Below are 57,671 nucleotides of genomic sequence, written 5' to 3' on the forward strand. Positions count from 1 at the left end.
CATTGCTTTTGCGACAATCTTAAGAATCGAAGCCTATCAATTTAAAACTTTATTGCCAAAATTATTAGTTGGCGCTTTGCTAGTTAATTTCAGCAAAACAATTGCATTAACATTAGTAGATTTTTCAAATGCTATTATGAGCGGAATAATGGGCACTCAAAATGGCGCAACAGCTTCTGCTTCTCTTTTAGCTTTATTTAATGTTTCCAGTTTCTTGGATTTAAGTATGAATTTAGGAACACAGCTAAAAGTTGCAAGCACTGAACCTGCAGTATTAGGAACGAACATATTAGTTGTTGTGTTTTTAGGAATGTTTACGATGGCTTTAGCTGGATTAGCAGTTTTGTTAGTTATTCGTACTGTTGTTTTAATGATTTTAGTAGTTTTTTCTCCAATTGCTTTTGTTTTAAATGTTTTACCAGTAACTCAAAAATATGCCAGCAAATGGTGGGAAGAATTTACAAAATATTTATTTGTTGGTCCAGTTGTTTGTATTTGTTATCTATTAGCTCTTCTTTTTGCTGTTAAATTTTCTCAAGGTGGAGGAATTACTGGTCTTACGGGTAATGTTGCTACGCAATTCAAAACCAATGTCGGCATGTCATCAGGCACAATTGGTCAATTCTTCGGCATGGCAATCGCTTGTGGAATTATGTTTGTTGGATTTACTTTTTCAAAAGAAGCAGCTGAAGGTTTAGCTGGTTCGGCGATGGGATTAGTTAAAAAAGGATTAATGGGAACAGCTGCATTGGCTGGCGGATTTGGAGCTAGAAAATTAAATGAATCATTAATGTCTGGTAAAAAGGGAAATATTGGCAAATTAATTTCAAAAGGATTGCAACTTGCTCGAGTTAGTCCGGGAACAGCAGACAAAGCTGGTGATCTTACTAAATTCCTAAGTCCGACTTTAGTTGCCGAAGGCTGGAAAGAAAGACAAGCTAAAAGAACAGCTGAAGCAATGTCCGGTGGCGCTGGTTTTATTCATGGCAGGATCAATGCAGTTACAAATAAAATGCCATGGCTATTTGGCAAGGATGAAACTGATTTTGAACGACGTGGTCAAATGGAAAGTGTTGATAAACATATGTCAGAAATGAAAAAATATGGCAAAGGCAGTCATGAATATTATCGAAAAGAATTACGTGATTCTTTGGTCAAAAAAGATATGAGTCGGGCAGAAGCAGCTGTTATGTTGCTAGAAGGAGATGTGAATTTCAATGAAATTATGCGTGATGGAGTCTTGGGAAAAATGGTTGGTAATAAGTCGTATGATAAAGAAGGAAATGTTACAGGTTCTACGAAAACAGATTCAGTTACCGGCGCAGTAACTCCGATAGACAATACTCATAGCACCTCTTATGAAGCCTGGCAAGATTTCTTAATCCATAATTTCGGCAATCAGCGCGCAAAGTATATTGCTGGTAATTCCAATGATCTCTTGAAAGGTAAAGGAGAATGGGATAAAGCCGAATCTGTTAGAATTAATGAGCAAGGTCAAATGTTTTGGAATCCTGATCATGCTAAAGATGCAGCTGTCGAATGGTCAAAAGTTGGTTCTAGAAGTTCTGCTGCAGTTCCTAGATTTGCTGTCTCTAATGAGAGGTATCAAAATGGTAGTGCTGTTGAACTCGCAATATCTCCAGTTCTACAAGAATATTTAAAAATTGGTGGTGTCAAAGGTTATTCTAAAGGTACTTTGGAGCAATTTATGCCGGATGCAACCAAAAAAGTTGTTCAACAACTCGAGACTCAGGTACGTGGAGTAATATCTGCTACGACTGTTTCAGCCCCAGCACAAGCAGCAGGTACTGACTTTTTGACAATAGTGAGAGATCAGACCGGTGGAGAAGGTTTTTATCCAGGCACTACTAGAATTGTCGACAAAATTTAAAAGTATTATCAATAAGACATGCAAAGATTAAGTTTAACACAATTAGTCGATCAAAATATTTTTGACAAGATTTTCAAACAAGCACAAGACTGTGAGCGTTTTAGTTTTCAAGGAGAATATGGTCCAATAGCTTATCAGATTATTTTGACAATTGATAATGCGTTGCAAAAATTCCCTCAATTGAAATCAGAAAATCCAGAAATTTACAAAAAATATAATGATCTAAATATTCATCTAAAATTCCATTGCCAAGAATATCTGCCAGATGATAATGATGTTTTAGATCTCTATGAAAAACATTTAGCTGATGCTTTGAAAAGAAATATGAATTTAGAAAGATGGCTTCGAAACAAGCTTATCTCAATGCGGATGACTTATCGCGATGAATACGTGAACAAAATAAAGGCAATAATCAAAAAAAACCAGCAAAAAATTGGTGAAAAAGAAATCATAATTTCTAATAAAAAATATCAGCCAACAATTGAAAATTGGATCAAAGATTATGAATATGAAGCTAATCCCGGCATCCATTCTTTAGTTGAAAGAAATAATTATTTTTTCCAATCCAAAAATCCTAGAAATTTGAATGAGCAAGAAAAGAAAGAATTAAAAAAACTTTTGCAGCTTTTTGATCGAATGCAATTAAAAATAACTGACGCTGGAAGTTTAACTGGTTATTCAGCATCAATGTATGGCATTGAACTCAAAAAAACAGTTGATTTAGGCGCTTTTACAACCAAAGAGCAAGAGCATATTGATAAGGGAATCAAACAGCCTGCATCAAGTGTCAAGCCAATCCCATTCCCAACTAAAAAAACAGAACAGCGAGAAAAATTATTAGCAGAAAACAAAAAACTTGCCGAAAGAGAAATGCTTGGTGTAGTAGATATTAAAAAACTTCAGGCAGCTGAACCAAGCAATAGATTTATTGCATCTATAAAGAGAATCGGCAAACCAATAAAAAAAACAGAACCAAAAATTGAAGAAACAAAAGTAATAAAAGCAGTTCCAGAAAAAGAAGTTGTCAAAGAAATTGCAAAGCCAAAAACAGAAGAATTACCAAATCCTCCAAAAAAAGTTTTTCACAAAGAACACAAAATTTTAACCCCAGCAAAGCCAGTCATTGTTTCCAAACAAATCAACAGAATTCAAAATCTTACTATTTTAGAATTCAGAGATCTAGGTACTGATGCAAAACAATCCGCGCAGAAATTATTAAATAATCTTCGCGATATTGCCAAGACTCATGAAGAGAGAAAAATTGCTCAAGAAAATTTCATGAAAAGTCCGCTTTACAAATTATATGAGGCAATGACAAATCAAAGCGAAACAGAAAAAAAATCAATCAGCCAAGTTTCAAAAGATAGGCAAGATCAGAAAATGGAATATTTGTCGGAAGATGAATACATCGCGGTGAAAAGTATAAGCAAGCTTATCTAATTTCCAATTAACAATTTCCAATTTTCAATAAATTACCAATTTTCAATTTACAATGAATTCTCGCAGTTTTGAAAATTGGTTATTGGAAATTTATTGTAAATTGGTCATTGAAAATTGAAAACTAATTTTATGCAGTATCCCATTCCTCAATTTGTCGAAATAGAAGACCAGATTATCGGCCCTCTGACTTTAAAACAATTTTTTTATTTATTAGGTGGCGGAATATTTTTACTGATTGCTTGGTCATTTGTTGATCTGACATTATTCATTTTTCTAGCAATAATTGTTGCTGGAATAACAATGCCATTAGCTTTTGTCAAACCTTATGGCAGACCATTGACTGATTATCTTTCTGCAGTTTTCAAATACATTTTAGGTCCAAAAATATTAGTCTGGCATAAAAGTGGAAGAGCTCCGAGAGTAAAAGCCTATGATCTTAATAAGAAAAAATCTGGTCCAGAAAAAATCACCATTGGCGAAAAAAAATATACACCAAGCTCTATTCATCGTCTTGCAAGACAACTTGATTTTAAGACGGTCATGAGCGAAAAAAAATAATCATAAATGATCAATTTCCAATTCTCAATTTTCAATAAGTTGCCAATGAACAATTTTCAATGGCTACTTCGTAAGTTTTGAAAATTGGTTAATTGATAATTTATTGGAAATTGTAAATTGATAATTGAAAATTAAAACTGATGTCCAAAAAACAAGACAAGAAAAAAAATAGTGCTGAAACAAAGCAACAAGAAGAAACAATGCTTTCAAGCAAAGCAGTCAAGAAAGAAGAAGAGACTACTCAGAAGTTTTTAAAATTGTCTGGAATTAGAGATGGAATAGTAATTTTAAATAATAAAGCTCTACGAGCAATTGTAATGTGTTCATCAATTAATTTTGCTTTAATGTCTGAAGATGAACAAAAAGCAAAAGTTTTTGGCTATCAAGATTTTTTAAATTCATTAAATTTTCCAGTTGAGATTGTCATTCAGACCAGAAAATTAAATATTGGAAGTTACTTAGAAAAAGTCAAAGAAGCAGAAAGAATGCAGGAAAACGAATTATTGAGAATCCAGACAGCAGAATATGCTGAATTTATCAAATCTTTAGTTGAACTAGCAAATATCACAACTTCTCATTATTATGTTGTTGTCCCATATTCTCCTCCTGGCATTGAAGCAACAGAAGGAATTTTAGATAAACTAAAAGGCATAATTTCACCAGCTTCAAAAATAAAAGAAGAGCAAGTTGGTTTTCAAAAGCAACAAGAAGAGCTTTTGCTTCGTGTTAATTCAGTTATCAGTGGTTTAGGCGGAGTTGGAATTCAATCAGCACAGCTAAATACTCAGGAAGTAGTTGAGCTATTATATTCATGGTATAATCCAGATGAGAGCACCACTGAGATTTTAGGAGAATTAGAGAAGCTCAAGATAGAGCAGGCATAAAAAAAATCCCAAATCCCAAATTCCAAACAAATTACAAATCACAAAAAACAAAATTGCCCGAACAAAATAAAACTAACAAATTATATAATCTCGAAGACCGAACTTTAGAATTTAGTAAAAGAGTTGCCAATATGTGCAACGCTTTGCCTAAAAATTATATTAATATTGTTTATATAAATCAGATTTTAAGATCAGGGAGTTCGATAGGTGCTAATTACATAGAAGCAAATGAATCATTAGGAAAAAAAGATTTTAAAATGAAAGTAAGAATTGCTAGAAAAGAAGCAAAAGAAACAACTTATTGGCTGAATTTAATAATAGATGCTAATCCAGAATTTAGAAAAAGAATTGAACCATTATTACAAGAATCAATCGAAATAAGAAATATTTTATCAACAATAATAAACAAATCTAATTAATTTTTTTTGTAATTTGTATTTTGTATATTGTAATTTGTTTGGAATTTGGGATTTGTAATTTATAATAACGTTATGCAGGACAAAGATTTGCCAGTTGGCAAAAAAAATATCGAAAATTTGACTGAAGATGAGCAACAAGAAATCCTTAAGGCTGAAGAAATTTACAGAAAGGGTCTGGTTTCGATTCGCGATATTATTGCGCCAAGTGCATTGCAGGTTAATCCAAATTTTCTTAAATTAGGCGACAAGTTTGTCAGAACTTTGTTTATTTTTACATATCCTCGTTTTGTAAATACTGGCTGGTTTGCTCCAGTTATCAACATGAACATCGAAGCTGATATGGCGATGTATATTAATCCAGTTAGCTCCGAAAAAATCCTAAAAACTTTAAAAAATAAAGTTGGACAAATCCAATCCACAATGGCAGGCAAGCAAGAAAAAGGCGAAGTTAGAGATCCAATGCTAGAAACAGCACTCAATGATGTTGAAGAACTTCGCGATCGTTTGATACAAGGCACAGAAAGATTTTTTCATTTTGCATTATATATCACAATTTACGAGAATTCTGAAAAAAAATTAGAGCAAACAACCAAAGAAATTGAAGATTTACTTGGTCAAAGATTAATTTATTCCAAGCGAGCTTTTTTTCAAGCTGAACAAGGATTCAATACTACAACTCCGCTAGGTTTAGATGAACTAGGAGTCCTCAACAATTTTAATACATCTCCATTATCAACTAGTTTTCCATTTGTTTCTTCAGAATTAACTTCCGATGAAGGTGTTCTTTATGGAATTAATCGTCATAATAATAGTCTAATTTTATTCGATCGTTTTACTTTGCCAAATGCTAATTCAGTTGTATTTGCAACTTCTGGTGCTGGAAAAAGTTATGCTGTAAAATTAGAAATTTTAAGATCTTTAATGTTTGGAACAGAAGTTATCGTCATTGATCCAGAAAATGAATATAAATATTTATGTGAATCAGTTGGAGGAACATTTTTAAAAATGTCTCTAGAATCAGAATACAGATTAAATCCATTTGATTTGCCAGTAGCAATTTCCGGCATGAAAACAAAAGACATTATTAGATCTGCAGTTATCAATATCAAAGGCTTATTAAGAATCATGTTGGGCCGTCTTACTAAAGAAGAAGATGCTTTGTTAGATAGAGGAATTATTGAGACATATGCTAAAAAAGATATTACTGCTGAATCAGATTTGTCAAAAATAGAAGTTCCGACAATGAAAGATCTGCAAGAAATTCTAGAAGGCATGCAAGGAGCAGAGGATATAGTTCCAAGAATTAAAAAATATACTGAAGGCACTTTTGCTGGATTATTAAATCAAGCCACAAATGTCAGAATTGATAATCCATTTGTCGTTTTTAGCATCAGAGATCTAGAAGATGAGTTACGTCCAATCGCAATGTATGTTATTCTTAATCATATCTGGAATATTGTTAGAGCAGAGATGAGAAAAAGAATTTTGGTAGTTGATGAAGCTTGGTGGATGATGCAATACGAAGAATCTGCCAGATTTATGTACAGTATTGCCAAAAGAGGCCGAAAATATTATCTTGGCACAACCACAATTTCTCAGATGTTAATGATTTTCTAACATCAGATTATGGTAAAGCAATTGTTACTAATTCCGCTTTGCAATTATTATTAAAACAATCTCCAGCCTCAATTGATTTATTGAAAAAAACTTTTTATCTAACAGAAGAAGAAAAATATTTACTTTTAGAATCAGATGTTGGTGAAGGTATTTTCTTTGCAGGTAGCAAACATGTTGCAATTAAAATAGTCGCTTCATATTCAGAAGACCAAATCATTACCACAGATCCAAAACAATTATTAGAATTAGAACAAGCCAAGAAGAATTATGAACAAGAACAAAATGTTTAAAAACAAAAGCCACAAATCCCAAATTCCAAACAAATTTCAAATTACAAATCACAAAATTGCAAGTTTGTTTATTGTGATTTGTGATTTGTTTGGATTTTGGAATTTGTAATTTATTTCTATATTTAATAAAATAAAAATATGTTTAAAAAATCTTACATCATTTTAGCTCTAACATTAATTGCACTTGCAACAACTGCCTTCGGTTGTAAAAAAGCCGACACAAATACTAATCAGCCAGCCAATCAAAATGCAAATGTTGTTGCCAACAATACAAACGTGGTTGCAACAAATGATAATGAGTTTCCGATTGTAAATGCCAATGAAGCATTAAATGCAAATGAAAATGTTACACTTAATGTCAATGAAACAGAAAATGCAGTTACAGAAAATTTAAATGCCATCGAAAATCAAGGCGAAATAAAAGTTGAGCAAGACCAAGAAAAAACAGTTTTAGCTTTAGCTTCAAAAATTGCTGAAATTTACGGCACTTTTACTAACAAGGACAAAGAAGCCTACAAAAATCTAAAAACAATCAAAACTTACTCAACAGAAAAAATGAGCGCTTTTCTTGATGAACAAATTGCCAAACCGATAGATCCAAAAGCATCATTTTATGGTGTAACCACAAAAACAATCAGTTCTGGAATTTCTGATACAACTGATAAAGAAATGACTGCCATTGTTACAACCAAGAGAGAAGAAATCACAGCTCAAAATAACAAGCCAACTGTCAAATATCAAATTTTAAAACTTGAATTTACAAAAGTCGGTGAAGAATGGAAATTAAGCGGGGCTTTCTGGTTGTAATAATACAAATATGCAAATTTATGCAAATGATACGAATATACGAATTCGCAAATTATAATTAGTTCTAAAAAGTGATTTACAATCAAAAATAAAATATTCGCTCGATTCGCATATTTGCAACATTTGCATTATTCGTATATTCGTATTATATTTTCACGTTTCTACTCGATAATTTTTTTAAATAATCAGTATGAGAAATACTGTTAGTGATATAAATATAAATAAAGAATTATTTTATTATGAAAAACTAAAGGAGATTAAACACAAAAAAAAATCATCTCCAGATTTTGATAATTATAAAAAAAATTTTTCTTCAAACTATGGTGCGCATTTAGCAAATCAAAAAAGTATCTCTGCTTTTGATGGAGCAGAAGGAGCAGAAGCAGAACAATCTGCTGAAGAAATGCCAGATACTGTTGCAAGAGGTGAAGAAGGCGGTAACTATGAACAATTTAACCGTCTAAAAAGTGAAGCATTAGAAAGAGCCAAAAAAACAAAAGGCGGAGCAGAAAGAGCAGCTAAAGTTGCGAAAGCAGCTCAACAGCTTAAAAATATAAAAAACATAAAAAATTTATTAACGTTGGTAAAAGCTTTTGCCGCTTTTGATCCTATTACATTGTTGGTCACTTGGGTAATTATGAATGTTCAGTTTATCGGTGGCAATATCTTTAAATCAAAAAAAATTCCTCCACTTGGAGGGATCGAATTACTTATCTATATTCCAGTCGCAATTTTCGTTTTTACCTTTAGTCTTCCTATGATTATGCTACCTCTCATTACAACCGGATTAGTTGGTGGCGCCCTTGCAGGCATTGCAAATATTGCGAGTTCAATTGGCACAAACATAGGTATATAAAATATATGAACAAAAACAAAATAATCATTTTCTTTGGGTTAATAACATTGCTTTTAGGTTTTAATCAAGTTTTTGCGCAAGACGAGGTTCAATTCCCAAGCGATCTGCAAAGCTTTATTAATGCTAACCCAAACAATATTACTTCGAATGATCTTAAAAACATGCTTCCATTAAGCGTTACTTTAGATTATTCTCCAAAGCCAGTTTCAGCAACAAGTCCAGTCAAAGTGACAGCTAATGCGATTAGCAGTACTCAATCAAATGGCGTAACTTATCGCTGGTTTTTGGATGGCCAAGAAAAAAAGGTCAGCAATTCTGTTTTTGAATTTAATATGAATGAAGGATTAATTCGCCAAGATTTGCGTTGCGGAGATTCTCGAGAAATAAAAGTTGAAGCCTCAAATTCTAATACTAAAGAAAAAGCAATTTCCACATTAAAAATTCCGATTGGCTTAGATTTGTCATTTAACAAAAGATCAATTGGTGTTGCTGATCAAAATAATGCTGCTACAACAGATTATAATTTGAATAAAGCAGATATTGATCCAAATAGCATTATTTTGCAGGCTCCAGATATTTTCTTAAAGCCAACTCCTTCGCAAAATGAATTTCGTTTTGGAGATATTGTTCAAGTTGAAGCTGTAGATTTAAGGAATACTTATAACAATCAAGCTTGTACTTCCGCTTCCAATTTCACAAGTTTAGACAGCTATTTAGATAGCCTAAATTATCAATGGACATATAATGGAACAGTTCAACAAGGAAAAAGCGGCAAAGGACAAAAATTTAAAACTGCTTCTTTCGTTATCAACACTTTGCCTGCACAAGTAATCCAAAATGATTTAGGATCATGCAACGCTACACAATCCCAAAATATCAATGTTGTTGGTTTAACAATTGCAGATTCTTCTGGAAAAACTTTAGCAACAAAGCAAGAATCATTAAATGTCATCGCTCCTCAAATTAATATCAAGCCAATTTGCGGCGCTTTCGGCAAAGATGTTAATTGCGCAAATATTAATTCCACAAATTTAAAATCAACTTATGGCGTTGCTCAAAGTTATCAATTAAATTCTGGCCAAACAATTAATTTTCAAGCAAATTTAAATAATTTTCAGCCATCACAACAATTAAATTTAATTTGGAAAGTTAATGGCACAGAAGTTGATAACAAAACTATCGTTGATCCAAATACTCCATATTTCACTTCTCCAAATCTTACAATGACTAGCCAAATTCAGATTGTCGAAGTTAGCGCAATTAACACTGTCTATAATTCCAATCAAACAGAAAATGCCACTCAAAAAATTATTTTAACTCCAACTCAAGTTAATGCCCAAATTTCTACATCTGGCACTCTAGGATCATTGCAAAAATTCTTGCCTAAAAATTTCCGAAATTTATATAATTTTATTGCAGCAGCCGGATTATTAGGTATTATAATTTTATTAATAACTATAAAAGAGAAGAAAAAAAATGGATAGAAAAAGAATATTAATTATCATTGGTATCGTCGCGTTGATTATTGCTTTCGCTGCAACAATCTATTTTGTGATTTTCCGAAAGCAAACAAAAGTTGCTTCAGATCTTCCAGCTTTAAATGAATCAGAACAACAAAGATTGCAATTAACAAATGAAGAAAGAGCTGCCGGCGTTACTGAAGACCAAAAAATCCAGCAATATGTTGCTGAAAAAAGGAAAGAAATTGCCTTACAAGCAGAAACAGCAGTTACAAATAAATATCGAGTCATTCCAGTCTTAAACCAAAAATCAATTAGCCCAACATTATCAGCTGATTTTAGTAAACTTATTTTTTACAGCCCAGAAAATAAAGAATTTTATGTTGCCAATTTAGATGGCAGTCAGCCTTCGCCAATAACTTCATCTGCAATTGACAAAGTTTATGATATTTCATGGTCCAAGAAAAAAGATCGAGCAGTCATGACATTGTCAGACAATCAAGGATTGACCAGAAATTATTTAATTTTTGATATTAACAATCAAAAACAAACTCCAGTTGATCCAAATTTCAAATCTCCAACATTATCTCCAGATGGTGAAAAAATCGCATATTTATTTAAAGACAAAGCATCAGGCACTTCCAATATTTCTGTTTCTAATTTAGATGGCACGAATTGGAATAGCGTTTCTCCTTTTGAAGGCGAGTTTCCAATTATCAATTGGAATCTAGAATCAAAGCTTCTTTATTACAGCGAGCCAAGCACTCAAACAAATGCCACTGCTTTTTCCGCCAATATTATTGGCAAAAGTTTCAATCAATTAGTTAGTGATTTTGGTCTTAATGTTAATATTTCAAATGACGGCAACAAAATTGTTTATTCAGGACAAAATGTTTCAAGCGCCACTACAACAAATTTGCAATTCTATGATGTTTTAGCAAATAAAAATGTTGATTTAGGCGTTCAAACATTTGCTGATAAATGTACTTGGCTTCCAGATAATCAAAATTTAATTTGCGCAATTCCAGAGAATCTAAGCAAATGTATGATTTTGCCAGATGCCTATAATAATTATAATTTTGTTTCCAAAGATTCTTTCTTCAAAGTTGATACTCAAAATAACAAGACAACAAAATTAGCAGATACAAGTTTATTCGCTCAAGATTATGATGTCTTCAAGCCATTCATGCTTGGCGAAAAAATAATGTATTTTACAAGAAGACAGGATGGATTGCTTTATGCGTTTGTTATTCCTTGACGAATTTTCAATTTATAATTTCTAATTTCTATTAAATTTTAAATAACTAATTTCTAAAGCTATCGTAGAGAAGGTTTGAAAATTTTAGCATTGAAAATTTAATAGAAATTAGGAATTAGAAATTAGAAATTTTCTCTTTATGAATTCTAAAATAAAAAAAATAATCTATTCCTTCATAATATTCCTGAATATTCTTTTTTTTGCGTCTCCAATTTTGCCAACTTATGCTGCCGGTTGTCCTGAAGGTAAAGTTGCAGTAATCGGCGATTCGTTGACAGTAGGATATGGCCCAAGGTTAAAGGCCAAATGTCCGAAAGTTGATGTTTTTGCCAAAAGTGGTGCCGAAACTTCTTTTATTAAAGGCCTTCTTGAACAAAATGTTTTAAATGGGGGATATAACCAGGTTATAATTTTCGCAGGAGTAAATGATGCAAACAATCTTAAATCTCCAGCAAATATCGAAAAAAATCTTGCTGACATGTACAAAGAAGCCAAAGATAAAAATATTGCAGTTACAGCTATTACTATTCCATATTGGACTGAGCTCGCAACAGATAGAAAAGGTCAGCAAAAAAAACAGATTATATCTGAAGTAAATACATGGATTCAACAAAATGCGCCAAATACTATAACTGCTCCAACATGGGTTGAAAAGCTGCACAGTGGAACAAATTATACCAATCTGATTGCCAAAATCATGAGTGCATCATTGCCAGCAACACAGACGACGACTACTCCAACTCCTACTCCAATAGCTCCTACGACTCCAACTACAAATGATGTCAAAGCAACTTGCAAAGGAACTGATTCGCTAGATCAAAGTCAAACAAAAGATATAACTTTTTCAACCACAGAAACCGATCAAAGTAAAATCGCCACTGGAGCTTCTGATCAATGCTATAAAGAATGTGATACTGAAGGATGGACGAATTGCTCAGCTACAGTTAATAGCGTTACTGCTCAAGCACCAACTCAAACTCCAATTCCAGGAAGTGACGGTTCAACTCCAGCTACAGGTGTTGATACTACAGCTCAAGCTCCAACATTTGAGCCTAATCCATCATCATTAGTTTCTGGCAGTACTGCCTGTGAAATTTGGAAAAATGCTTTTAATTTAGGAATTTCATTTATCGGTGTCGCTGCATTGGCTGGAGTAATCTGGGGCGGATTCGGATATATCACATCTTATGGTAATCAAGAAAAAATAAAATCTGCCAAAGAAACAATTTGGGGATCAGTTGGTGGAATGTTTATCGGTCTTTTTGCTTATGTTTTATTTTCTTTAGTAAATCCTTATGTTTTGCAATGTAAAATAGATGCGCCGTTTAAATTAAGTATTAGCGGTGCAACTGGGCAAAATCCAAGTGGGACTGGAACACAAGGACAAGGACAAGGACAAGGAGGTACTCTTCTTTCAGGCAGTGCAAGCGATTTAGGAAAATGCGCCAAGACCTACGATACAAATAATAAGAGCAATCGTTATACACAGATAGTAGAAAATGCTGCAAGGACATACAATGTTGATCCATTCTTCCTTGAATCAACACTCGATCATGAAAGTTCATTTGACAATGGTGCTGTAAACAAAAATAGCGGTACTCTTAGTATGGGGCAATTTATGCCTGGTACCTTTGATGCAGCTGCCTCAGAATGGTCAAAATCTACTGGCAAAAGCGTTGAGCAATCTTGCCTTAATGAAATTAGCTCAGGACCTGTTGACCCCAATGCAGGCTACTGTTCAAAAAAGAGAAATCCTAATTGCCCAGCATACATCAGTTATTCTCCAAGATGTAAGCAATGGGTCAAAGATCATTCGAATGAAATGGTAGAAATCGTTGCTGTTCATCTAAAACAATTATTAAGAAATATCCCAACCGACAATTATGCTTGTGTTGCTGCTGGATATTTTTCTGGAGCCGGTGGTGGAAGGACTTGGTGCAAAGATCCTAATATGCCTGGGTGGAAAGAAGAAGACAGAGCAGAAGTTAATAAATATGTGAATAAAGCAGCAACCCTATATAATAAAGCCTGCCAGAGAGGAAAATAATTTTTAAAGAATATGAAAACTCGTTCAAAATTAATTATTGGAAGTTTAATCTTTTTAATCCTAATTATTGTTGGTGCGCTTTTGGTTCAATATTTTTTTAAGAATAAAAATGAAACACAATTGCAGACTTCCCTAGAATCAGTTACTGCTTTTTCGGCAAATGAAACAAATCAAATCAAAACAGAAATTAGCGAAACCATCCAATTTCCGAGTCATATTCTAAGTAACGGAGAGATCTATTCTTATAATTTAGATAATAGCAAATTTTATAAGACCAATTTAAGCACAAAAAAAAGTTTAGCTATTATACCTTTTGCCAATACAGATAATATTATTAACGCCCAATGGGATCAAAGTAATGATAAGGTTCTTGCTATTCAAGATAATTCTTACAAGATATTTAGTTTAAATGATAGCAAAGTATATCCGCTTGATAATAATTTATCCAATCTTTTTTGGCTTGATGGCAACAGATTAATTGGAAATTATTATAAACCTGAGGATAGTACAAATAGAATTTTAATTATCAATAGTCAAGGAGAGCTTCAAGAAACTATTTTAGATTTAGAAACTTCAATTGATGCTTTGCCAGTAAATATAATTGGCGCAAGCAATAATAATGTTTATTATCTTTTGAATGGCTATTTATATGAACTGAATCTATTAACAAAAGAGAATAATAAAATTATTGAACAGCAAATTACATCTGCCAAAATTTCACCTAGATCTGATAAAATAATATATAGTACTTTCATTGATGAAAAATTTTCTGATTTTGTTTTTGATTTAAATACAAGAGCGACTGCTCAATTACAAAATATTGATATTGATGCCAGCAATATTCTTTGGAGCAGTGATGAAAGTACTCTCTATTTAATAAAAAACAGCCTTGAAATAAGTGAAGGCTCCAGTGCATCTAGCTATTATCTTTTAGACAAAATAGAAAAATACAATTTAAATAATCAGCAAGTAGAATCAACAATAGACATTGCAGGTCAAGGTAAATATGGAGCAGACGATTTTTTCTTATCTAGCGATGAATCAAAAATCTATTTTGTAAATTCAGCCAATTCTTTTCTCTACTCAATCAACTTAAAATAATAAATTCATCTAATAATTAAAGTAATAATCAACTATGGCAAATGAAATGCAAACGCCTCAAGAAGTTATAGACGCAGCAGAATCAGAAATTCCGACACAACAGGAGGCAGTAGAAGCGCAAGGAGAATCAAAAACATATGGAGCAGTAGATCTTGATGCCAAGCTCATAACATACCAAGACAAGAATGCTCAAGAATATACGAAAGAAGAAGGTTATCGTAGTGAGGATGTCAGCAATTATAGTGAAGGAGATATGATTGGTGCTCTACAAGATGGAAGAAAAATGTCCAAAGATGATACTAGATCAGCATTGGCCTCTTTAGATTCCTCTGGCATCAAAAGACTGCAAGAGATGGCTGCCGATAGTAGAGTAAGAAATCGAGAAAGAAATAAAAACGTAGAACAAGAATATACTAATGCAGGACGATTAGAAAAACTTGCACAGCAAGCTGAGCAACTGACATCTTTGAGGAGCGAAGAAGGACAGCGAAAATTTATCCAAGAAATTGCTCAATCATTAAATTTTGGCACATATTTAAATCGTAAAACTACAAATAAACTTAACTCAACTCTTTCTTTACTTCAAACGCATGATCCTGAAGCAAAAAAGATAATTTTTAATGAAATAAAACCTGCGCTTCAAGATGCAGTTAAAGACAGCAATTTGCCATCAGACAAAGACACTGTAGATAAGATTATTGCAGAATATCAAGGTTAAAATAAAAAATTTAAAAGCCTGCCAAAATTAAGCAGGTTTTTTGTTTGCCAAAAACAAAGTTTAAAGATAAACTATATTAAGACTCAAGCAACGTCATAAGGTTCGGCCTTTTACTTGAAGAAATAAAATATTTTTTATATAAAGAACTTAGCTAGCAATATGAGCGTGGATTTTTGATAAGGCCGAACCTTTTACGTCTAGTTCATAGATTTAAAAGGTTCGGCTTTGTACATGTTTCCAAATTAGTTTTGCTTGCCAAGATAACAAAAAAATATTATCCATCCTTTAAGTAAAAAGCCGAACCTTGTGGAAAAGAAATTAAAAAAACATGCCCAAATCAACAACAATTTATTCCTGCCAAAGTTGCGGCGCTGAATTTGTACGCTGGGCAGGAAAATGCGAAAAATGCGGAGAATGGAATTCTTTGTCTCAAATAACAAAACAGCCAACTATCTCAATGGGTAGGTCTTTGAATTTAGCTCAAGCTCTGAAACCACAAATATTTTCTCAAGTTTCAGCTCAAAATTTTAAAAGACTAGAAACAAAAATATCTGAATTCGATCGAGTTCTTGGTGGTGGTTTTGTCCCAGGATCCGTTATTCTTATAGGTGGAGATCCAGGCATTGGCAAATCAACTCTTGCTTTACAAATTTGTTGTATTTTACAAAGCTTAGGCAAAAAAATATTATACGCATCTGGCGAGGAATCAGCACAACAAGTCAAAATGAGAGCAGAGAGACTATCTCATAAATCAGATAATATTCAATTTTTAGGCACTAATAATGTTGATAGCATTCTTCAAACAATTGAACAAATCAAACCAGATCTAACGATCATTGATTCTATCCAGACCATGCAAACCGAAAATATTCAAACTGTCATGGGAAGTGTTAGCCAAGTCAAAACTTGTGCTATTATGTTGACTGAAGTTGCCAAAAGGAATAATTTACCAGTAATACTTATTGGTCATGTTACAAAAGAGGGTACAGTTGCAGGACCAAAAACATTAGAACATTTAGTTGATACAGTATTATATTTAGAAGGCGATCGTTATCATTCTCTTCGCGTTTTGCGTTCAATAAAAAATCGTTTTGGATCAACAAATGAATCAGGAATTTTTGAAATGAAAGAATCTGGTTTAGTTGAAGTCAAAAATCCATCTGGCATATTTTTGGAAGAAAGATTAAAAGGCGCTGAAGGTACTTGTGTTACAGCAACAATTGAGGGTTCGCGTTCATTTTTGATTGAAGTGCAAGCATTAGTTTCTAAAACAAATCTCGCTTTTCCAAGACGAACAGCATCAGGATTCAGTTTGAATCGTTTGCAGATGTTGATTGCTGCAATATCTAACAAAGTAGGTTTAAGATTAGATTCTCAAGATGTTTATGTCAATATCGTTGGCGGTATCAAAACAACAGAACCAGCAGTTGATCTGGCAGTTTGTTTATCAATTGTCTCTGCCTTTCAGCGAAGACCAATTGATGCAGAAACAATTGTCTTGGGAGAAGTCGGTCTGACAGGTGAAGTCCGCTCTGTTCCGCAGATTGAAAAAAGACTTTCTGAAGCTGAAAAATTAGGTTTCAAAAAAATTATAATGCCAAGAAGTGAAGTCAAAACAAGTCTACAAATAATTCGTGTTAATAGTTTGCGTGATGCAATTACGAAAATACTATTTTAAAAAACAAAAAACAAAAAATAAAAATTGTCATCCTGAGCGAAGCGAAGGATCCCATGACTAAACAAAAAAATCATGGGATTCTTCGCTGCGGCTCAGAATGACGATGCAAAAATAAAAAAACTAGCAAATGCTAGTTAAAACGAAAGTGCAAAAAATAAAAATGTGCTAGAGGAGACCTTTCTGATTCAAGATTGCGAGATGATTGTGATCCCATTTCATACGAGGTACCATCTTCATTGCTTCGCGAACACGACTCAGCTCTTCAGGAGTGCTAGCAGATCTGACATGAGCGAACAACTTTTCACGAAACATGATACCTGGAAAAGAAATTTCACCCTTTACATACGACTGAGTCAAAGCAACAGGATCTTCATTCTGAAACTTGAGTGCCATTTCCCTTTTCCTCCGAAGCCCGCCAAAGTTTGTAAAGGCGGGGAAAAGGCCTTCCGCTGTTTCTCGCGGAAAGCCGGAAACCATGAGAAAAACAACTTGTTAATATAATATAACAAAATCAATATAAAGCAAGTCCTTTTTACTCAAAATGAGTAATTTGGTCAAAATCAGCCATTTTTTCCCTTAATAGAGGGAATTTTTTTATGTCATTTTTCGCCACAAAATTTTCTGCTTCTGCTTTTGCCAGTTTTAACAAATTTACATCCATTAAAGAAGCCATTTTTAAATCAGGCAAACCAGATTGCCTAATTCCATAAACTTCACCAGGACCGCGCAATTCCAGATCTTTTTCTGCTAAAACAAATCCATCATCGCAATCAACCAAAGCCATTAGTCTATCATAAGATTTTTGTGACATAGAATCAGAAAACAGAAAGCAAAAAGACTGTTTTTCACTTCTGCCAACACGTCCTCTGAATTGATGAAGTTGTGACAATCCAAAACGTTCTGCTCCTTCAATCATCATGATTGTTGCATTTGGAAAATCAATTCCAACTTCAATTACAGATGTTGAAACTAATATCTTGACTTCATTATTTTTAAATTTTAATAGTGTTTTTTCTTTTTCTTCTTTTTTTAATTTGCCGTGCATCATTGCGATTTCAAATTCCGGAAAAATTTCTTTGCTTAATTTTTCATATTCTTCTTCAACTGCTTTCACATCATCCCATTGATTATTTTGAGGACTAAATTCTTTTTCATCATTTTTTTCTTCGCCTGCCTTAATTCTTGGACAAACAACAAAAACCTGCCTGCCTAATTTTATTTTTTCTCTAATAAATTCATAAGCTTTATCTCGATTATATGGTGCCACTAATTTAGTTAGAATTTTTTTTCGTCCAAATGGTTTTTCTTTCAAAATGGAAATATCCAAATCACCATAAAGTCCTAATGCTAAAGTTCTTGGAATTGGTGTTGCTGTCATTGATAACAGATGCGGCGTTTTTTTCGTAGAAACGTTGCAATGCAACGTCGCTACGGCGTTCAATTTTTTTAATTTCGCTCTTTGCTCAACACCAAAACGATGCTGTTCATCAATTACAGTTAAAGCCAAATTTTTAAATTTTACATCTTCTTGAATAACTGCGTGCGTGCCGATCAAAATGTCAACATCGCCATTTTTAATTTTATTCAACAAAATCTTTTTACTGACAGTCTTGTCATTGAATTTACGATCAACGCGAGTCAACAATGCCAGCGTAGCGACAGGGCAGTGCCCTGTCGCTACGAGTTTTTGTATTGTTTCAAAGTGTTGTTTAGCCAAAATTTCTGTTGGCGCCATTAAAATTGATTGTTTTTTCTGATTCGCAATCAAATACATTGCCATCAATGCGACAACAGTTTTGCCAGATCCAACATCACCTTCCAACAATCTATTCATTGGCTTATTTTTTTCTAAATCTAAGAAAATTTCCCAAGCTGATATCTTTTGATCTTTTGTTAATTTGAAGGGTAGGGAATCAACAAATTTTTTAATTAAATCTTTATTAAATTTAATTTTAAATGCTTTATTTTCCTGCCATTTTTTCTTTTTTAATAAATTATTTAATTGTAATAAAAATAATTCATCAAAAGCTAATCTTAACCTTGCTTTTTTCAAAATTTCTAAATTATCTGGAAAATGAATTTGTTTTAATGCCTCGCCTAAATTTATCAAGCTTAATTTTTCTTTAATTTCTTCTGGCAAAAAGTCATCAAATTTATCCGACAATTTTAGCAATGGTCTTAGAATAAATCTTAAATATTTTGAAGACATGCCATTTGTTTCAGAATAAACTGGCAAAATTTTTCCTGACCCATCGTTAAATTTTTCAAAAGCAGGGGAATTCATTGATACCGAATTATAATTCAATTCAACTTTGCCATTCAATGTTACAAATGTCCCAACGCGAAAATATTTTTCTAAATATGGCTGATTAAACCAAACAATTTTAAGATCGCCAGATTCATCAGAAATTTTCGCTTCAGTCAAAGTCAGCCATCTTTTTGAAGTCGGCTTGTTTTTTATTGATTTGATCATTCCTCTGATTGTCTGTTTCTCATTTATTTTTAAATTTTTGATTAAAGTAATATTGCTAAAATCATCATAGCGAAAAGGAAAATAAAAAAATAGATCAGAAACAGTTTTCAATTCTAATCTTTCTAAAGCACGTTTATGCTTCAGATCAAATTTCCGCAAACTATTCAATTTTGTTGATAATCTAACATTTTTCATCTTATCTTATTATCTCTAGAAAATAAAAAAAGAGCAATATCATGCTCTAAAAGATCAATAAATTAACATTGTCCATAAATCCCTCTTTTTGCTCTCGCCTCTGTTTCATCTAGAAGAATTTCAATTGCTCGCTCGGGTGTGTCATCATGAACCAGATCTGATATTCTACGAAGAAAAGCCCTTGTCAATTCTCGATTGCTAATCCTAAAGATATCTACCAGTAACATTTCAATTGGAACTTTCTGATAATGCATTACTCCGCACAAAACATCATCAGCCATTGAAGCAATCTGTCTAAATGCTCTGAAGTGATTGCAAGGGAAGTTTCTATGGTTATAACGAAAACCTAGGAATCCTTTATCAAACGGACAAGCTGGACAAAGCAGGCGATTATAAAGTTCGCGATAATATACTTCGCGCATATCATAGAACCAATGCCAGTACCATTTCTTTCCTTCTGGCGCATCAGGCAATTTCTTGCCAATTTGTCGCTCAGGACAGTCATTTGGATGAATGACGCCAAATTGTGCTAATTCTCGTGCCATTGTATCAAGCATAGCCATTGCACGTTTCAGAATTCTAGATTGGTCAGTCTCTTCTTTATAATCAGATTCACGATAAACATAAAAATACTCACCACCCAATGCCTCAATCGCTAAAAAATATTCAAGTTCTGATTTGTCAGACTTTTTGAAAAGTTCTTCTATCTCTTTAAAGGACAAAACTTTAACCATCTTCATCGAACCCTCCTTGTTCTCCTTCTGTTCTGGGACAAATAATTATCTCAAAGTTTCAGCTAATTGTCGAGCCCTTTCTTCAACATTATTATTAAGCTCTTTTAATTCAACCTCTCCATATCTTCTTTTCAAAGCTAATTTAATCAGCAAATCACAAAATTCATTATTTTTAGGCAAAACAGATCCATGCATGTATGTTCCAAAAACATTTTTGTATCTTGCTCCTTCAAATCCATCTTCGCCATTGTTACCCCAACCTTTCAAAACTTTGCCTAATGGTTCAACGCCTTCGCCTAGATATGTTTTTCCAGAATGATTTTCAAATCCAACAATTTTTTTAGAATTAATCAAATTAGATTCGATCAATATATTTCCAATCATTCGATCATAGCTCGCTAAAGTTTTAACATTCAAAATTCCTAATCCCAATAATTTTGGTCCTTGATGCGGTTGATAATAATGTCCTAATAATTGATATCCTCCGCAGACAGTTAAAAATACAGCGCCATTTTCTGCTGCTTGTTTCAAATTTGCTTTATTTTCTCTCAAATCTTTAGACGCTAAAATTTGTTCTTTATCCTGACCTCCGCCAAAAAAATAAAAATCAAATTTTTCAATATTAACTTTTGCATTAACATCCAAATCAGTTATTTCAGTTTCAATTCCTCGCCATTCACATCTTTTTTGAAAAGCTAAAACATTACCGCGGTCGCCGTAAATATTCATGATACGTGGATACAAGTAGCCAATATTTAACTTCATAAAAATTATCAATTATCAATTTTCAATAAATTTTCAATTATCAATTTCCAACAGGACTTTGAAAATTGAACATTGATCATTTATTGAAAATTGGTCATTGAAAATTATAGCCAGCTTTGTTTTAAGTATCCCTTTTTCGCAATAATATTTCTTAAATCTAGCATGGAAGAATAAGTAGGCAAAATATATAAAGTTTCACCAGCATCTAATTTCATTTTAGCCATTTCAAGAAGTTTATCATAATCTTTTTCTAGGCCAATTTTATTCAAATCAAGTCCAGCATATTTGAATCTTAAAACAAGTTCTTCAGCGCGTTGGCCCGCCACAAAAACATAATCAACAAAATTAATTAATCTTTCAAAATCAACATCCCAAATCCAAGAAATATCTCGACCATCAGGAATATTATCATTTAAAGTAATAATCATTTTCTTTTTTTTGCCATCAGTTTCAAGCAATTTGATTACTTCATTAAAGCCAGTTGGATTTTTGACAAGCATTAAAATCGCATCATTTTTATCTAACTTAAATTTTTCTAGTCTTCCAAAAGCAGCTTTTGTTTTTTCAATTCCTAACTTTATTTTATCAAAAGAAATATCTAAATTTAAACAGCAAGCAGCTGCAGCCAAGACATTATAAATATTATAAAATCCAGGCAAAGGAAAATGGACACTTATTTTCTTTGCATCTTCTTGCATCAAAATATCAGATCCATTAAAACTATTTAATTTAATTTCTTCTGCTGACAAATTTAAATTAGGCCTAGTTAATCCGCATTTCGGGCAATGATATTTGCCAATATGAGAATAAAAAAGAGCGCTATAAACTAATGGCTCTTTACAATTTGGACAATTTTTTGAATCTGCAGATTCTGCTATTTTTTCTATTTTATAATTTTCATTATTAACGCCGTAAAAAAAGATATTCTTTTTATTTATAGCAATACTTGAAACAAGGGGATCATCAGCATTCAAAATAATTTTAGTTTCGCCTGATAAATTATCAATTGTCTCTTTCCAAAGTTTTGCTAATTTTTCTAACTCGCCATATCGATCTAATTGATCGCGAAATAAATTCATTAACACAACAACTTTTGGATTTGTTTGTTTGGCTACCAAAGGCACAGTTGCTTCATCGACTTCAAATACCGCCCAATCATAATTTAATTTGCCATTTAACGAACATTTTGAGAGCAGGCTAGAAGTCACACCAGACAATAAATTTGCGCCAGCTCGATTATGGATAAACTCAAAATTTTCTTCGTTTAAAATATTTGAAATTAATCTTGTAGTCGTAGTTTTTCCATTTGTTCCAGAAACAATAATTACGCCTTTTTTTAATTTTGCGCTTAACTTTGTCAAAACTTGTGGATCAATTTTTCGAGCCAAAAGACCAGGCAAAGAAGTTGCTTGACCTCGATTTAACGCTCTTACAAAAAAAGACGCTAACTTAGCAATAATAATGGCTAAAAAAAGACGCATTTTATAAATTTTCAATTTCTAATTACTAATTTCTATTAAATTATTAATTTTTAATTTCTAAAAACTTTAACCAAATTAAATTATTGTTTAGAAATTGATTAATTGAAAATTTAATAAAAATTAGAAATTGAAAATTAGAAATTAGTATGACTACCCTCAAGAAGAATCGACCGTAAAAATTTTTCATCAAAAATTTTTACTTTCTCGATCCTCAATCTCACTGTGTTTTTTAATTGCCCTCAAGAAGAATCGAACTTCTATTTTGAGATCCGCAATCTCACGCTCTATCCGTTGAGCTATGAGGGCCTAAACAAAAAGATGATGTTTAAACATCATCTATATTTTACATTATACTCACTAAAAATCAAGTTTTTGGGACTTCTCGTCAGTTTCCGCGTTTTCCGCGTTAGCTTCCGCGTTTTTCCGCGTGTATTAGAAACCTATTCTTCTTGAAAATTTATCAATTGTACCTTCGTCTTGATTTAAATCTTCAGGTAAAAATTTCAATAGCATTTCTCTTACTTTCAATGGATTCTGATCTTCAAGCTGAATAACTAATGCTGGAAATAAAGATTGCTTTCTTTTAAAATTCAAAACTTTTAAATCAGGTGGATTGTATAAGATCCAAAAATTATCTAAATCATCTTCATATGTATATAAAGTATCATTAATTTTGAAGCCTTTTTTCATTATTGCAACTTTCAAAATATTTGGTTTTCTTTGCGTATAAATGACAATTACAATAGTAAACAAAACAATTAAAACAGCAAACAAAAAATTCATTGTCCATATTGCATAGACCAAAGTTAATGCAGCTAAAATATAAACAACCAAAATCCAAGCCGGATTTCGATCATATTGAATGAATTCTCTTGCTTCCCATTTCATCAAAACATCTTCTTTTTTAAAAGCTAAAACTTTTTCAGTAGTTGCTGTCTGTTCGACAGGTTTATCTGATAATTTTATTGGCATATTTCTAAATTAAAATATAACAAATCTATTAATATTATAACACAAAACAAAATTATATTAAAATCAATTTAATATAATGTAACGCCTTCTGTTTCTCCATGATTAGTTTCAACATCATATGCATCTTCAAGCTGAGAAAGTTCAATTAAATATTTTTCCTGGATCGGATAAACTTTATCGTCAAATTCTTGGCACGAATTATAATTAGTAATGTTTTTAATTTCTTGCAGAAATTTTTCGCCTTCTTGTTTTGCAATTTCGCCATGATTCTGTTCATGCTTTTCTAAAAGAGCATAAAAAGTATTCCATTTTTGTTGCATGTCAATTGACGCTTCATCATAATTTATCCATTTTGGCATGATATATTCAATATTTACTTCTGCATCTACCGGAGTGCATCCATTGCCAGTTTTTAGAGGCAATGTCCAATCAATTGCATAATTAGCCATTGCATAATATCTTTCAGTGCTTGTTGATTCTGGACCTAATTCTTGCATTTGCTTGTTTAATTCTTCCGCAGTAAAACCAGAAATGTCATAATAAGTAGTTTTAATTTCCTCAACTAGTTTGTCATTAACAACAACTTCAGCTTTTTCTTGATTTTTTTCTTCAATATTTTGAATTGTAGCTTCTTTATTTTTTGACGCTAGAAAAATTGGATAAGCTTTCCATGCAAAAAAAGTTAATCCGAAAATAGCTGTCATCCAAAAAGCAATCAAAAGAACAATTATTAAAATCAAAAAAAATTTGCCATTATTTGGTTTTGTTTTTAAATTATTTTTTTGCAATTTATTTTATTTATTTTTTGGTTCAACGTGGACAATTACTCTTTCCACATTTGTAATATTTTCGCGAATAATATTTTTTAATTTTGTTGCTTGTGCATGAGATTCTTCCAAAGATAAATTATTATCAGCATAGCAATGCATAGTAATATATAATTTGCCATTAATTTTGCGAGCAGAAATATTATGAACATCAGCTAATTTATCAAAATTCTTAGCTAATTCCTGCACTTTTTGATTTATTGTTGAAAGTTCTGCATCAGAAATTTTTTCACTTTTCAATTCTTTTGTAACAATTGGATCAATGTGAATATTTAATTCAATCTTGGAATCCAAAGCATCTTGGATTAATTTCTCTAATAAACTTGCTTTTTCATGCGCTTCTTCTACTGTCAAATCATTCGGCAATTCTAAATCAAAGCTCACAAATTTATTATTATCCAAATTTTCAACGACAATGTCATGAATAAACATGCTATTTTTTGCAGATAATATTTGAATAGTTTCAACTATTGTTTCATCTTCGGTTTTAATTGAGCTGGTATGAATTGCTATTTCCGAACCAGGCACTTTTTTGTTAATTTCTGTTTTTAGGCCATTTACAATTTCATCAACTTTTTCAAGTGAAAGTCTTCGGCTAATTTTTATACCCATATCAATAAAAATATTTGGACCTAATGATCTAACTCTAATATAATCAGCAATTATTTTTTCATTTGATTTTAAAATAATTTCATCAACAGTTTCTTTGACGCCTTTTGGTGCAGTATCAACCAAGACATCAATTGTTCTTTTTCCTAATCTGTATCCTGCAATAAGAACAAAGACTGCTACGCCAATTGCTGCGATTGAATCAGCACCTTTTATACCGAAAGCTACAAAAACCAAGCCTAATAAAACAACTGCCGAGCTATAGATATCAGAATTAAAATGCAGAGCATCAGCTTCCAGAGCTTGGCTATTTGTTGATTTTGCGACTTTGTATAATGCTCTAGACCTTGAAATATCAATTATTATTGAAATAATGATAATCACAAAAGCATACCATGTTGCATGGACTTCTGTATCATGTTCAATTAATCTTTTAATAGCTTCATAAATAATCCAAAAGCTTGTTAGAAATAATAATCCAGTTTCAATCAATGCTGACACGCTTTCTATTTTTCCATGGCCATATGGATGATCAGAATCTGCAGGTTTGTCGCCAATTTTTACCGCAAAATAGGTCATAACAGCTGCCACCAAATCTAAAGCTGAATGAGCAGCTTCAGAAATAATGCCCATACTGCCAGTTAAAATACCAACAACTAATTTCATTGCAGTCATTAAAAAACTTGCGATTACAGAACTTAAGGCAACATTCTCTTTTTTGTGATTTATATGGTTATGCGACATAAAATATAAAATTCAATATTAACGTGAATAATATCATTAAATGCGATTTTGTCAATTTCTTATTAATAAAATTTTAACATTATTTTACTAATTGTTAAATCTTTCTTCTTATGTTATATTATTTATAAATCTTAAAAATTATTAAAACAAAAATTAAACTAAACATTATGAAGAAAAAGCAATCGGATTTTTGGGTAAAAGTAAAAAAATTATTTCCTGAATTTACTAAAAAAGAACGACCATCTTGGTATCTTGATTTAAAATGGGTATCGAGTTTATTATTTTTCATCTTTTTTGTTTCAGCACTTCTTATCTATAATTTTAGCCAGATCGTATCCAAGAAAAATGTCGTAGATCAAATGACAACGAATATTCAAACTTCTTTGCAAAAAGAATTGACTGATTTTTTTCAGCTTGCCAATCAATTTTTAGCAACAAATGAAAATTACGTCAAAATAATTTTAAACGAAGCAAAAAATGAATTAGATAAATTAGCTAAAACTTCAGAAGAAGCTTCGAAACAAACTTCAGAACAAAGTGGCGAAAAAATTCAGCCAATTAAAGGTCTCGATTTTTCGATAGATAAAAATCAAATTGATAAATATTCAAAAGAAATAGAAACTGCAATTTACAAAGAAATAGCTAATTCATTGCAAGAGATTCAAGACAAAGGATTGACCAATGCTACTGACCGCGATCAATGGCAAAAAGAATTGACTGACAAAATTAATTTTCCAAAAATTTATTCTCCTGAATTGCATCGCAAATATGTTTTAATTTCATCCTTATTATTTTTCATTTCTTTCATACTATTTTTCGGCGCCATATTTTTTAGCTATGCATGGGGCAGAGTTTTTACACCAGGACTTTTAATCTTGTTAACTAGTATTCCAGGTTTTTACATATTTAATCGCGCTCATAATTATTTAATCCATTCTTCTTTAAAAAATTTAGCTGACAGCAGTAATTTTCTGATCCAATTATTTGCTCAAGCAGTTTATGATGCCTTTAATCAGCAGATCAATTCCATCTATTTAGTTTACAAAGTCCTATTAGTTCTTGGTATAATTTTAATGATCACTGCAATTGCTGGCAAGATCTATCACCATTATAAAAATAAAAAGAAAGCAAAAAAATAAAATATATTAAATTCAGTAAACAAAAACGCCAAAATATTTTCTGGCGTTTTTTAATATTAAAAATATTTTACCTTAATAAAATTAATAATCCAAATACAACTAAAGTAATCACAAAAATCCAGCCAACAGTAAACAAAAATAATTTAACAGCTTCTGTTTTTTGTTTTTCAAGATACAGCATTATCGGTTTTCCAAATACTAAAGATCCAGTAACTGTTGCTGATAAAACAAAAAGTAGTAGAAAAGCAACCGGTCCTAAATAATTTTTCATCGAACCAAAAACCTTTTCCGCATTATTCATTATTAATGTTACTAAGGCGATATAGATTGTTAATCCAATAGCGCTCATAAAACTTAATCCAATAATATTTTCCTTTTTTACATCTGTCATAATTTTATATTATTTAATAAAAAACATAATTCCGCGATAGGCGAAGTATATTCCAAAAATCGCAAACAAAACAAACATTATAAAACGACTATATTTCATTGCCAAAATATTAAGTTTCGCCAGTGGCTTGGCCGCCAATTTTGGAAAAAGTAAATAAAAAAATAAAGGCAAGGTTATCGCTAAAACAAAAAAGGATAAATTCATTATCAAGAAAACAACTTTCCAAAAAATATCAATGTCTGGAGCGCTAACAGTTTCTTTAGCAGCAATAAAATTAAATAAATCAGCATCAGTATTAGTAACAGTGATTACAACACCAATTAAAAATATCTTCCACAATGATAATTCATGAGTTTTGCTTTTATCAACTTTCTTTTCTTTCGTAATCAAAACTTTAATGCCAAAAATTATAAAAGCTAATCCTGCTACTAAATCAATAATTGCTGAAACCAAAGTCGGTTTTTGATCAGGTGAAGCAATCTGTGCTAAAACAACGCCGAGTATAGTAATGCCAATTCCAATTATTAAAGAACCAAGAAGAAAAACAAGAGTTTTTGTCTTTGGATTTTTTTTATTGCCCAAGAGCAACAAAGCAATTGCTAAAATTCCTGGACTCAATGTTGCCGCTATATCAAGCGGAATTATTTTTGCAAGTAATTCCATCATATAATTTTGTTTTTATTTTCTAAAACCATTTTCAAAAAGTTCTCAATATATTTTTTTCCTTGATTATATGGCACATGAATTTCTGCATGAAATTGCTCGCCATAAATAAATCGTCTAGTGCTTTTTTGCGCTTGGACATAAGTTGATTTTGCAATTACCTCGAATTCTTCGGCAGGCTCAGCAACTTCCCAGCTATGAACTTCTGGTGCTGTAAAATTATCTTTAAATCCTTCAAAAATTGGATCTTTTTTCTCAAGCTTTATTTTTGTCATGCGAGTTTTTGGTTCAATCGCCGAAATATCAGACCAGCCCATAGACCTTGCTCTTGTATATCCATAAGCCATTGCCAAAAATTGATGGCCAGCGCAAATTCCAAGCAATGGAATGTCAGTTTGCCTGATAATTTCAAATTCGCCATTATGTTCAAACATTGGCAGATTTGGATAATCAGCATTATTGCCAGATAGGATAATTGCTTTTGGTTTATTTTTTAGGCTGTTCAACATCTCCATCGATACTTCAAAATAGGGAACAGTAACAGTTTTTAAATTAAAATTTAATCCTTCAATATGTTTTGCTAAATCAGTAAAAGTAAAACCATTATGTTCATTTCCAACAATTAAAACATAATCTTTTTCTGGTACAGTTGGCAATTTTGGCTTGCCAGGTGAATATAATATTATTTCATTTAGTTGTGCTGCATAACCAATAAATTCTTTAATTAATAATTTAAAATAACGAGCAGTTACTGGTTTAAAATCAATAATATTTCTAAATGTATCATTATTTTTAAATTCTGTACCAGAAATTTCTGTCCAAGTTTTATTATCATTGCTTGTCTGCCAAACAAAATTTTTGAGCCAGCCATCTGCATCAGTGGGTGTGGATAACATCCAAATTCGTGAAATTTCAATTGGTTTTCCTAAATCAAATTTTACAAAATGTTGATTTTCGCAAGGTGGTGGGCTTTGCCAAAAAGTTACTAAACCTGGATCATCATAATCAATAATATTTTTGGCATTATAGCCTCCAGAGACTTCGATATCTTTTACTTTTGCTCGCGTCAAATTCATAAAATGATCATCTGATTCAATGTCTACAAAAAAACGAGAAACAGTCCAATCACTTTTGCTTGTTTCTGTGATTGCTCGAACTCTCCAATAATATTGTTGTTTGTCCTTCAAAGAATTTTCTTTTTCAATTTTTTTATCAGTTACAAACTCGCCATTTTCTGGCACATTTTTATATTCAATTAAATTTTTAGAATCAAAATTTTTATTCGTATCTAATTGAATTTCATAATGCCTATTTTTTGGCCCACCAGTTGCATTGAAAAATGAAAGTAGAGGATCAAGTTCTGTCACAATGACATCCCAACTTGGATTATTGTTTAATTTTGGCGGAATAATTTCGTGATTTATTGTTTTTGTTGTCATATTTTTAAGTTAAAAATCTAAAGTCAAAAATTAAAAATATTTAGAATTCGCTATTCTCATATTATCATATAATTATTTGTTAGAAAATTTATTCTTTGCTATACTAATTTTAAGTGAAATTCGCAACGATTCGCATATTCGCAACATTTGCATGTATTCGTAAATTCGTATTATATTTTAAAAATAAAAAACAAAATTTATGGCGAAAGCACAAAAAACAGGCAAGTTTTTGGGAGTCTTTGCATTAGCAATGATCAATGTCTCATTAATTTGCAGTCTTAGAGGTCTACCAACAATGGCAGAATATGGTTTAACTGTCATATTTTTCCTTATGGTTTCAGTAGTCTTCTTTTTAATTCCGGTCTCTTTAGTTTCTGCAGAATTAGCAACTGGCTGGCCAAAAGGCGGTGGAATTTATGTTTGGGTCAGAGAAGCATTTGGTGAAAAAATGGGTTTTGTGACAATTATTCTACAATGGGTCCAAAATCTAGTTTTTTATCCAACTGCTCTTGCAGCAACTGCCGCAGTAATCGCTTATTTATTTGTTAAACCAGAATTAGCTAATAACCAGTATTATACTTTAGCTGTTATTATCATAGTCTATTGGTTATCAGTTTTAATAAATTTGCGCGGCATGAAAGTTTCTGGAAGATTCACAAGTATTGGAACAATTTTAGGCATAATTTTTCCAGGTGTATTGCTATTTGTTTTGGGTCTAGCTTGGATATTCAGCGGACAAGATTTTGCCTTAACAGTTGATTTAGAGGCTTTGATTCCTGATCTTGGCAAAGTTAACAATTTTGTTTTATTAACTGGCATGTTCTTATTTTTCGCTGGTATGGAAGTTTCTGGTGTTCATGCAATGGAAGTCAAAAATCCAACCAAAGATTATCCAAAAGCAATTTTTATTGCTGCTTTAATTGTTACAGCAATTTTTCTTTTTGGTTCATTAGCAATTGCCTTGATTATTCCAACATCAGAATTAAGTTTAACTGCCGGCATAATGCAGACCTATTTAGCAGTTTTAAACAAATTTAATCTTGGCTGGTTAGTTCCAATCATTGCTCTTCTAGCAGCACCTGGCATGGTTGTTCAAGTTAGCTCATGGATTGTTGGACCAAGTCGAGGTTTATTAGTTACTGCTCAAAATGGTGATTTGCCTCCTTTTTTTCAAAAAATGAACAAAAATAAAATGCCAGTTCATATTATGATTGTTCAAGGAATCTTAGTTTCAATAATCGCTTGTGTGTTTATGCTTATGCCTTCAGTTAGCAGTTCATTCTGGATTCTGACAGCTCTAGCTGCAATTTTATATTTAACAGTTTACATCATAATGTTTGCTGCAGCCATTAAATTAAAATACAGCCAGCCAAATACAAAACGTGCTTATGAAGTTCCTGGAGGAAAAATCGGTATGTGGATAATTGCTGGCATTGGAAGTCTCGCTTGTTTATCAGCAATATTTTTTGGCTTTTTCCCGCCATCGCAAATTTCAACTGGCAGTGTCGGTCGTTATGTCGGACTTTTAGTTATCGGTTATATTGTCTTAGGATTCATTCCATTTATTGTTTATGCTTTTAGAAAAAAATCTTGGAAAAAAACAATTAAAATAGACTAATCATTGATTGAAGATATCCGTAAAATCCGCGTTTTATCCGTATGAATCCGCATACCGCGGATTTAACGGATTGCACGCGGATGAACTGAAAACATTTTTACAAGAATAATAAATAATTATGTTACATAAAAAAAAGAAACAAAGTGAAATTAGCAAAGGCCATTCATCAACTTACAGCCAACGTTATTTTCATGAACCAATTCCAAAATACGAAATTCCAGAAAAGGAAATGCCTGCAAATGCTGCTTATCAATTAATTCATGATGAATTAAACATGGATGGCAATCCTTCCTTGAATTTAGCGAGCTTTTGTACAACTTGGATGGAACCAGAAGCAGATAAATTAATTGCTGAATGCAATAGTAAAAATTTCATTGACCATGATCAATATCCGCAAACCGAAAAAATTCATGAAAGAATGGTTAATATGATGGCAAGGTTATTTAATAGCCCAGAAGGATCAAATTCAGTTGGCACTGCCACAATTGGTTCGTCAGAAGCAATCATGCTAGGCCTTTTAGCTCACAAATGGTCTTGGATTAATCGCAGAAAAAAAGAGAAAAAACCATACAACAAACCAAACATTGTTTATGGCGCTGATGTCCATGTTTGTTGGGAAAAATTTGCCCGTTATTTTGATGTTGAAGAAAGAATGATTCCAATGGAAAAAGATCGCTTTGTTATTTCGGCAGAGGAGGTTGAGAAAAGAATTGATGAAAATACAATTTGCGTTGGCGCAATACTAGGCACAACATTTACTGGACAGCATGATCCAATTGAAGAAATTAATGACTTATTATTAAAAATAAAAAAAGAAAAAGGCTGGGATATTCCAATCCATGTTGACGGAGCAAGCGGCGGATTTATCGCGCCATTTGTTTATCCGGAATTAAAATGGGATTTCAGATTAGAGCAAGTTAAATCAATTAATGTTAGCGGTCATAAATATGGCCTAGTTTATCCAGGCCTTGGCTGGTTAGTTTTTCGCGATGAAAAAGATGTTCCGCAAGACATTGTTTTTAAAGTTAATTATCTAGGCGGAGACATGCCGACCTACACCTTGAATTTCTCGCGCGGCGGATCAACTGTTATCGCCCAATATTATAATTTCTTGCGTTTAGGCAGAGAAGGATATACTAGAATAATGAAAAACTGCGTTGACAATGCAAAATATTTATCCGACAAAATGATTAAATCCGGTTATTTTGAATCATTGAATCCTTCTCAACTTTTGCCAGTAGTTGCTGTTAAATTAAAAAAGAAAGAAAAGTTCACCCTTTATGATTTAGTGGACAAAATTCGTCAACGTGGCTGGATAATTTCCGCCTATACCTTGCCAAAGAATGCTGAAGACATAGTAATTTTCAGAGTTGTTGTTAGAGAAAACTTGAGCAAAGACATGATTGATATTTTGTTTAACGATGTCATGGACGCTTATAAATTCTTGCAAGGAGCTGTCAAAACATTTAGCAAAGGCGTAAAAGCTGAAGATACGACACACAAAATTTGTTAAAATAAATATTTTTTAAAACATGGCAAAATCAAAAACAGGGATCACTGTTTTAATAGTGATTATCGTAGCTATCGTAATTGGAGTAATTGTCTGGCACTATTTAGATGTCAACAAACAAATTAACTCCGTAACGTATACCTGTAATGACAGTAAAACTATTAGTGCAAAATTTTATCAAAGCAAAATCAAATTAACTTTAAGCGACAACCGCAATTTAACTTTGCCACAAACAAAATCAGCTGATGGAGAACGCTATGCTAACAGAGGAGAAAAAACAATTTTTTGGGGCAAGGGCAATGGTGCGACTTTAACTGAAAATGGCAAAATTACTTTTGACAAATGCAAAACCAAATAATCTAAAATAATTTTATTATGCCAAAACAAAAAACAGAATCTTCAAAAGTTTTATTAACATTGCTGATTCTTTTACTAATTATCGGTTTTGGATCATTTATTTATCTCTGGCAACAAGTCAGTTCAGTAAAAAATACCAAATTAACTTTGCTGACTGAAGAATATCCGCCGATTACTTATGAAAAAGATGGTAAAATAACAGGTATCGCTACAGAAGTTGTTGAAGAAATCATGAAAAAACTTGATGTTAATTATGATATCAAGCTTTTAAAATGGAGCGATGCTTATGCAAAAGCGCTAGATAATCCTAATACAGTTTTGTTCAGCACTGAAAGAACAAAAGAAAGAGAACATTTATTTAATTGGGTTGGTCCATTAGGAAAAAACACCACTTATTTTTATGCACCAGCAGATTCAACTTTGCAAATTAACAATTTAGCAGATGCCAAAAAAGCAGGAAATATTGCTACTTGTTCTTCATGGTTTACAGAACAATATTTGAAGGACCAAGGCTTTAATAATTTACAAAGCTCTATTGATCCCAAGAAGAATATTACACAATTGATTAACAAAGATGCGGATCTTTCAATTTTTACTGACATGACTGTCGGCAATTTGGCTCAATCTGCAGGCTATTCTCTGACAGACATCAAGCCAATTTACAAAGTTATGGAAACGCAATTTTACATCGCTATGTCAAAAGGAACATCAACTGCAATAGTTCGCGACTGGCAAAAAGCTTTTGACAAAATAAAAAATGATGGAACTCTAGCCAAGATTTATCAGCAGTATGTGCCATATATCAACAATCCATATTAGAAATTTTTAAAAACAAAAACGCCAAGAAATTTTCTGGCGTTTTTTTATTATTTAATTATTTATTCAGTATAGCACATCGGCCAAGTTGGATGATCTTTAGTTATCAAGCGCATTATTGAAGCTTGAGCATCAGATGTGAAATATGATTCTGGGCAAACTCTGCTTCCGCCATATCCAACGCCAAAATCAACATGTGCGCTTTCACCGCCATAAACCAAATTTCCAATCAAATCTCCTTGCTTTACGAATTGTCCGTCTTGGACAAAAACATTAGCAATCTGCATTTGGCCAATAGCATCATCTTGTGAAAAAGTTTCAAAATTATATGCTGGAGTGTAGTCTAAATGTTCAATGCCAAAACCAACATGCCAGCCCATTTGTCCAGATTCTTTGGCAGCTGTGTAGTTAGTAATATAGCCATCTGTCACGGCTTGAAAAGGAATTAAAGTTGCATCAATCATAAAATCAACTCCAGGATGCACAAAACCCCATGGTGCATTTGGAGACAGACTATAAGCTTCTGGAACAGAAAAAATTTGGCTTTCATTGACATAAGGAGTTACCAAAGAAAAAGGCATAAAAATAGTTACGGTTTTTTTCTTGCTCTTTATTTTTTTATCATTATATAAATAAGTCACTCTAAGATATTTAATGCCAGACGTTAACGAAACTTTTTTGGAATATTTTCCTTTTTTATTTGTTTTTGTTGATGTGAATTTTTTATACTTTCCATTAATTTGTTCGGCTTTCTTAATTTTAATCAAAACCTTTGTTTGCACAGGTTTTATTCTGCCATAAATTCGGACTTTTTCACCTTGCGTAATTTCTGTTTTATCAACATTAATAGTAATTTTTGCCTTGGCTTCTGCTTTAGAAACATGCAGGAAAATAAAACTTAATGGCAGAATGATTGACAAAATAATTATTTTTTTCATTTATTTTAAACTAATTTATAAAGTATTTCTCACTCCTAACAAAACTGCATCTGCCCGTCGTTGAAGGTTTTTGCGAGAAGCATACTTTAATGCATTAGCGCTAAATGCAGTCGGATATGAGCCTTCTTGATATTCAATCGTCAATTTTTGTCGTCCATATTTCCAATCTTTAATTTTAAAAATGCCAAAATATTCTCTTGTGCCGGATTCTTTACTACTGTCTTGGCTGATAATATGAATTTGGCGCTTTTTGTAATTTACTTGGCAAGTTCCATTAATATACCAATTTGCATCACCATTGCCTTCATCTTCATCATCAGTGCCCAAAACTTTCGTGCCTTTAAAATATTTTGTATTTGCTGTCACAAAAGTCATAATGTCATTTGGATATCCATACTCCCATGTTTTCAAGCTGTACCAAACGCCATTGATTTTGTCTTTTTTTCTTTTTGCCAAATTAATTTTATTGGTTAATTTATATTCGTAAGGCTCAAACAATACTGATGGATCAACGCCTGTTTGCAAATAAGGTTTTAGTACATATTTTTTGTAAGCTTTGACTAATTTTGTTTTTGCTTTAGGTTTTAAGTAATCATATGGAGAAACCAAATAGCCTATATTCCTTTTTGTGCTGGATAATAAAGCATAAGGAAAAGTAGCACTAAGAAAACTAATTTTAACACCATCTGTACGGCCATAGTCCGCCAGTTCAAATTCTGCACTTGATTGATCTGGATCATAACTCATCCCTAAACCAACGTACTGCCCTCGTTTCACTTTTTGTCCTTTAGAAACATAAGGCGTCATTATTTCCATATGCGTGCCAATCAAATTTTTTCCATAATTAATTTCAATAAAATATTCTCCGCCATTCTCGTAAATATCTTGTACAGTGCCATCCGCCCAGCTTTTTACAGGCGTACCAGGCTTTAATTCAATCCAAACATGATCAAGTCCTTCAATATGTCCGCCAGCATGCAAGCCGAAACCTACTAAGCCAGTTTTGTCACTGTAAAAAATATCTTCAATGTTTGCCGGCAAGCTTAATCTAATTGGCGAGGCATTATCTGGCAAAGTGTAGGTCAAACCATCAGTTTCTGGATCAGGTTCAGCTATCGTTTCTGCACAAGAATACTGAGTTAGAAAAAAGATTGCGCAAAAAACAATTATACAAAAAAGGAATTTTGATAGTGATTTTTGTTTGTACATATTTTTTATTTATTTTTTTTAAATATTTTTTGCGAAAGATTAATTGCCGGAAAGGTTCGCCAGTTAAAAGCATAAGAGAGCATCCTGATTAAAAATATCAAAGCAATGCTCAATATCGCAGAAATTTGCGCGTTTACACTAATATAGGAAGTCAAAATAGCAAAAAGTATTATTCCAACTAAAGAAGCAGTAATGTAATATTGGCCAGGCTTTAAAAGCAATGGCTCGCTTTTGGTAAAAATATCGCGCAAAAAACCTCCGCTAACTGCTCCAACCATTCCAATTAAAACTGCTGCCAAAATATTCAAATCATTTTTCAATGCCATTTGCGTAGAAATAATTGCAAACAATCCCAAGCCCAATGCATCAATAATTATAAAAACTAAATTTATTTTCTTAATATAATAAATAAAAATTGGCGTAATTATTGTTGCCACTAAAATTGAAGCAAGATACTGCCAATCTTCAATAATTACCGGCATTTGCGATAAAAAAACGCCATCTCTAATGATCGCGCCGCTTGCACCAGTAATAAATGCTAAGACAAAAACTCCAGAAAAATCATATTTTTTTTCAGAAGCAACCATTGCTCCAGTAATTGCTAATAAAAATACAGCAATGACTTCAAAATATAACGGTAATTCAAATTGGCCAATTAGCATATTTTTTTGTTTTTATTTTTGATTTGTTTTTCAATCTTTTTGATTCATACTCCGATATTGTAGAGTCTAATATTTTATTAATATCAGCAGGGAATTTTTCTAATTCTTCAATCGTAGGTTTACCTTTTTTAATGTTTGATAAAACCCAAAAACCCATATTTATCGAATCAAATTTTTTATTATTCTGTCTAAATTTAGTAAAATTGCTAACCAATGTTTTTAAACCACCGATGTTTGATACTGATTCTATTAATTCGTTATGCTCATTGGGATAGACTTCCTTTCTAGATAGGGCATATCCTAGTCCAGCCGATGTTATATATAAAATCCATTCTTCTCTGGGTTTATCATATTTTTCTAAATATTTTTTTACAAAAGAATATTTTTGTATAAAAGGTTCGTAAGAAAAATAAGCTACTCGCGTAATTTCCTTTACAAAGCTTGATGTTTCTTGTTTTGCCATACTGTAGATGTATAAACTTCACTTGATAAAGCTTCGGCGGGCAAAGACGGAGAGGGTGGGATTCGAACCCACGAGCCCCAATAAAGGAGCGGAGTTTAGCAAACTCCTTCCATAGCCACTAGGAGACCTCTCCATATGAATTAAAAATAACTAAATTACAAATAACTAAATTTCTTTTTTATATTATCTTATTTCTAGCTTAAAATCAAGCCCATCTATTTTCCTCTCGCCAAAACCAATCCCCAAATTTCGGAAGGGCCAAAATCATAAAAAGATTTAGCGCATTCTTCTAATGTAGCTGAAGTCGTGCAAACATCATCAACCAAAATTATTTTTTTATTTTTAATGAATTCTGGCTTATCGCAAAAAAATGCGCCTTTGATATTTTTTCGCCGATAAATTGGATTTAAGCTCATTTGCGATTTTGTTTTTTTAGTTCTAGATAAAACATCATTTAAATAAATCAATTTAAAATATTTTGCTACTTCAATACATAAAAGTTCGGATTGATTAAAACCTCTTTCTCTTAATCTATTTTTATGCAAAGGAATTGGCAAAATTATAAATTCATGATCAATTTTTTCTTTAAATATAGTTTTCTTCAATCCAAAAATCAAAATTTTTGACAATGGTTTAGACAAATCCTGAATATATTTATATTTCAAAGTATGAATTGCTTTTTGTAGCAGATCATTTTCATAAGTTGCTGAAACAATAATGCCATTTAGTCTTGAAGTCTTTTCACAGTCTTTGCAAAAATTTCCAAGCTTTGTTGTTTTATGGCATTTTGGACAATCTTGTTTTTCATTTAATTCAATATCCAAAAAACAATGGTCGCACAAAAATTTACCCTCATCACCACAGGAAATACATTCAATAGGGAATAGTATATCTAAGCAAAAATTTTTAATTTGTTTTAGCAAAACTTTATAAACTTTAAAAACTTTATGAACTTTATAACTTGTTCGATTTGTTCAACACGATTCCATTTTTATTTTTTTCAATCTTGATAATAGCATTCTCGCCAAATTCTTCCGAAATTATTCCTTCAGCCAATGGATCTTCAATCACTTCGCCAATTGTACCTCGCAAAGGGCGAGCGCCTCTTTCAAAATCAAAACCTTTATCAGCAATTTCTTTTTTAACTAAATCAGAAACTGCAATTTTGATTTTTTTATTCCATAATCTTTTTTGCAATTCTTTAATTTGCAAATCAATAATTTTCTTGATTGATTCAGGACTTAGCGGTTTGAAAATTACAATTCTGTCAATTCTATTCAAAAATTCTGGACGATATTCTTTTTTTACATCGCTCAAAATTTCTTTTTTATAATCTTCATAAGTCTTGTCAAAATTTTCTGGATTATATTTTTCAGTCTCGCCAAAGCCAACTGCATTTTTAGTTATCGATTTTGTTCCAGTATTTGATGTCATGATAATTATCGTATTTTTGAAATCAACTTTTGTGCCTGCAGCATCTGTTAATACGCCATCATCTAAAACTTGCAAAAATAAATTAAAAACATCTGGATGAGCTTTTTCAATTTCATCAAACAAAACAACAGCATACGGTTTGCGTTTTATGGCTTCTGTTAATTTTCCGCCTTCTTCATAGCCAATATATCCAGCTGGAGCGCCAATTAATTTGGAAATATTAAATTTTTCGCTAAACTCTGACATATCAATTCTGATCAAATCATCAATGTTTCCAAAAACTTCCATTGCCAAAACTTTGGCTAATTCTGTTTTTCCAACTCCAGTTGGACCTAAGAATAGGAAAGAGCCAATTGGTCGATTCGGACTAGAAATTCCAGCTCTTGAGCGTCTTATAAATTTTGCAACTAGCTCAATTGCTTGTTCTTGACCAATTACTTTCTTGCCTAAAATATTTTCCAAATTTAATAATTTTTCTTTTTCTTTTGTTACTAATGTATCAAGTGGAATATTTGTCATTAATGATAATGTCTTGGCAATATCGGAACTAAATATTTCTGGCCAAGTATTTGTATCATCTAAAATTTCATTCAATTTTTCATGCAAAGCTAATTCTTCTTTTTTCAAAATTAAAGCATCTTTGAATTTTTCTTCTTTGACTTTTTTCTCTTTAATTAATTTAATTTCATCAAGTTTTTGAGATAGAGTCGAAAGTTCGCCATTTATAATTGTTTTGCCATGTTCGATTTTTAAACGCGATAAAGTTTCATCCAAAACATCAATTGCTTTATCAGGCAAAAATCGATTATGCAAATATCTCTTTGATAAAGAAACAGCGCTTTCAAGTGCATCATCAGAAATTTTTGTTCGATGAAATTTTTCAAAATTATTTTTTAATCCTTTTAATATTTTTATAGTTTCTATTTCACTTGGCTCAACAATTTTAACTAACTGAAATCTGCGTACTAATGCATTATCATTCTCAATTGTTTTTTTGTAATCAGCAAAAGAAGAAGTACAGATAATTTGCAAATCATTGGACGACATTGCAGGTTTCAAAATACTTCCGGCATCAAAAGCGCCATTTGATTGGCCCATTGAGATAATGGAATTTATTTCATCAATAAACAAGATCACATTTTTATTTTGTGATAATTCATCAATCAATGCTTTCAATCTCATTTCAAATTCACCGCGAAAAACAGTTCCAGCAATCAATTTTGCTGAATCTAATTTAAAGATTTTTTTATCTTTCAAAAAACCAGGCACTTTTTTCTCAAATATTTTTTTTGCTAATCCAAAAATAATGGCTGTTTTTCCAACTCCAGACTCGCCAATTAGTAGAGGATTATTTTTATGTTTTCTGCCTAAAATATTAATAATTCGATCTATCTCTTTTTCTCGTCCGACAATTTTATCGCAATTTTTCAAGAAATTTTTATCGCAAATATCATTGCAATAAAAACTCAACGCTTCTTTGTCCTTTTTATTCGATCCTTCATAATGCTTGGTCATGTCAGCAAATTTTTCAGTATTTTTCAGCATAATGTCTGATTGCTCAATAATATATTTGAGATCGCATTTCAATTCGCGCAATAAAACAAAAGCTTGGCACTTTTTAATTTGTAAAATTGCCCATAATAAATGTTCAGTTCCAATGAATTTATGATTATGTTTATTCGCGCATGAAAATGATTTTAGCAACAAATTTTTTGTATCGTCAGTTAATGATACAAAATCATCATCTTTTTCAGAAGTTTTATTTTTGTTACTCAATAATTTTCCTAAATTTGCATTATTAGAATTATCTTTTTGCTTGATAATTTTTACTTCCAATTCATTAATTTTTAATCCAGAATTTTTTAAAATTTCAGCAGCAATTCCGCCTTTTTGGGAGGCTAGTCCATACAATAAAAAATCAGAACTTAATTGATTAGTTCCAGACTTTTGTGCAGTTGAAAAAGCAATATTGATTGCTTCTTTCAAATTTGTTGAAAATTTATTTAATATCTTTGGTATTTCGTCAATCATTTGGTTTAAATTAGTCTCGATAATTATATTACAGAATTATCAAAAATTCAAGACTAATTGTCAGATTGTTTTTTTTGCTTCATTGCTTCATAGTTCAATTGTTATATAATAAAAAAAGAGGCAAGATAGCCTCACAAAGAGCTTAGTCGTTTACGTACAAATGTTGATCGTGCTGTCAGAATAGTATCTAAAGTTGTTTGAGCAATTTCCAATGAATTTCTAGCTCCTCTTTCAGCAAAACTGAGCATTTTCATTACACTTTCTCCTCGACAATTTCCATCAATATCACAAAGATCATATTGTTGATCAATCAAATAGTCATTTCCGTTTTGTACTTCGCAATTATGGTGATAAAATGTGAAACAAACAATTACTTTGCCATTTGGAAAAAATTTCACGAATATTTGTCGAAAACCATGAGTAAGATCAAAGGGCAAAGAAACCATTGGCACCAACCCGCTTTCTTCCTCATAAAACCTCTTTAAGGTATTTCTTCTTTGTGCATAATCCTGAGATGTCAAGCAATCCATTCTTTCAATCTCTTCCAATCTTTCCATCATTACTTGACATTCATCCTTGAATGGTCCTGTCATCTTCTCTCCCTCCTTTTTGTGGAAAGAACAATACATTAAACAATATGTTAAATCAACAACTAAATCAAGCCATAATTTATTCACAAAAGCTTCTTGCTCAATATCCAAGAACTGTTTTTGAAATTGAAGATAAATTAAAAAAGAAAAACTGCCAGCCAGAAATAATTACTCAAGTCATAAAATATTTAAAAGACAAAAATTATCTTAATGATAATGAATATGGGAAAACCTTTTTAGAATTTGAATTAAAAAACAGACCATGTGGCAGAATGTTATGCTATAAAAAATTAGTTAAAAAGGGGATTAGTAAAGATTTAGCCAGTCAAGTTTTGGATGAAAATTATCCAGATGAAAAAGAAATAGAATTAGCCAAAATTTTAGCAGACAAAAAAATGCGTGAATTAAAATTTAAAGACAAAAAAACAATCTATCGCAAATTAGGTTATTATTTAAACAGCAAAGGTTTTTCCAGCACAACAATATTAGAGATTATCGAAAATTTCTAATTTCTGTTTTCTGTTTTCTGTTTTCTAATACTTGTGGGTATCTTAATTGATGAAATTATTATTATTTGCTATATTATATCTAAGAACTTATTAACATTGAAAATCAAAATTAACAACTGAATACATTTTTTCCACAAAATTTTTATATTTTTAGTTTTTTATATTTTTAAATATGCAACTTCAAGAGCTTTTAGCAGAAGTTATAAAACAAAATGCATCTGATCTCCACATCACAGTTGGCAAGCCACCGACAATCAGAGTTGATGACAAGTTAATTCCAATTGCCAATCAAGAAGTACTGACACCAGAAACAACAGAAAATCTAGTTTTGAGTTTGTTAACAAATGAACAAAAAGAAATTCTGATGCAAGATAAAGAGTTTGATTTTTCATACGCTTATAATGATCAAGGCAGATTTCGTGTTAATGCCTATTTTCAAAAAAGCTATCTAGCTGCATCTTTAAGATTAATTCCTGCAAAAGTTAAAACTTTTGAAGAATTAAATTTGCCAGAAATTTTAAAAAGTTTTGCGAGTGCTCAACAAGGTTTTTTCATTTCTTGCGGTCCTGCTGGTCATGGAAAAACAACAACAGTCGCTGCAATGGTTGACTATATTAACAAGCAAAGGTCAGATCATATTATTACTATTGAAGATCCAATTGAATATACTTTTATTCAAGACAAATGCTTAATTGATCAGCGCGAAGTCCATCTTGATACTCATTCTTTTCCGCAAGCTTTAAAATCTTGTTTGCGTCAGGATCCAGACGTTATCTTTGTCGGTGAAATGCGAGATCTGGAAACAATATCAACAGCTGCAACTTTGGCAGAAACAGGTCATTTAGTTTTATCAACTTTACACACTAATAACGCTGCCGATACAATTGACCGTATGGTTGGTGTTTTTCCGCCTCATCAACAAGAACAAATTCGATTTCAATTAGCTAGTTCATTATTGGGCATGATATCTCAAAGACTAATTCCAAGAATCGACAAGCCAGGCCGTATTGTTGTTGCCGAAGTTTTAAAAATCAATGCTGCAGCCAGAAACTTAATTCGCGAAGGCAAAACATATCAGTTAAACAATATAATTTTAACCAGCAAACAAGAAGGCATGATTTCTTTAGATACTTCATTAGCAGAATTGGTTAAATCAAAAATAATCAGCAAAGAAAATGCCTTAGCTTATGCAATTGATCAGAAAAATTTGAGTATGCTATTATAACGAGTAGTATGTAGCAGGTAGTAAGTAGAAAGTAGTAAGTCTACTTTCTACTTTCTACTTGCTACTTTCTACATTTTATAAATTAATTTATTTGAAAGGGGGTGAAAAAGAAAAAATGAAAAAGTTCTTCACGTTAAAGAAAGACCACAAAGGTTTCACTTTGATTGAGTTGTTGGTTGTTATTGCTATTATTGGTATTTTGGCAGCCATCGTATTCGTTGCTTTAGGCACAGCAAGAAGAAAAGCAAGAGATGCAAGACGCGAATCAGATGTTCGCCAAGTAGCCTTGGCAATGGAGTTGTATCATGATGATAATGGCGCTTATGTAACAAACGCTGGTGCAGCAGTTCCAGCAATTGGCACATATATGCCAACAGCGCCATCAGATCCAGGTTCAGGAAGCTATGTTTGGGTAAACAATGTTGCTGATTCTCAAGATTATGTTGTTTATGGAACATTAGAAAAAACTTGTACAAACACTTGCTACATTGTAGCAAATCCAGATGGAGTACAAGAAGTTGATCAAGCAGCTGCACCTACATTAGCAAATCCATAATTTTCATATTTAAACTGGCGGAGCAAAAAATGTTCCGCCAGTTTAACATATGTTTCTAGAAAAACAAGAAAAAATATCGCTAATCATTTGCAAATTTTTGCTAATATTTTGCTAATAGTTACTAAATAGATTGGCAAATAATTTGCATAAATTAGCAAAAGATTGGCGTCCATTTTTTAGATTTTTATGAAAAACCAAAAGGGTTTTACTTTAATTGAGATACTAGTTGTTGTTTCTATCGTCGGAATTCTTGCATCAATTGCTCTAATTGGCGTTGATGATGCCAGAAAAAAAGCACGTGATGCTCGGCGAGTTTCTGATTTGTATCAGATTTCTCAAGCCATTGAAATGTATAACAATGCAACAGGTCAGTATCCAGAAAATTTATCATCAAATCTTACCTCATATTTTCCAAGAGGATTACCCAAGGATCCAAATCCAAGTAATAATTACGATTATATTCGTAGTCTCTCCAAATGTTATATTTTGCGTGCCAAATTAGATCGTAATAATAAAGATATCCTAAAAAGAGATTTAGATAATGAAATTACCTGCGGAGCATCAATAGATTGCAATGACGATTCTCTTTTCTATTGTGTAGGAAATAATCAATGAATTATGAATCAGGAATTATGAATAAAGAATAATGAATCTTATGTTAATCCTAGCTAGCGTAATAATATTAATATTTGGTTTAGTTATCGGCAGTTTTCTTAATGTTGTCATAAACCGTCTCAATCTTCATCAAAACTTAATTTCGCCAGGCTCGCATTGTCCAAACTGCAAACACAATTTAAATTTTTGGGATTTAATTCCTGTTTTCAGTTTCATTTTTTTAAGAGGAAAATGCCGTTATTGTCAAAAAAAAATTTCTTGGCAATATCCATTAGTTGAGCTGACAACTGCAATTTCATTTTTATTATTATTTTTCAAATTTGTTGATATTAATAATATTAATCTTGATTTTCTTGTTATTTTAGAACAGCTTTTAATCTATTTCTTTTTCACAAGCATCCTGATAATAATTTTTGTTTACGATCTTAAGCATTATTTGATTCCGAATAAAATTATATATCCAGCATTAATTATAACTTTGATTTTGCAAATTATCCCAATATCCCAATATCCCAATATCCCAATATCTAATTTAATAATTGGCTCATTAATTCCAGGAATATTCTTTCTGCTTTTAGTCCTTGTTTCCAAAGAAAAATGGATGGGAGCAGGCGATGTCAAATTAGGTTTTTTATGCGGTCTAATGATCGGTTATCCAAATATTTTTGTTGCTTTATTTATCTCCTTTGTTTTAGGAGCAATTATTGGTATCATTTTAATTATTTCAAAGAAAAAAGATCTCAAAGACAAAATGCCATATGGCACTTTATTAACTTTTGCAACTTTTATTTCTATTCTATTTGGCACTCAAATTATAAATTGGTACTTTAGCTTTTTAGGCATAGTGTGATACAATATTTTTAGTAGATTCGCATATTCGCAACATTTGCATTCATTCGTATATTCGTATTATTTATTATAAAAAATAAAATAAAAAAAAATGAACAAGATCAAGTATTATCTGGCAGGCATTTTTTGTGTTTGCCTAATGTTTGGAATCAGTCATTTTGCTTTGGCTGATTCTACAATTTCTGGGAAAATTTTAAAAACCAATGGTGATCCAGTAATAGGCGATACTGTTTATCTCCGCAGTAATAGCAATGTTTATGTCGATACTACTGATGCCAATGGTAATTATACTTTCACTGTTGATGACGCACCGATCACTGATAGCTATACGTTAATTCCTAATGACATTAATTATATATACGAAGTAGGATATATAATAGCTCATTCTGAATATTTTTATCCGCAATCTAGACCTATTTCAATTGTCGATGGTGTAAATCAAGCAGACATCGATTTTACCATGAGTCATCATGGAATGGTATCTGGAAAAATCACCGATAGTAGTGGCAATCCGATTGATGAAGTTTTGTTCTATATGTGGGATAAAAATGGCCAATCTTTTTATGAATATTCCTATTCTGATATTCTAGGTAATTATTATGCGACTCCGCTATATGGTTCGAGCCAAAGCATTAATGCGCAAGGAAATTATCAGGCTTATGTTTTCAAAGAAGGTTATTTGCCAGTATATATAAGTAGCTTAGCAATTGTCGATAATCAAACTCTTTCACAAAATGTTACTTTAACAGGAAAAAGTCATGTTTCTGGCAATATAAAATCGAAAAAAGGAACGAATCTAGCAGATATTGTTGTCAAAGTCTATCGTTTAGGCGATGATGACGCTTATGCTGTTTCACAAAGCGATGCAAATGGTAACTATCAAATTGATCTTGGTCGGACAGGAGATCCAGATGATTTTGGTGATTTTTCTGCCAAAGGAAAATATATTCTAGAAGTTGCAGGCGATGATACTTCTGCATATACAAAAAAATCAAAAAATATTTCTGTAACATCTGATGAATCAAGCCTTTCCAAAAATTTTACCTTAAGCAAAAAGAAAGGTTCTCTTTCAGGTAAAGTTAAGACCAAGAAAAATACAAAAATTGAAGGCGCAATGGTTAAAGTCAATTTAATCAGTGATCCACAGATTACTTCTACAACATATTCTGATTCAAGCGGCAGATATAGTTTTGCTCACTTAACAACTGGCAATTATCAAATTACTGTTAGTAAAGATGGCTACGTTAATTATGAAATGACTAATAAGAAAATCAAAAAAGGAACTAAAAAGACTTTTAAATTAACAACAGCTGGTAATATCTCTGGTTATGTTTTTGACAATGTTACCAAGAAACCTCTTTCTGGTATTTATGTTTATCTAGTCAATTCAGATATTTATGCTTCCACCAATAGCCAAGGCTATTATGTTATAAAAAACGTTCCTACAGGTAATCGCAAGATTTATGTAAGGAATTATAACTATCAAGAACAATTTTATTTCAAAGCTTCAAGTATCAGCAAGGCAAAGACAATCAAAGTCAAGAAAAACAAAGAGAATAAAAAAAATAATTTCTATTTGACATCTTATCAAAGAACATATCGATAAATTAAGATAATAAAAAGACTAGATAAAATCTAGTCTTTTTTGTATTAGAGATTAATTAGAGAAAAGTATTAGAGATTTAATTCGAGAAAAATTTATTCCGCTATCTCAATCATTCGATTAGCATGATCTTTTCCTTTTGTATTTACCTCAAAATAATGATAATAACTGTCATCATTTTTCATAAAATCATATTGAGGTAAAGATCCAGCACTTCCAACAATTGTCATTGTAATACTTAGCAAATTAAATGGAAAATACATATGCAGATGTCCAGAATATACTTCTTTGACATTATTTTTTGGTTCATTAATTATTTCATAAAATTTATCATAGCTTGCAAATGTCTGCTTTGTTCCGCCATCATTAATATCAAAAACATCTTCAAAAGGAATTTTTGTTGGTCGATGCATAAAAATAAAAGCTGGAAATTTATTTGTTGCCAAATCTTGTTTAAGCCAGTTTAACTGTTCATCAGAAAATCCTTCTAAATTCCATGAATTATCCAAAATTACGAAATGATTTTTTTCATAATCAAAAGATTGATAAAGATCTTTATAATAATTTAAAAAAACAGATTTATCTTGTTCATCAGCTAGAATATCATGATTGCCAGGAACAATATAATAAGCAATATTCAAATTTTTCGCCATATAATTTTTGAATTCTTGAAATTCAGCATCAGTTCCATTTTGTGTAAAATCTCCTAAATGGATAAAAAATTTTGCATTGCTTTTGTTTACTTTTTCAACTATTTGTTTGTAGATTTTGTTCAAATCATCATTTTGTCTGCCAGAATCAGAGGCAACAGCAAAAGTAAAATCAGTTTCATTGGTCACAAGATTTTTTATTTTTTCAGTTATCCTGGCTTTATTAGCCGAATTATCAATCCTTGGTTTTAAAATATAAAAATAAAAACCAGCCAGTGCCAACAGGAATAATATTAATGCTAAAATAAAACATGAAATATACTTTTTCATGAGTTTATGATATCATAAAAAAGAGAAAACAGAAAACAGGAAAAAAACAAGCACTGTTTTCTATTTTCTGTTTTCTAATAAATATATCATGCCTTCATCACCCGAACAATATCCGCAACTAGCCGACATCAAAGAATCAGGAGAAGTAAAAAAAGCTCCTGGTTTTGAACTTGAAAAATCAAAAGAGTTAGATCAATTTGCTGCAGAAGCAAACAAGATAGCTGAAGCAATTAAAGAAGACAAACCAGTTTTGCTTGAGCAGGTTTTAGAATTAAGAGAAGCATTAGAAAAAATGGTTGAATCAGATCCAAGAATAGAAGCAAAAAGACTATTTGGTGAAGGATATATGGGACCTGAAGAAATTGAAAAACATTTTACTTTAGAAAATGGTGAAAAACTATTTGAATATACGTCTGAAGAAAAGCAAAAAATTGTTAGAATGTTGCGTGAAAAATTAGATGATCCGCAGATTAGAGATTTAATTAAGCGAACACCAAAAGAAGAATTGCGAGAAAGATTCCAGCTTTTTCTTTTTCCTGATAAATTCAAGGATGGCACGCCTGTTACAATGAAGAGTCTTTATGAAAGATTCCAGCCAGAAATGACAAGGCGAGGCTTAGGAGAATTATTTCATGGCAAAATTGACGATAACGATTGCTGGTATTATAACAAGGAAAATAAAGAACCTTTTTTTACGTCTGATTCCAACCCATTATCTTGGAAACTATTAAGCAGAGGCAATCTTAAAGGATCTGAGAATCATGATTATTTTGAAGAAACAAAATTTTTACGAGAATACTTAAGACAAAACAATTTAGCAACTGAAGATGAACTCAACGAATGTAGCGATGAGAGATTAGTAGAATTAAGGCAACTAAATGAGCGTGATTGGAAGAAAGCGGCAAAACAATTATCAGAAATCATGATTAATAAAAACTATCGAATTAATCCTTTAGAAGCTGTTTTTATGCATTCAATCAAGGAAAGCGTGTTGATGAGCGCTAGGACAGCCAAATGTTCTTCTTCTGGTGGATATATTTACGTCGGTTTTTATGGACATGGTATAGGTATTGGTCAATCATGGAATGGGAATGATTTAACCAGAGGGATTTCGAATTTGGGCGTTGCACTTTCCTGCTAATTTTTTTGAAGACTAGTTGAGTTAGCTAGAAATTATGCGTTTAAAAGTAGATAAATAATTTGATGACAAAAGAACAAGCCAAAATCAGAATTGAAAAACTAAAAAAATAGTATTTTAACAAATGCCATCATCACCAGAACAACAACCACAACTAACAGATATCAAAGAATCAGAAGAAGTAAAAAAAGCTCCTGGTTTTGAACTTGAAAAATCAAAAGAGTTAGATCAATTTGCTGCAGAAGCAAACAAGATAGCTGAAGCAATTGAAGAAGACAAACCAGTTTTGCTTGGTCAGGTTTTAGAATTAAGAGAAGCATTAGAAAAAATGATAGAATCAGATCCAAGAATAGAAGCAAAGAGATTATTTGGCGAAAGCTATATGGGTCCAGATGAAATAGAAGCATATTTTACAGTTCAAGAAGAGAATGGAAGAGTTGAAAAGCTATTTGAATACACTCCAGAAGAAAGAAAAAGAATTAATCAAATGCTACGAGAAAAGTTAGATGATCCGCAAATCAAAGATTTAATCGCTAGAACTCCAAGAGAAGAATTGCGAGAAAGATTTCAGCTTTTTCTTTTTCCAGATAAATTCAAAGATGGAACACCTGTTACAATGAAAAGCTTAAACGATAAATTTAGCGCCGAAATGGAAAAACGAGGTCGAGGATCTTTGATGTATAAACATCCAAGAGAAAAGGAATGGTATTATAATGACGATCGTAGAGAAAATTTCTTTACAACAAATTCAAATTTATTATCTTGGAAGCTACTAAGTAGGAGCACTCTTAAAGGATCTATGGGCCATGATTGTTTTGAAGAAACAAAATTTTTAAGAGAATATTTAAGACAAAACAATTTGGCAGGTGAAGACGAACTAGCTGAGTGCAGTGATGAGAGATTGACAGAATTAAAACAATTGAATGGACAAGATTGGAAAGAAGCATCAAGGCAATTATCAGAACTTAAAATAAATAAAAACTATAGAATAAATCCATTAGAAGCTATTTTCATGCACGCAATTAAACAAAGCGAAATATATGGCAGAGCTGCTAGAACAGCCTGGCGTTCTTCTTATGGTGGAATGCTTAGCGTCGGCGAATATGGACAAGGTATGGCTATCGGCGCTGATTATGATAATTTAGATAAAGAAATTTCCAATGTTGGTATTGTACTCTCTCTCTAGCAAAATTTAGAAACAATATTATGGATAAGCAACAAGCTAAAATCAGAATTGAAAAATTAAAAAAAGAAGTTAACCATCATCGTTATCTTTATCATGTTTTAGACAAGCCAGAAATTTCTGACTCTGCTTTGGATTCTTTAAAAAATGAATTATTTAAATTAGAACAGCAATATCCAGAATTTATAACATCAGATTCTCCAACTCAAAGAGTGGGAGGAGAAGCGCTCAAAGAATTCAAAAAAGTTAAGCATGATGTTCGCATGCTCTCTTTTAACGATGCTTTTTCAAAAGTTGATATGCATGATTGGCAAAAGAGAATGGAGAATTATTTAAAAGAAAAAAAAGAATTTAATTTTTATTGCGAGCCAAAAATTGATGGTTTGGCAATTTCATTAATTTATAAAAATGGTCAATTTATTTTAGGTTCAACTAGAGGTAATGGCTTTATCGGTGAAGATGTGACCATAAATTTAAAAACAATTGAAAGCATTCCTCTTAATTTAGAAAAAAAAGATCACAAAATTTATCTCAAAAATTATAATTCAACTGAATTAAAAAAAGTTGATCAGCTTTTAGAAAAATTTAATTTAAATAGTTCAGAATTAGAAGTTCGTGGCGAAATTTACTTAGATAAGAATGATTTTGAAAAATTAAATAAAGAACAAGAAAAAAATCATCTCCAAATTTTCGCCAATCCGAGAAATGTTGCTGCAGGTAGTATCAGGCAATTAAATCCAAAAATTACTGCCTCAAGAAAACTAAAATGTTTTGTTTATCATGTTATCACAGACTTAGGCCAAACAACTCATGAGCAAGAACATTTAATGCTTAATCGTTTAGGTTTTAGAATTAATCCTTACACTGAATTAGCAAATAACATGGAAGAAGTTTTTACATATCACGAAAAAATTGGCAAAATCAGAAATAGGCTAGAATATGAAATTGATGGTGTCGTGGCTATTATTAACGATAACAAATTGTGGCAAAAATTAGGAATTGTTGGCAAAGCACCTCGTGGTTGCATGGCTTACAAATTTCCTGGCAGAGAAGCAACAACTATTGTAGAAGATATTAAAGTTCAAGTAGGCAGAACTGGTGCCTTAACGCCAGTTGCACATTTGAAGCCAGTGCCACTTGGTGGTGTCACAATTTCGCATGCCACTTTGCATAATATGGATGAAATCAAGCGTTTAGGAATTAAAATTGGCGATACTGTTATTATTCAAAGAGCAGGCGATGTTATTCCTGATGTTGTTAAAGTTCTCACAAATTTACGGACTGGCAAAGAAAAAGAATTCCACATGCCAAGCAAATGTCCAATTTGCGGATCAAAAGTTTTTAGAAAAAAAGAAGAGGTTGCTTATTATTGTTCCAACAAAAATTGTTTTGCCTTGCAAGAGCGAGCAATCACTCATTTTGTTTCAAGAACTGCTTTTGATATTGAAGGATTAGGTCCAAAAATAATTGAGCAATTAATCAGCAATGATTTAATTGATAATGCTTCAGATTTATTCACTTTAAAAATTGATGATTTAAAACCATTAGAAAGATTTGCTGAAAAATCAGCGACCAACATAATCAATTCAATCAACAAAGCAAAAGATGTTACTCTAGCAAAATTTATTTATGCTTTAGGCATTCGTCATGTTGGCGAAGAAACTGCATTTGACCTTGCTAATCATTTTGGCAATTTAGAAAATCTAGAAAAAGCGTCACTTTCAGAATTAGAAAAAATTAGAGATATTGGAGGCGTTGTTGCAAAAAGCATTCATGAATATTTTCAAAATCAGAAAAACCTTGACTTTGTTCATAATTTAATAAAAAATGGCATAAGGATCCAAAAACAAAAGCAAATCGCTCAAAAATTAGCTGGCAAAACTTTTGTTTTAACAGGAACGCTTGAAAAATATTCCAGAGACGAGGCTAAGAAAAAAATCCGTGATTTAGGCGGAGACGTGTCATCATCTGTTAGCTCCGAAACTAATTATGTTGTTGCAGGTTCTGAGCCAGGTTCCAAATATGACAAAGCCAAGGCGCTCAAAATTAAGATTCTTAATGAAAAAGAGTTCCTCGATTTAATTTAATTACAAAATTATTCACGCAGTTCATAAAGTCTTTAAAGTTATAAAGTTCGTAAAGTCGACTTTAAAAACTTTATAACTTTAAGAACTTTATAAACTAAACTTATGTCAGACATTATAACCAAATCCGAAGTCGAAAAAGTTGCAAAATTAGCTCGCATTAAAATTACTGAACAAGAAAAAGAAAAATTTGCCAAGCAATTGACTGGTATTTTAGATTACGTTAATCAATTATCAGAAGTTAATACTGACAATGTAAAACCAACAGCTCAAGTTACTGAATTAAAAAACGTTATGCGACCAGATGAAATCAAGTCTTTCGAAAATCCTGCTGAGCTAGTTGAAAGTGCGCCTGAAAGTAGAGATAGGCAAGTCAAGGTAAAGAGCATTTTATAAAATTCCAAATTACAAAACCCAAATTTCAAACAAATCCCAAATTACAAATTCCAAAAGACGACGGTTTGTAATTTGTATATTGAAATTTGTTTGGGATTTGGAATTTGTTATTTATAATCTATCAAATTATGTTAAACAAACTCAACTTAACCGATTTATCCGCCAAATTACAACGCAAAGAAATTTCTTCATCTGAATTAGTTTCTGATTGCTTAAAAGAAATAAAAGAGCAAGATTCAAAAATTGGCGCCTTTTTGGAAGTCTTTGAAGAAGATGCAATTAACCAAGCCAAAGAAATTGACAAAAAAGAAAAGCTTGGTCCATTAGAAGGTATTCCAATTGCCATTAAAGATGTTCTGCTAGTTAAAGGCAAAAAAAGTACCAGCGGTTCAAGAATATTGGAAAATTATATTGCTTCATATGATGCAACAGCAGTTGCCAAATTAAAACAAGCTGGCATGATTATTATGGGCAAAACTAACTGCGATGAATTTGCCATGGGTTCATCAACCGAAACTTCAGCTTTTCAAAAAACCAGAAATCCAGTTAATTTAGAATATGTTCCAGGCGGTTCATCAGGTGGATCTTGTGCAGCAGTTGCCGCCAACTTTTTGCCAGTTGCTTTAGGTACAGATACAGGCGGATCAATTCGCCAGCCAGCAGCTTTTTGCGGAGTTTACGGTCTAAAACCAACTTATGGCAGAGTAAGCCGATATGGATTATCAGCTTTAGGATCAAGCTTTGATTCTGTCGGTCCATTTGCAAGATCAGCTGAAGATTTGGCCTGGATTTTTTCAACAATTGCCGGAAACGATCCCAAAGATTCCACATCTTCAAAACTTGAAACTCAAGAATTAATTAATCAAACATTTCCAGTAATCAAAGGCTTAAAAATTGGTTTGCCAAAAGAATGTTTTGGAGAAGGAGTAAATACGGAAGTTAAAGAAAAAGTTGAATTAGCAATAAAAAAATTAGAAAAACTTGGCGCCAAAATTCAAGAGGTTAGTCTTCCTCATTCAAAATATGCCTTAGCTGTTTATTATGTTTTATTACCAGCCGAAGCATCAGCTAATTTAGCTCGCTTTGATGGAGTTCGCTATGGCTATTCTTCTAAATCAAATGATTTGCTTTTAAATTATTTAGAATCAAGAGCTCAAGGTTTTGGCGATGAAGTGAAAAGAAGAATAATGATTGGCACTTATATTTTATCAGCTGGCTATTATGACGCTTATTACAAAAAAGCACAAAAAGTCAGAACAAAAGTTATTGAAGATTACAAAAAAGTTTTTGAACAAGTTGATTTATTGGCAACACCAACAACTCCAACAACTGCTTTCAAATTTGGTGAAAATTCAGATGATCCAGTTGCGATGTACATGAACGATATTTTGACAGTTTCAGCTAACGTTGCTGGTGTACCTGCAATTTCCATTCCATGTGGTTTTGACAGCAAAAAATTGCCAATTGGTTTGCAATTAATTGCTAATCATTTCGAAGAAACAAAATTATTACAAGCTGCCAAGGCTTTTGAAACATTATAGAGTTGAATCATGAATAAAGAATTATGAATTACGATTTAGTTAATATTCAAATTATCTATAATCATAATTCGCAATTTTAACATAATTCATTATTCATAATTCTTGATTCTTATAAAATTTCAGCTAAATTTCAGAAACAAACTTTATACTATTATTGTTATTAATCTAATTTCCGAAAATATGTTAAGTAATACTAATTTAGAACAAAACATCAAAACAGAAGAAAAAGTAAGCAATGTTTCAAAAGTCAATTTTCCAACTCAAGAAAAAAAAGTTAAATCCAAAAAGAATTTAGGAATTTTGAAAGTTGTAATTATTTGTGTTGTCGTCAGTTTTATCGTTTCAACAATTGCTGGTTTTGCCTCTAGTGGTTTAGGCAATGTTATTGTCCAAAGTTTGAGCAATCGAAAATTAACAATTCCTGACAAAATAATTACTGTCAAAGAAGAATCTCAAACAATTGATGTTGCCAAAAAAGTCCAGCCTTCAGTTGTTTCAATTGTTGTTTCCAAAGACCTGCAAAAATTATATCAATACGATTCATCTCCTTTTCAAAACGATCCATTTTTTAAAGATTTTTTTCAAGATTCTGGTTTGAATGAGCAACAGCAACAAAATCAAAATCAACAAAATGGCCAGCAAGAAATTGGCGGAGGTACTGGTTTCGTTATTTCTTCAGATGGCGTTATCTTAACTAATCGCCATGTTGTCTCAGATCAAGAGGCAAGTTATACTGTTGTCACCAATGACAATAAAAAATATGATGCCAAAATTCAAGCTATTGATCCAACTAATGATGTTGCAGTTTTAAAAATTGATGCTAATAATTTAACTCCAGTTGAGCTTGGCAACTCTGATGCTTTGCAAATTGGCCAAGACGTTATTGCAATCGGTAATGCGATGGGTGAATATCATAATACTGTTACTAAAGGCGTTGTTTCAGGCCTTGGTCGAGCAATTACTGCTGGCGATCAATACAGCCAAGCAGTAGAAAGCTTAGACAATATTATTCAAACTGATGCTGCAATTAATCCTGGCAATTCTGGCGGACCATTACTTAATATCGATGGCCAAGTTGTTGGTATTAATACAGCGATGGATTATTCAGGACAATCAATTGGTTTTGCGATTCCAATTAATGATGCCAAGACAGATATTGATTCAGTAAAAAAAGATGGCAAAATCTCCAAGCCATTTTTGGGAGTTCGCTATCAAATTATTAACAAAAGTTTAGCAACAAAAAATAATTTGAAATATGAATATGGCGCTCTAGTTTTACGAGGTACGAGCCAAGATGAAGTTGCTATTGCTCCAGGCAGTCCAGCAGACAAGGCAGGTTTAGTTGAAAATGATATTATCTTAGAGCTTAATGGTACCAAAATTGATTCTAATAATACTTTGGCGAAATTAATTGCCAAATATAAGATAGGTGATGAAGTTACATTAAAAATTTCACATAAAGGCGAGGAAAAAGAGGTTAAGCTAAAATTAGAAGAACGAAAAAGCTAAATAATATAAAATTAATTTTAAAAGCACTTAACAAGTGCTTTTTTTATTTTTAAAATCATGTTATATTATATTTACTATAAAAAAATTTAATTAAAACAAAATGGAAACAAAATGGAAACAAAATGGAAACAAAATTTGCGTTGTCTTTTTTAGTATTCTTTTTGCGTGTTTAATCTTTGGTTTTGCAAAGGCAGAAACTTATACTTGGGAACAATCAAATATTGATACTTCAGTAACAAATGTTACGTCTGTCGTTTCAAATGAAGGAATCATTTATGTTTCCACAAGTAGCGCAAAAGTATATAAATCATCTGACGGCACAATTTGGACCCAAATAAATAATAATTATTTTGATGATCAAAATAATAACAATACTTTAAATTCGCTTTATATATTCAATAATTATTTATACGCTTCAACATCGGTCAAGACTCCAGTTGGCCCTGGCTACTCAGCTGAAGTTCAAAGATGTCCAATATCAACTTGTAATTCTCAATCGGATTGGGAAACTGTCGTTGATTCAACTCATGGAATTCCAGTTGGCAGTAATTATATCCGCGCAATTAATTCAATATACTCGAAAGATAATTATTTATATATTGGCTATCTTTATTATACAACCGTACTTGATTCTTATACTTTAAGAATATCGAGATCTCTTGATGGATCAACATGGTCAACTATTTTAACTGGAGATGCTAGTAGTACAAGCGCATCTGTTGCAGTAATGGCAACGTTTAACAGCCAGCTTTATACTGGTGAAGGATATTTTGGTACTGGAACGACAAGCAGTGTTTATTCTTGCACTCTTTGCGATGGAACTGATTGGGTAGGATCAAACACTGATGGTTTCGGAGACTCAAATAATAGGACTGTTAAGTCTTTAGCAGTTTTCAATAACGAACTTTATGCGGGAACAGAGAAATCTTCTGGAAATGCTGAATTATGGAAAACATCGGATGGATCTGCTTGGACGCAAGTTGGCAGTGATGGATTTGGTGATTCAACCACGCAAGGTTTTTATTCTTTAATGAATTATCAAGATCATTTTTATTTAGGAACTTATGGAACTACTTCAAATGCCAAAGTTTGGGCAACAACAAATGGCACTGATTGGGAACAAAAAAATAGCGATGGTTTTGGAAGCAGTGTTTCAAATGTAACTGGATTTGCTACAGTTGATGGTTATCTTTATGCCGCAACTGGAGGATTGACATCTAAAGCTCAATCATATAGAACTGATCTTCGTCCCACACTAGTTCCAGGAAGTGTAGTCGCATCACAGATTATGGATAATTCTGGGCAAGTCTCTGTCGCATTTCAAGTTGAAGATCCAGATCATAATACCATGAAAGCAAAAGTTGAGTATTCAGTTGATAATGGCTCAACATGGTCAGATCAGATGACTTTCTCAAATCCTTCAGCAACTTTTGGTACGCCAACAATCGATAGCAGTGATGAATATAGAATACAAAATATTTCCACTTCGCAAGGCACTAATGATGTCCATCTAACTTGGAATGCTAATACTGATTTACCAAATGCAAATATTAGCAGCGTTTTGGTCAGAGTAACTGGCAATGATGGTGTAACAAGTACAGAGACAGTAAATTCTAGCGCTTTTAGTTTAGTTCTTGATCGTATTATTTTGTCTTCAAGCATGAATGGTCAAACACTTTCTATTTGTAATTTAAAATTTTTCTTCAAGAAATTACCAGCAAAGTTAAAAAAAAACAATGCATATTATTTAAAATGTGATAAATTTAAAAAGTATCCGCCTAAATTTAAAAAAGCTAAAAAAATGGCGTTGAAAAAGTATTGGAAAATTACAACTAACTTAAATAAATATAAAGCCAAAACCACTGAACAAAAATTCAAAATAAAGATCACGTATAAATATACAACAAAACAATTTAAAAATTTGAAAAAGAGAAACAAATTAGCCAAAGAAAAAAATCTTGAGCTTTTTGTTAGAGATAAAACTAAAAAATGGAAAGAAATTAAAGAAATATGGAAAAATGCCAAGTTAAAACATAATCTTAAGAAAAATAATTTTTCTGTAACTTATTTCAAAAAATTTCCGCAAAAAAAGTTTTTATTTAGTATTGGTTTAAAATAATTAAATAAAATTAATTTTAAAAGCACTTAACAAGTGCTTTTTTCTTTTCAAAAGTATTATTTTGTTGTAAGATAATATAAAGTAAATATAATTGTGATAGGTATAATTTCCTAGTTACTAGTTACTTTTTTACTAATTACTAAGTTTTTATCATGCCAAAAAAAACTTTGACCAGGACAAAAGCTGGAATTGATACAAAAATAATTTCACGAACCGCAATCGCGACATCAATTTTTGTTTTGTTAGCTTTGATTGCCGGTTTTTCTTATGGAATGTCAAT

The 57,671-nt window shown here is 31.9% G+C and carries 53 protein-coding genes and 2 tRNA genes (2 of these 55 running past the window's edge); 34 read left to right on the forward strand and 21 right to left on the reverse strand.

Annotation, left to right across the window (positions count from 1 at the left end):
- The 15 genes from WC663_00940 to radA all read left to right on the forward strand — a co-directional run.
- Positions 1–1,891, forward strand: the 3' portion of a protein-coding gene (locus WC663_00940) for a hypothetical protein (GenBank protein MFA6295898.1). It extends 293 nt beyond the left edge of the window; only the last 1,891 of its 2,184 coding nucleotides appear in the window; the start codon falls outside the window, past its left edge; its stop codon occupies positions 1,889–1,891.
- 18 nt (positions 1,892–1,909) lie between these two features.
- A complete protein-coding gene (locus WC663_00945; GenBank protein ID MFA6295899.1) occupies positions 1,910–3,331 on the forward strand; it encodes a hypothetical protein in 1,422 nt (473 codons plus the stop codon).
- A 129-nt stretch (positions 3,332–3,460) separates the two neighbouring features.
- Positions 3,461–3,889 carry a PrgI family protein gene (locus tag WC663_00950; protein MFA6295900.1) on the forward strand — a complete coding sequence of 143 codons (429 nt, stop codon included), beginning with the start codon at positions 3,461–3,463 and terminating at the stop codon, positions 3,887–3,889.
- A 140-nt stretch (positions 3,890–4,029) separates the two neighbouring features.
- Positions 4,030–4,773, forward strand: coding sequence for a hypothetical protein (locus tag WC663_00955; protein ID MFA6295901.1), 744 nt, complete (start codon positions 4,030–4,032; stop codon positions 4,771–4,773).
- Between the two features lie 53 nt (positions 4,774–4,826).
- The gene (locus WC663_00960) at positions 4,827–5,192 is read left to right on the forward strand and encodes a four helix bundle protein (protein ID MFA6295902.1); all 366 of its coding nucleotides are present in this window, start codon (positions 4,827–4,829) and stop codon (positions 5,190–5,192) included.
- A 72-nt stretch (positions 5,193–5,264) separates the two neighbouring features.
- Positions 5,265–6,809, forward strand: a complete 1,545-nt coding sequence (locus WC663_00965; protein ID MFA6295903.1) for a DUF87 domain-containing protein — start codon at positions 5,265–5,267, stop codon at positions 6,807–6,809.
- A 38-nt stretch (positions 6,810–6,847) separates the two neighbouring features.
- Positions 6,848–7,099: a hypothetical protein gene (locus WC663_00970; GenBank protein ID MFA6295904.1), complete on the forward strand. Its 252-nt coding sequence runs from the start codon at positions 6,848–6,850 to the stop codon at positions 7,097–7,099.
- Positions 7,100–7,237: 138 nt separating this feature from the next.
- Positions 7,238–7,906, forward strand: a complete 669-nt coding sequence (locus WC663_00975; GenBank protein ID MFA6295905.1) for a hypothetical protein — start codon at positions 7,238–7,240, stop codon at positions 7,904–7,906.
- Positions 7,907–8,096: 190 nt separating this feature from the next.
- Positions 8,097–8,762, forward strand: a complete 666-nt coding sequence (locus WC663_00980) for a hypothetical protein (protein ID MFA6295906.1) — start codon at positions 8,097–8,099, stop codon at positions 8,760–8,762.
- A gap of 5 nt (positions 8,763–8,767) precedes the next feature.
- The gene (locus tag WC663_00985) at positions 8,768–10,246 is read left to right on the forward strand and encodes a hypothetical protein (GenBank protein MFA6295907.1); all 1,479 of its coding nucleotides are present in this window, start codon (positions 8,768–8,770) and stop codon (positions 10,244–10,246) included.
- Positions 10,239–11,480 (forward strand): hypothetical protein, encoded by a 1,242-nt coding sequence (locus WC663_00990; GenBank protein MFA6295908.1) that lies wholly within the window; start codon positions 10,239–10,241, stop codon positions 11,478–11,480. Before WC663_00985 ends, WC663_00990 begins: the two co-directional genes overlap by 8 nt.
- Positions 11,481–11,619: 139 nt before the next feature.
- The gene (locus WC663_00995) at positions 11,620–13,527 is read left to right on the forward strand and encodes a GDSL-type esterase/lipase family protein (protein ID MFA6295909.1); all 1,908 of its coding nucleotides are present in this window, start codon (positions 11,620–11,622) and stop codon (positions 13,525–13,527) included.
- 12 nt (positions 13,528–13,539) lie between these two features.
- A complete protein-coding gene (locus tag WC663_01000) occupies positions 13,540–14,628 on the forward strand; it encodes a hypothetical protein (GenBank protein MFA6295910.1) in 1,089 nt (362 codons plus the stop codon).
- Positions 14,629–14,662: 34 nt separating this feature from the next.
- Entirely contained in the window at positions 14,663–15,346 is a 684-nt protein-coding gene (locus tag WC663_01005) for a hypothetical protein (GenBank protein MFA6295911.1), read from the forward strand.
- A gap of 328 nt (positions 15,347–15,674) precedes the next feature.
- Positions 15,675–17,024: a DNA repair protein RadA gene (gene radA, locus WC663_01010; protein ID MFA6295912.1), complete on the forward strand. Its 1,350-nt coding sequence runs from the start codon at positions 15,675–15,677 to the stop codon at positions 17,022–17,024.
- A gap of 165 nt (positions 17,025–17,189) precedes the next feature.
- On the opposite strand, the gene WC663_01015 is transcribed toward radA, so the two are convergent.
- The 9 genes from WC663_01015 to WC663_01055 form a co-directional block, all read right to left on the reverse strand.
- Positions 17,190–17,417: a hypothetical protein gene (locus WC663_01015; protein ID MFA6295913.1), complete on the reverse strand. Its 228-nt coding sequence runs from the start codon at positions 17,415–17,417 to the stop codon at positions 17,190–17,192.
- Between the two features lie 139 nt (positions 17,418–17,556).
- Complete coding sequence (recG, locus tag WC663_01020; protein MFA6295914.1) at positions 17,557–19,692, reverse strand: ATP-dependent DNA helicase RecG; 2,136 nt, start codon at positions 19,690–19,692, stop codon at positions 17,557–17,559.
- A gap of 62 nt (positions 19,693–19,754) precedes the next feature.
- Entirely contained in the window at positions 19,755–20,426 is a 672-nt protein-coding gene (locus WC663_01025) for a hypothetical protein (GenBank protein ID MFA6295915.1), read from the reverse strand.
- 45 nt (positions 20,427–20,471) lie between these two features.
- Positions 20,472–21,191 (reverse strand): glutamine amidotransferase, encoded by a 720-nt coding sequence (locus WC663_01030; GenBank protein ID MFA6295916.1) that lies wholly within the window; start codon positions 21,189–21,191, stop codon positions 20,472–20,474.
- A gap of 104 nt (positions 21,192–21,295) precedes the next feature.
- Entirely contained in the window at positions 21,296–22,672 is a 1,377-nt protein-coding gene (locus WC663_01035) for a MurT ligase domain-containing protein (protein MFA6295917.1), read from the reverse strand.
- A gap of 234 nt (positions 22,673–22,906) precedes the next feature.
- Positions 22,907–22,978: transfer RNA gene (locus tag WC663_01040), tRNA-Arg, on the reverse strand.
- 126 nt (positions 22,979–23,104) lie between these two features.
- Positions 23,105–23,644, reverse strand: coding sequence for a hypothetical protein (locus WC663_01045; GenBank protein MFA6295918.1), 540 nt, complete (start codon positions 23,642–23,644; stop codon positions 23,105–23,107).
- Positions 23,645–23,712: 68 nt separating this feature from the next.
- Positions 23,713–24,432 carry a DUF922 domain-containing protein gene (locus WC663_01050; GenBank protein ID MFA6295919.1) on the reverse strand — a complete coding sequence of 240 codons (720 nt, stop codon included), beginning with the start codon at positions 24,430–24,432 and terminating at the stop codon, positions 23,713–23,715.
- Between the two features lie 6 nt (positions 24,433–24,438).
- Positions 24,439–25,824, reverse strand: coding sequence for a cation-efflux pump (locus tag WC663_01055; GenBank protein ID MFA6295920.1), 1,386 nt, complete (start codon positions 25,822–25,824; stop codon positions 24,439–24,441).
- A gap of 167 nt (positions 25,825–25,991) precedes the next feature.
- On the opposite strand from WC663_01055, the gene WC663_01060 reads away from it, so the two are divergent.
- The gene (locus WC663_01060) at positions 25,992–26,963 is read left to right on the forward strand and encodes a hypothetical protein (GenBank protein MFA6295921.1); all 972 of its coding nucleotides are present in this window, start codon (positions 25,992–25,994) and stop codon (positions 26,961–26,963) included.
- A 67-nt stretch (positions 26,964–27,030) separates the two neighbouring features.
- On the opposite strand, the gene WC663_01065 is transcribed toward WC663_01060, so the two are convergent.
- The 3 genes from WC663_01065 to WC663_01075 are packed head-to-tail and all read right to left on the reverse strand — an operon-like array spanning position 27,031 to position 29,456.
- Positions 27,031–27,354: a hypothetical protein gene (locus WC663_01065; GenBank protein MFA6295922.1), complete on the reverse strand. Its 324-nt coding sequence runs from the start codon at positions 27,352–27,354 to the stop codon at positions 27,031–27,033.
- Between the two features lie 9 nt (positions 27,355–27,363).
- Complete coding sequence (locus tag WC663_01070; protein ID MFA6295923.1) at positions 27,364–28,020, reverse strand: GAP family protein; 657 nt, start codon at positions 28,018–28,020, stop codon at positions 27,364–27,366.
- The gene (locus tag WC663_01075; GenBank protein ID MFA6295924.1) at positions 28,017–29,456 is read right to left on the reverse strand and encodes a discoidin domain-containing protein; all 1,440 of its coding nucleotides are present in this window, start codon (positions 29,454–29,456) and stop codon (positions 28,017–28,019) included. Before WC663_01075 ends, WC663_01070 begins: the two co-directional genes overlap by 4 nt.
- Positions 29,457–29,655: 199 nt before the next feature.
- On the opposite strand from WC663_01075, the gene WC663_01080 reads away from it, so the two are divergent.
- The 4 genes from WC663_01080 to WC663_01095 all read left to right on the forward strand — a co-directional run bounded on the left by WC663_01080 (position 29,656) and on the right by WC663_01095 (position 33,760).
- Positions 29,656–31,074: an amino acid permease gene (locus WC663_01080; GenBank protein ID MFA6295925.1), complete on the forward strand. Its 1,419-nt coding sequence runs from the start codon at positions 29,656–29,658 to the stop codon at positions 31,072–31,074.
- A 118-nt stretch (positions 31,075–31,192) separates the two neighbouring features.
- The gene (locus WC663_01085; protein MFA6295926.1) at positions 31,193–32,587 is read left to right on the forward strand and encodes a glutamate decarboxylase; all 1,395 of its coding nucleotides are present in this window, start codon (positions 31,193–31,195) and stop codon (positions 32,585–32,587) included.
- 19 nt (positions 32,588–32,606) lie between these two features.
- Positions 32,607–32,942 carry an MliC family protein gene (locus WC663_01090; protein ID MFA6295927.1) on the forward strand — a complete coding sequence of 112 codons (336 nt, stop codon included), beginning with the start codon at positions 32,607–32,609 and terminating at the stop codon, positions 32,940–32,942.
- Positions 32,943–32,959: 17 nt separating this feature from the next.
- Entirely contained in the window at positions 32,960–33,760 is an 801-nt protein-coding gene (locus WC663_01095) for a transporter substrate-binding domain-containing protein (GenBank protein ID MFA6295928.1), read from the forward strand.
- Positions 33,761–33,819: 59 nt separating this feature from the next.
- Here the strand turns inward: WC663_01095 and WC663_01100 are convergent, their stop codons facing one another.
- The 8 genes from WC663_01100 to WC663_01135 all read right to left on the reverse strand — a co-directional run bounded on the left by WC663_01100 (position 33,820) and on the right by WC663_01135 (position 41,087).
- Entirely contained in the window at positions 33,820–34,695 is an 876-nt protein-coding gene (locus tag WC663_01100; GenBank protein ID MFA6295929.1) for a hypothetical protein, read from the reverse strand.
- Positions 34,696–34,710: 15 nt separating this feature from the next.
- Positions 34,711–35,904 carry a M23 family metallopeptidase gene (locus WC663_01105; GenBank protein MFA6295930.1) on the reverse strand — a complete coding sequence of 398 codons (1,194 nt, stop codon included), beginning with the start codon at positions 35,902–35,904 and terminating at the stop codon, positions 34,711–34,713.
- 5 nt (positions 35,905–35,909) lie between these two features.
- On the reverse strand, positions 35,910–36,566 hold the full coding sequence (locus WC663_01110) for a TRIC cation channel family protein (GenBank protein ID MFA6295931.1): 657 nt from the start codon (positions 36,564–36,566) through the stop codon (positions 35,910–35,912).
- Entirely contained in the window at positions 36,547–37,029 is a 483-nt protein-coding gene (locus WC663_01115; protein MFA6295932.1) for a hypothetical protein, read from the reverse strand. Before WC663_01115 ends, WC663_01110 begins: the two co-directional genes overlap by 20 nt.
- Before the next feature lie 47 nt (positions 37,030–37,076).
- Positions 37,077–37,162: transfer RNA gene (locus WC663_01120), tRNA-Ser, on the reverse strand.
- A gap of 82 nt (positions 37,163–37,244) precedes the next feature.
- Positions 37,245–37,952 carry a double zinc ribbon domain-containing protein gene (locus WC663_01125; protein ID MFA6295933.1) on the reverse strand — a complete coding sequence of 236 codons (708 nt, stop codon included), beginning with the start codon at positions 37,950–37,952 and terminating at the stop codon, positions 37,245–37,247.
- 31 nt (positions 37,953–37,983) lie between these two features.
- Positions 37,984–40,494, reverse strand: a complete 2,511-nt coding sequence (locus WC663_01130; protein MFA6295934.1) for an ATP-dependent Clp protease ATP-binding subunit — start codon at positions 40,492–40,494, stop codon at positions 37,984–37,986.
- A gap of 131 nt (positions 40,495–40,625) precedes the next feature.
- On the reverse strand, positions 40,626–41,087 hold the full coding sequence (locus tag WC663_01135; GenBank protein MFA6295935.1) for a hypothetical protein: 462 nt from the start codon (positions 41,085–41,087) through the stop codon (positions 40,626–40,628).
- Positions 41,088–41,131: 44 nt separating this feature from the next.
- Between WC663_01135 and WC663_01140 the strand changes: the two genes are divergently transcribed.
- The 6 genes from WC663_01140 to WC663_01165 all read left to right on the forward strand — a co-directional run bounded on the left by WC663_01140 (position 41,132) and on the right by WC663_01165 (position 46,444).
- A complete protein-coding gene (locus tag WC663_01140; GenBank protein MFA6295936.1) occupies positions 41,132–41,593 on the forward strand; it encodes a regulatory protein RecX in 462 nt (153 codons plus the stop codon).
- Between the two features lie 172 nt (positions 41,594–41,765).
- On the forward strand, positions 41,766–42,818 hold the full coding sequence (locus WC663_01145; GenBank protein ID MFA6295937.1) for a type IV pilus twitching motility protein PilT: 1,053 nt from the start codon (positions 41,766–41,768) through the stop codon (positions 42,816–42,818).
- 115 nt (positions 42,819–42,933) lie between these two features.
- Positions 42,934–43,374, forward strand: a complete 441-nt coding sequence (locus WC663_01150) for a prepilin-type N-terminal cleavage/methylation domain-containing protein (GenBank protein ID MFA6295938.1) — start codon at positions 42,934–42,936, stop codon at positions 43,372–43,374.
- A gap of 186 nt (positions 43,375–43,560) precedes the next feature.
- The gene (locus WC663_01155) at positions 43,561–43,989 is read left to right on the forward strand and encodes a type II secretion system protein (GenBank protein MFA6295939.1); all 429 of its coding nucleotides are present in this window, start codon (positions 43,561–43,563) and stop codon (positions 43,987–43,989) included.
- 31 nt (positions 43,990–44,020) lie between these two features.
- The gene (locus WC663_01160; GenBank protein MFA6295940.1) at positions 44,021–44,839 is read left to right on the forward strand and encodes a prepilin peptidase; all 819 of its coding nucleotides are present in this window, start codon (positions 44,021–44,023) and stop codon (positions 44,837–44,839) included.
- Positions 44,840–44,929: 90 nt separating this feature from the next.
- The gene (locus WC663_01165) at positions 44,930–46,444 is read left to right on the forward strand and encodes a carboxypeptidase regulatory-like domain-containing protein (GenBank protein MFA6295941.1); all 1,515 of its coding nucleotides are present in this window, start codon (positions 44,930–44,932) and stop codon (positions 46,442–46,444) included.
- A 92-nt stretch (positions 46,445–46,536) separates the two neighbouring features.
- Here the strand turns inward: WC663_01165 and WC663_01170 are convergent, their stop codons facing one another.
- Entirely contained in the window at positions 46,537–47,421 is an 885-nt protein-coding gene (locus tag WC663_01170; GenBank protein MFA6295942.1) for a metallophosphoesterase, read from the reverse strand.
- Between the two features lie 88 nt (positions 47,422–47,509).
- Here WC663_01170 and WC663_01175 point away from each other — a divergent pair, with 88 nt between their 5' ends.
- The 8 genes from WC663_01175 to WC663_01210 form a co-directional block, all read left to right on the forward strand.
- Complete coding sequence (locus WC663_01175) at positions 47,510–48,562, forward strand: hypothetical protein (GenBank protein ID MFA6295943.1); 1,053 nt, start codon at positions 47,510–47,512, stop codon at positions 48,560–48,562.
- 121 nt (positions 48,563–48,683) lie between these two features.
- Positions 48,684–49,745, forward strand: a complete 1,062-nt coding sequence (locus WC663_01180; GenBank protein ID MFA6295944.1) for a hypothetical protein — start codon at positions 48,684–48,686, stop codon at positions 49,743–49,745.
- A 20-nt stretch (positions 49,746–49,765) separates the two neighbouring features.
- Complete coding sequence (gene ligA, locus WC663_01185; GenBank protein MFA6295945.1) at positions 49,766–51,829, forward strand: NAD-dependent DNA ligase LigA; 2,064 nt, start codon at positions 49,766–49,768, stop codon at positions 51,827–51,829.
- A 102-nt stretch (positions 51,830–51,931) separates the two neighbouring features.
- Positions 51,932–52,222, forward strand: a complete 291-nt coding sequence (gene gatC, locus WC663_01190; protein ID MFA6295946.1) for an Asp-tRNA(Asn)/Glu-tRNA(Gln) amidotransferase subunit GatC — start codon at positions 51,932–51,934, stop codon at positions 52,220–52,222.
- A gap of 128 nt (positions 52,223–52,350) precedes the next feature.
- Positions 52,351–53,763 (forward strand): Asp-tRNA(Asn)/Glu-tRNA(Gln) amidotransferase subunit GatA, encoded by a 1,413-nt coding sequence (gene gatA, locus WC663_01195; GenBank protein ID MFA6295947.1) that lies wholly within the window; start codon positions 52,351–52,353, stop codon positions 53,761–53,763.
- Positions 53,764–53,943: 180 nt separating this feature from the next.
- A complete protein-coding gene (locus WC663_01200) occupies positions 53,944–55,272 on the forward strand; it encodes a trypsin-like peptidase domain-containing protein (protein ID MFA6295948.1) in 1,329 nt (442 codons plus the stop codon).
- 100 nt (positions 55,273–55,372) lie between these two features.
- Positions 55,373–57,391 carry a hypothetical protein gene (locus WC663_01205; protein ID MFA6295949.1) on the forward strand — a complete coding sequence of 673 codons (2,019 nt, stop codon included), beginning with the start codon at positions 55,373–55,375 and terminating at the stop codon, positions 57,389–57,391.
- A 152-nt stretch (positions 57,392–57,543) separates the two neighbouring features.
- Positions 57,544–57,671 carry the 5' portion of a hypothetical protein gene (locus WC663_01210; protein ID MFA6295950.1) on the forward strand. It continues 64 nt past the right edge of the window, so 128 of the gene's 192 nt are visible here — the first part of the coding sequence; it begins with the start codon at positions 57,544–57,546; its stop codon lies off the right edge, out of view.

This window comes from Patescibacteria group bacterium (assembly GCA_041662665.1).
Lineage (GTDB): Bacteria > Patescibacteriota > JABMPQ01 > JABMPQ01 > JAQVVF01 > JAQVVF01.

Bases quoted from the DNA above. Each gene is read 5' to 3' on its own strand.
- WC663_00945 (MFA6295899.1), top strand. From the start codon at position 1,910: ATGCAAAGATTAAGTTTAACACAATTAGTCGATCAAAATATTTTTGAC.
- WC663_00965 (MFA6295903.1), top strand. From the start codon at position 5,265: ATGCAGGACAAAGATTTGCCAGTTGGCAAAAAAAATATCGAAAATTTG.
- WC663_01200 (MFA6295948.1), top strand. From the start codon at position 53,944: ATGTTAAGTAATACTAATTTAGAACAAAACATCAAAACAGAAGAAAAA.
- WC663_01000 (MFA6295910.1), top strand. From the start codon at position 13,540: ATGAAAACTCGTTCAAAATTAATTATTGGAAGTTTAATCTTTTTAATC.
- WC663_01180 (MFA6295944.1), top strand. From the start codon at position 48,684: ATGCCATCATCACCAGAACAACAACCACAACTAACAGATATCAAAGAA.
- WC663_01140 (MFA6295936.1), top strand. From the start codon at position 41,132: ATGTTAAATCAACAACTAAATCAAGCCATAATTTATTCACAAAAGCTT.
- WC663_00975 (MFA6295905.1), top strand. From the start codon at position 7,238: ATGTTTAAAAAATCTTACATCATTTTAGCTCTAACATTAATTGCACTT.
- WC663_00990 (MFA6295908.1), top strand. From the start codon at position 10,239: ATGGATAGAAAAAGAATATTAATTATCATTGGTATCGTCGCGTTGATT.
- WC663_01175 (MFA6295943.1), top strand. From the start codon at position 47,510: ATGCCTTCATCACCCGAACAATATCCGCAACTAGCCGACATCAAAGAA.
- WC663_00980 (MFA6295906.1), top strand. From the start codon at position 8,097: ATGAGAAATACTGTTAGTGATATAAATATAAATAAAGAATTATTTTAT.
- WC663_01135 (MFA6295935.1), bottom strand. From the start codon at position 41,087: ATGACAGGACCATTCAAGGATGAATGTCAAGTAATGATGGAAAGATTG.
- WC663_00995 (MFA6295909.1), top strand. From the start codon at position 11,620: ATGAATTCTAAAATAAAAAAAATAATCTATTCCTTCATAATATTCCTG.
- WC663_01085 (MFA6295926.1), top strand. From the start codon at position 31,193: ATGTTACATAAAAAAAAGAAACAAAGTGAAATTAGCAAAGGCCATTCA.
- radA (MFA6295912.1), top strand. From the start codon at position 15,675: ATGCCCAAATCAACAACAATTTATTCCTGCCAAAGTTGCGGCGCTGAA.
- WC663_01015 (MFA6295913.1), bottom strand. From the start codon at position 17,417: ATGGCACTCAAGTTTCAGAATGAAGATCCTGTTGCTTTGACTCAGTCG.
- WC663_00950 (MFA6295900.1), top strand. From the start codon at position 3,461: ATGCAGTATCCCATTCCTCAATTTGTCGAAATAGAAGACCAGATTATC.
- WC663_01205 (MFA6295949.1), top strand. From the start codon at position 55,373: ATGGAAACAAAATGGAAACAAAATGGAAACAAAATTTGCGTTGTCTTT.
- WC663_01130 (MFA6295934.1), bottom strand. From the start codon at position 40,494: ATGATTGACGAAATACCAAAGATATTAAATAAATTTTCAACAAATTTG.
- WC663_01045 (MFA6295918.1), bottom strand. From the start codon at position 23,644: ATGCCAATAAAATTATCAGATAAACCTGTCGAACAGACAGCAACTACT.
- WC663_01100 (MFA6295929.1), bottom strand. From the start codon at position 34,695: ATGAAAAAAATAATTATTTTGTCAATCATTCTGCCATTAAGTTTTATT.
- WC663_01035 (MFA6295917.1), bottom strand. From the start codon at position 22,672: ATGCGTCTTTTTTTAGCCATTATTATTGCTAAGTTAGCGTCTTTTTTT.
- gatC (MFA6295946.1), top strand. From the start codon at position 51,932: ATGTCAGACATTATAACCAAATCCGAAGTCGAAAAAGTTGCAAAATTA.
- WC663_01060 (MFA6295921.1), top strand. From the start codon at position 25,992: ATGAAGAAAAAGCAATCGGATTTTTGGGTAAAAGTAAAAAAATTATTT.
- WC663_01025 (MFA6295915.1), bottom strand. From the start codon at position 20,426: ATGGTTAAAGTTTTGTCCTTTAAAGAGATAGAAGAACTTTTCAAAAAG.
- recG (MFA6295914.1), bottom strand. From the start codon at position 19,692: ATGAAAAATGTTAGATTATCAACAAAATTGAATAGTTTGCGGAAATTT.
- WC663_01070 (MFA6295923.1), bottom strand. From the start codon at position 28,020: ATGATGGAATTACTTGCAAAAATAATTCCGCTTGATATAGCGGCAACA.
- WC663_01155 (MFA6295939.1), top strand. From the start codon at position 43,561: ATGAAAAACCAAAAGGGTTTTACTTTAATTGAGATACTAGTTGTTGTT.
- WC663_01165 (MFA6295941.1), top strand. From the start codon at position 44,930: ATGAACAAGATCAAGTATTATCTGGCAGGCATTTTTTGTGTTTGCCTA.
- WC663_01115 (MFA6295932.1), bottom strand. From the start codon at position 37,029: ATGGCAAAACAAGAAACATCAAGCTTTGTAAAGGAAATTACGCGAGTA.
- WC663_01095 (MFA6295928.1), top strand. From the start codon at position 32,960: ATGCCAAAACAAAAAACAGAATCTTCAAAAGTTTTATTAACATTGCTG.
- WC663_01005 (MFA6295911.1), top strand. From the start codon at position 14,663: ATGGCAAATGAAATGCAAACGCCTCAAGAAGTTATAGACGCAGCAGAA.
- WC663_01065 (MFA6295922.1), bottom strand. From the start codon at position 27,354: ATGACAGATGTAAAAAAGGAAAATATTATTGGATTAAGTTTTATGAGC.
- WC663_01105 (MFA6295930.1), bottom strand. From the start codon at position 35,904: ATGTACAAACAAAAATCACTATCAAAATTCCTTTTTTGTATAATTGTT.
- ligA (MFA6295945.1), top strand. From the start codon at position 49,766: ATGGATAAGCAACAAGCTAAAATCAGAATTGAAAAATTAAAAAAAGAA.
- WC663_01110 (MFA6295931.1), bottom strand. From the start codon at position 36,566: ATGCTAATTGGCCAATTTGAATTACCGTTATATTTTGAAGTCATTGCT.
- WC663_01055 (MFA6295920.1), bottom strand. From the start codon at position 25,824: ATGTCGCATAACCATATAAATCACAAAAAAGAGAATGTTGCCTTAAGT.
- WC663_01150 (MFA6295938.1), top strand. From the start codon at position 42,934: ATGAAAAAGTTCTTCACGTTAAAGAAAGACCACAAAGGTTTCACTTTG.
- gatA (MFA6295947.1), top strand. From the start codon at position 52,351: ATGTTAAACAAACTCAACTTAACCGATTTATCCGCCAAATTACAACGC.
- WC663_01080 (MFA6295925.1), top strand. From the start codon at position 29,656: ATGGCGAAAGCACAAAAAACAGGCAAGTTTTTGGGAGTCTTTGCATTA.
- WC663_00955 (MFA6295901.1), top strand. From the start codon at position 4,030: ATGTCCAAAAAACAAGACAAGAAAAAAAATAGTGCTGAAACAAAGCAA.
- WC663_01030 (MFA6295916.1), bottom strand. From the start codon at position 21,191: ATGAAGTTAAATATTGGCTACTTGTATCCACGTATCATGAATATTTAC.
- WC663_00985 (MFA6295907.1), top strand. From the start codon at position 8,768: ATGAACAAAAACAAAATAATCATTTTCTTTGGGTTAATAACATTGCTT.
- WC663_01090 (MFA6295927.1), top strand. From the start codon at position 32,607: ATGGCAAAATCAAAAACAGGGATCACTGTTTTAATAGTGATTATCGTA.
- WC663_01075 (MFA6295924.1), bottom strand. From the start codon at position 29,456: ATGACAACAAAAACAATAAATCACGAAATTATTCCGCCAAAATTAAAC.
- WC663_01170 (MFA6295942.1), bottom strand. From the start codon at position 47,421: ATGAAAAAGTATATTTCATGTTTTATTTTAGCATTAATATTATTCCTG.
- WC663_01145 (MFA6295937.1), top strand. From the start codon at position 41,766: ATGCAACTTCAAGAGCTTTTAGCAGAAGTTATAAAACAAAATGCATCT.
- WC663_01160 (MFA6295940.1), top strand. From the start codon at position 44,021: ATGAATCTTATGTTAATCCTAGCTAGCGTAATAATATTAATATTTGGT.